Raw genomic sequence first — 45,831 nt, forward strand, 5'->3', positions numbered from 1 at the left:
GGTTGGTTAAGATCTTTCGTCTCAACCGAGGCGCGCATTCTACAGCAGCCTCTGTTGCTGTCAAGCGGTTATTTTCAGAAGTTTTCAAAGTTTCCTTTGCAACTTCAACCACTTGCGCTTCCGATCTCTCGTTAGCGGGAGGCGAATTCTACAGCGTTACTCGCTGCTGTCAACACCTCTTTTTCTCCGCTTTCGACCGAGAAGATCGAACCGTCAATAAGGCGAAAACACACTACCTTATCAACTCCTTCGGGCTTCGACGAACTGAAGCGTAACCGCTGTCGAAAACTGCGTAACTCTTTGTTTACCAAGGAGTTTTCCGTTTCGACTGCGCCGGAAGTGGGGCGAATTATAGACTTCCAGAATCTGCCGTCAACACCTATTTTCACAAATCTGTCATATCGATCAAAAAGCCCCGAAAACACGAAGGCCGGTCCCCCTCTTATCAAAAAGGGGACCGGCCTTCTGCCCTTCTACTTACAAGCTAGGGAATGCGAATTGCGAGGCTTCATGGCTTGCGCGCTGTGGCCAACGCTGAGTAATGGCCTTGCGACGGGTATAGAAACGCACACCATCCGGGCCATATGCATGCAGGTCGCCGAACAGCGAACGCTTCCAGCCGCCAAAGCTGTGATACGCCACTGGAACCGGCAGCGGAACGTTGACCCCGACCATGCCGACTTCGATCTCATCGCAGAACAACCGCGCCGCTTCCCCGTCCCGGGTAAAGATGCAGGTGCCGTTGCCATACTCGTGATCGTTGATCAGTTGCATCGCCTCTTCCAGGCTGTTGACCCGAACGACGCACAGCACCGGCCCGAAGATCTCTTCTTTATAGATGCGCATCTCTGGCGTGACGTTATCGAACAGGCAGCCACCCAGGAAGAAGCCTTCCTCATGACCAGCCACGCTCAGACCACGACCGTCGACTACCAGGGAAGCACCGGCAGAAACGCCGTCTTCTATATAGCCGCTGACTTTGTCGCGAGCCTGACCGGAAACCAGTGGCCCCATGTCCAGGCCACAGGAAGTGCCAGCACCGATTTTCAGCGCCTTGATTTGCGGAACCAGTTTGGCCACCAGCGCATCCGCCACCTGATCGCCGACACACACGGCCACCGAGATCGCCATGCAACGCTCGCCACAGGAACCGTAAGCCGCGCCCATCAGTGCGCTGACTGCGTTATCCAGATCGGCATCCGGCATCAGCACTGCGTGGTTCTTCGCCCCGCCCAATGCCTGGACGCGTTTGCCGCGCTTGGTGCCTTCGGCGTAGATGTATTCGGCAATCGGCGTCGAGCCAACAAAACTCAGTGCTTTGACTTCAGGTGCTTCGATCAACGCATCGACTGCTGCCTTGTCACCGTGAACCACGCTCAATACGCCTTTCGGCAGGCCAGCTTCCAGCAGGAGCTGAGCGATCAGCAGCGTCGAACTTGGATCACGCTCGGAGGGTTTGAGGATGAAGCAGTTGCCGCAGACGATCGCCAGCGGATACATCCACAGCGGCACCATCGCCGGGAAGTTGAACGGAGTGATACCGGCCACTACGCCCAACGGCTGGAAGTCCGACCAGGCATCGATGTTCGGGCCGACGTTGCGGCTGTACTCGCCCTTGAGGATTTCTGGTGCCGCACAGGCAAACTCGACGTTCTCGATACCGCGCTTCAGTTCACCTGCCGCGTCTTCCAACGTCTTGCCGTGTTCTTCGCTGATCAATTGAGCGATACGCGCTTCGTTCTGCTCCAGCAATTGCTTGAAGCGGAACATCACCTGAGCGCGTTTGGCCGGTGGCGTGTTGCGCCAGGCCGGAAATGCAGCCTTGGCCGAGTCGATGGCTTTTTGAATGGTTTCACGGCTGGCCAATGGCAACTTGTGGATCGCCTGGCCAGTGGACGGGTTAAACACGTCGGCAGTGCGACCGTTTTCGGTCACCAGTTCACCATTGATCAAATGCGGGATGAGGCTCATGCGCGGCTCCTGAAAAGTTGTCCACAGACGCGCATCGCTGCGCGTCCATTGTTTGTTCTTATATAGAGGGAAGAATCAGTCGATCTTGTTCAGCACTTCGCCAACAGCATCGAACAGACGATCGAGATCCTGCGGCTTGCTGTTGAAGGTTGGGCCGAACTGCAGGGTGTCGCCGCCGAAGCGCACATAGAAGCCTGCCTTCCACAGCGCCATGCCCGCTTCGAACGGACGGACGATGGCATCACCGTCGCGCGCAGCGATCTGGATCGCACCGGCCAGGCCGTAGTTACGAATGTCGATGACGTTCTTCGAACCTTTCAGGCCGTGCAGGGCATTCTCGAAATGCGGCGCGACTTCGGCCACGCTTTGCACCAGGTTTTCCTTTTGCAGCAGGTCGAGTGCCGCCAGGCCAGCAGCGCAGGCCACCGGGTGCGCGGAATAGGTGTAACCGTGCGGGAATTCCACCGCGTATTCCGGCGTCGCCTGGTTCATGAAAGTCTGGTAGATCTCCGAGCTGGCAATCACCGCGCCCATCGGGATGGCACCGTTGGTGACTTGCTTGGCGATGCACATCAGGTCCGGGGTCACGCCGAAGCTGTCGGCACCGAACATCGAACCGGTACGACCGAAGCCGGTGATGACTTCATCGAATACCAGCAGGATGTTGTGCTGATCGCAGATTTCGCGCAGACGCTTGAGGTAACCCTGCGGCGGCACCAGTACACCGGCAGAACCTGCCATTGGCTCGACGAACACCGCAGCGATATTCGACGCGTCGTGCAGTTCGATCAGCTTGAGCAGCTCATCGGCCAGGGCGATACCGCCCTCTTTCGGCATGCCACGAGAATAAGCGTTGCTGGCCAGCAGGGTGTGCGGCAGGTGGTCGACGTCCATCATCGCCTGACCAAAAAGCTTACGGTTGCCGTTCACGCCACCCAGGCTGGTGCCGGCGATGTTCACGCCATGGTAGCCACGGGCGCGGCCAATCATTTTAGTCTTGGTCGACTGGCCCTTCAGACGCCAGTAAGCGCGGACCATCTTCACTGCGGTATCGGCGCACTCGGAACCTGAGTCGGTGAAGAACACATGATTCAGATTACCCGGGGTCAGCTCGGTGATTTTCTCGGCGAGCTGGAACGACAGCGGGTGACCGTACTGGAAGCCCGGCGAGTAATCGAGGGTGCCCAACTGTTTGGCCACCGCTTCCTGGATTTCCTTGCGGGTATGCCCGGCGCCGCAGGTCCACAGACCCGACAGCGAGTCATAGACTTTGCGGCCCTTGTCGTCGATCAGATAGCTGCCTTCAGCGGCAACGATCAGACGCGGGTCACGCTGGAAGTTGCGGTTGGCGGTGTACGGCATCCAGTGAGCATCGAGCTTGAGCTGGCTGGCCAGGGAGACCGGAGCGTTTTCAGACAAGTTCATGAGCAAAACCTCGCAGGGCAATAAGCGGCGTAGGGATCAAAAGCGTTCTTGCAGCTAAGTTGCCACGAGGATAAAGTCGGTGAAATCCAACTCTTCTAACCTTCAGTCAGGCCATGACTAAACTTTCGAGTAAGAAATATGAGCAGCCGTCGACCCGATCCACTGGCGCAAGTCAGCGACTTTGATATCCGCCTGCTGCGCATATTTCGCAGCGTGGTCGAATGCGGCGGCTTCTCTGCGGCGGAAAGCGTGCTCGGGATTGGACGCTCGGCCATCAGCCAGCAGATGAGCGATCTTGAACAACGGCTCGGTCTGCGCCTGTGCCAACGTGGCCGAGCCGGGTTCTCACTGACTGAAGAAGGTCGCGAGGTCTATCAATCGGCGTTACAGCTCTTAAGTGCGCTGGAAAGTTTCCGCACCGAGGTCAACGGACTGCACCAGCATTTGCGCGGCGAGTTGACCATCGGCCTGACCGACAACCTGGTCACCCTGCCCCACATGCGTATCACCCACGCACTGGCACAGTTGAAAGAGCGCGGGCCGGACGTGCAGATTCAGATCCGCATGATCGCACCCAATGAAGTCGAACAAGGCGTGCTCGACGGTCGCTTGCATGTCGGTGTGGTGCCGCAGGCCAGCGCCTTGTCGGGTCTGGAATATCAGCCGCTGTACAGCGAGCGTTCGCTGCTCTACTGCGCGGTCGGCCATCCGCTGTTTTATGTCGACGATAAACAGCTGGACGATGAACGCCTGAATAGTCAGGACGCGATTGCCCCGACCTTCCGTTTGCCGGCCGAGATCCAGGCGCATTACCAGGCACTCAATTGCACCGCCAGCGCGTCGGACCGCGAGGGCATGGCGTTTCTGATTCTGACCGGGCGCTACATCGGTTACCTGCCAGACCACTACGCCAGCCTGTGGGTGCAGCAAGGTCGCTTGCGCGCGCTCAAACCCGACGCCCGTTTTTATGACCTGAGCCTGGCATCGGTCACACGCAAGGGGCGGCGCCCGCATTTGGTACTGGAAAGCTTTCTGGAAAGCCTTGCTGCGACGCGATAAACCGCATGAAAGGCCCAGCGTTGACGCTTTTATCGCAACAAGACTTGTCGGATTCCTGTGGGTGCGCTATCAACGCACGGTGCACCCACTGACCAGCTCGGAACCGCCCATGACCTTTGAAGTCCCAGCCCACGCAGGTAAGCCTGCCAGCCGCATTCGTCAAAAGAACGAAGAGGCGATCCTCAAAGCCGCAGAAGTCGAATTCGCTCGTCACGGCTTCAAGGGCACCAGCATGAACACCATCGCGCAAAACGCCGGGCTGCCCAAAGCCAATCTGCATTACTACTTCACCAACAAACTCGGGCTGTACATCGGGGTGTTGAGCAACATCATTCAGTTGTGGGATAGCACCTTCAACACGCTGACGGCTGACGACGATCCGACCGAAGCGCTGACCCGCTACATACGCGCCAAGATGGAGTTCTCCCGTCGCCAGCCGCAAGCCTCGCGGGTGTTCGCCATGGAAGTGATCAGCGGCGGTGAATGCCTGACCGAGTACTTCAATCAGGATTACCGTACCTGGTTCCAAGGCCGGGCGAACGTGTTTCAAGCCTGGATCGACGCCGGCAAGATGGACCCTGTAGACCCGGTGAACCTGATCTTCCTGTTGTGGGGCAGCACCCAGCATTACGCCGATTTCGCCACGCAAATCTGCCGCGTCACCGGTCGTAGCAAGCTGACCAGGCAAGACATGGAAGACGCCGGCGATAACCTGATCCGCATCATTCTTAAAGGCTGCGGCCTCACTCCAGTCATTTAAGACGTTCAGCCATGCCTTTTACCCTTGCAGGCCTTTGCGAATACCGCGAAGAAATTCGCAAAAGCCGCTTTATCGCCCTCGCGGCACCGATCACCAGTGCTGTCGAAGCGCAGGCGTTTATCGAGCAGCACAGCGACCTGAACGCGTCACACAATTGCTGGGCCTGGAAACTCGCCGATCAGTACCGCAGCAGTGACGACGGCGAACCGGGCGGCACTGCTGGCCGACCGATACTCGCGGCGATCGAAGCGCAGGATTGTGATCAGGTCTCGGTCGTGGTGATTCGCTGGTACGGCGGCATTCAACTGGGTACCGGCGGCCTGGCACGGGCCTATGGCGGCAGCGCCAATAAATGCCTGCAAGGCGCCGAACGAATCGCGCTGATCAGCCGTGTGCCGGTCAGTTGTGTTTGTGGTTTCAGCGAATTGGCCCTGGTCAAATTGCGCGTGGCGGAACTGGGCGGGTTGGTGGTGGAAGAAACCTTCACGGCCAACGGTGTGGAACTGCAACTGGCGGTCGGTGAGGTGCAGATCGATACCTTGCAAATGCAACTGGCCGATTTGAGTCGTGGGCGGATTTTGTTGCAGCGGTAAGAAGGCAAGATCAAAAGATCGCAGCCTGCGGCAGCTCCTACGAGGAATCCTGTTGCGCCTGTAGCGCTGCGATCTTTTGGGGCATTGGCGCCATGCCAACATTGCCTGCACTTGCCCACAACCGCTGTGCACCCGACTGTGGATAACCTGAGTACATAGCGCTGTAGCCCTTGCGCAACGTGGCTTTGCGGTCGTTGATCACTTTTCGTTCAAATGGCCGTCCACACGTCCAATTCCACCGTAAAACAAACAGTTAGAGCGGTTTAGCACCATTAGAACAAAGCCTCTCAGTGCTTATGCCCGGGCTTCGGGCTTGCACACAAATACTGTGGAGCAACCTGTGGATAACCCGTTCATGGCTGGCGCAGTTGCATAGCCGGCACAGTCCGCAGCCTGATGATCACTTTTTAACCAGATCACCCGGAGCCGAATCGGCCCCCAATCCTGCACCTCGCCCTGAAGTGGTGCCTGAGGCAAGTCAGACACTCGAGGTGAACCGTCAGATCACTCCGTCCGTAGGAGCAAGGCTTGCCCGCGATGACTGCCGAACAGGCAATACCTGCGCAACGCCCCACGCCAATTCAAAGAACAAAAAGATCGCCAACAGTGACGTCACGCCATGGGCCAGTGCATACGCTTGCCACGCGGCAAACAGGAACCGTCCTGCAGCGTCATACCGGCCATACACCTGCTGTGGATCACGTATGCGCAATACCGACCAGACGCAAACGATCGAGCCCATCAAGTTCGCCATCAACATATGCATGGGTTCGAACGGCGGCAGTTCGCCCGGCAGGTTCAAGGTTTGGCTGATGCTTAGCAGCAGGCCGTGCAGCGCGGTAAACGTCCAGGGAGTGGCAAATGCGGCGGTGACGATCAGGTCATACCAGGCGCTGCTGCGCACCAGGTGTCGGTATTGCGAAGGGGTCCACATGAATACGGCTCCAATAATTCGAGGAGCAAACAGGCTAAAGCCTGGAGTATGCTCCAGGGTCAAGCTTCCCATGAGTCGAGAAAATGCGCATCGGTGAATTAGCCCTGGCCAGCGCCGTCAGCCGCGATACCTTGCGTTTCTACGAGCAGCGCGGATTGATCGCCGCCCAACGCAGCGCGAACGGTTACCGCGACTATCCCGAGGAAATGGTGCAACTGGTGCTCTACATCAAAACCGCACAACGCCTGGGCTTTACGCTTGGCGAAATCGGCAGCAGCGTCTCCTCGCTGTGGCAGGCACCGGACCCTTCGAGCGCCGTGAGCCAACTGCTACAAGACAAACTGAATCTGATCGAAACCCGGATCGCCGAACTCGGTGAGTTACGCCACGAGTTGCAACAACGACTCGGACAACGTTGTCCATTGAACCCATGACCCTCTTTTTTCAAGGAAGCCACTCATGTCTACGGTAAAAACCGCACTGATCATCGGAGCCTCACGCGGCTTGGGCCTGGGGCTGGTGAAAACCCTGCTGGCCGACGGCTGGCAAGTCACCGCCACCGTGCGTAACCCGCAGAACGCCGAGGCGTTGCAGGCACTGGGCAAGGTGCAGATTGAGAAACTCGACATGGATGATCAACAAGCAGTAATCGCCCTCAGCCAACGACTCAAAGGCCAGGTGTTCGACCTGTTGTTCGTCAACGCCGGGGTTAAAGGCCCGGAGGTGCAGACACCTGGCGGCGCAACGCTGGCCGAGGTTGGCCAGTTGTTCTTCACCAACGCCGTGGCGCCGATCAATCTGGCCCAACGCTTCGTCGGGCAGATCCGCGAAGGCAGCGGCGTATTGGCGTTCATGAGCTCGGTGCTCGGCAGCGTGACCATGCCCGACGCCCCTGAATTGGCGCTGTACAAGGCCAGTAAAGCGGCGCTGAATTCGATGACCAACAGCTTCGTCACGCAGTTGGGCGAACAGACACTCACCGTGCTGTCGCTGCATCCGGGTTGGGTGAAAACCGACATGGGCGGTGAAGGCGCGGACATCGATGTCGACACCAGCACCCGTGGGCTGGTCGATCAGGTGAACGCTTACGCCGGCAAGGGTGGGCATCACTTCATTAATTACAAAGGCGAAACCATTCCCTGGTAACACCAACCCCCATCCCCTGTGGGAGCGAGCTTGCTCGCGATGACGACATTACATTCAACGCTGATGTCGACTGTGAGTCAGCTATCGCGAGCAAGCTCGCTCCCACAGGGTCATACGTCGGTCCTGTGGTAACGACGCTTGCCCGAAAAGCGCTTTTGTTCGAAACTGCACACTTCGCCCCCCGCGGCGACCCTGGATCAGCAGACAGGGCAACACTGAGCTGGCGAACCTGAACCCAACTTTCAGAGGAGCCGGCAAATGCCTGCGACCCGTATCTGGTTAAAAAATCCCCTCGCGATCTTCACTGCCAACGGCCTCGATGCCCGTGGTGGCCTGGTGCTGCAAGACGGTTTGATCGTCGAAGTGCTCAAGCAAGGCCAACAACCCGCGACGCCCTGTGGACAAGTGTTCGATGCCCGCGAGCATGTGATCCTGCCGGGGCTGATCAACACCCACCATCACTTCTATCAAACCCTGACCCGAGCCTGGGCGCCGGTGGTCAATCAACCGCTGTTCCCTTGGCTGAAAACCCTGTACCCGGTCTGGGCCCGACTGACCCCGGAAAAACTGGCGCTGGCGACCAAGGTGGCCTTGGCTGAATTGCTGCTGTCGGGTTGCACCACTGCCGCCGACCACCATTACCTGTTTCCCGAGGGGTTGGAAAACGCCATCGACGTGCAGGTCGACAGCGTGCGCGAGCTCGGCATGCGCGCCATGTTGACCCGTGGCTCGATGAGCCTCGGCGAAAAGGATGGTGGTCTACCGCCCCAGCAAACCGTGCAGCAAGGCGAAGTGATTCTCGCCGACAGCCAGCGCCTGATCGCCGAGTACCACGAACGTGGCGACGGTGCGCAAATCCAGATCGCCCTGGCGCCCTGCTCGCCGTTCTCGGTCACACCGGAAATCATGTCGGCCAGCGCCGAACTGGCGAACACGCTTGATGTGCGCCTGCACACGCATCTGGCCGAAACTCTCGACGAAGAAGACTTCTGCCTGCAACGCTTCGGCCTGCGCACCGTGGACTATCTGGACAGCGTCGGCTGGCTCGGCCCACGCACCTGGCTCGCGCATGGCATTCACTTCAACCCCGACGAAATCGCCCGCCTCGGCGCGGCAGGCACCGGCATTTGCCATTGCCCAAGTTCGAACATGCGCCTGGCATCAGGCATTTGCCCAACCCTGGAGCTGACCGCCGCCGGTGCACCGCTGGGGCTGGGTGTCGACGGTTCGGCGTCCAACGATGCCTCGAACATGATCCTCGAAACCCGTCAGGCGCTGTACCTGCAACGGCTGCGTTACGGCGCGGAGAAAATCACCCCGGAACGGGTGCTGGGTTGGGCCACCCAGGGTTCGGCGAAATTGCTCGGCCGTAGCGATATCGGCGAACTGGCGGTGGGCAAGCAAGCGGACCTGGCGTTGTTCAAACTCGATGAGCTGCGCTTCTCCGGCAGCCATGACCCGATCTCGGCATTGCTGCTATGTGGCGCGGACCGTGCGGACCGAGTGATGGTCGGCGGCAAATGGCGAGTGATCGATGGGCAGGTTGAGGGCTTGGACCTGAAGGGATTGATTGCCGATCACAGCCAAGCGGCGCGGCAGTTGATCGCCGGCATCTGACCTGACGTCATCGTGGGCAAGAGCCAGGAGCCCTTGCCCACGTTTGCCGACACCTATGCTTATCGTCGGAAACAGGAAGTGGTTTGATGAACCGGCTGGTCAGGTTTTGCTAATTGTTTCTACAGGCATCTGTAGAATGCTCACCATCTGCACCTGATGAGAAAAGAATATGTACGACTGGCTGAACGCCCTGCCCAAGGCAGAACTGCACCTGCACCTGGAAGGCTCGCTGGAGCCTGAGTTGCTGTTCGCCCTGGCCGAACGCAACAAGATCGCCCTGCCGTGGAGCGACGTCGAAACCCTGCGCAAGGCGTATGCCTTCAACAACCTGCAAGAGTTCCTGGACCTGTATTACCAGGGCGCCGATGTGTTGCGCACCTCTCAGGATTTCTACGACCTGACCTGGGCCTACCTTTTGCGTTGCAAGGCGCAGAACGTGATTCACACCGAACCGTTCTTCGATCCGCAAACCCACACCGACCGAGGCATCCCGTTCGAAGTGGTGCTTAACGGTATCGCCAGCGCGTTGAAAGATGGTGAGCAGCAACTGGGCATCACCAGCGGTTTGATCCTCAGCTTCCTACGCCACTTGAGCGAAGACGAAGCCCAGAAAACCCTCGACCAGGCGCTGCCGTTCCGTGATGCGTTTGTTGCCGTCGGCCTGGACAGCTCAGAGATGGGTCACCCGCCAAGCAAGTTCCAGCGCGTGTTCGATCGCGCCCGTCACGAAGGTTTCCTGACCGTTGCTCACGCCGGTGAAGAAGGTCCGCCGGAGTACATCTGGGAAGCCCTCGACCTGCTGAAAATCCAGCGTATCGACCATGGCGTGCGCGCCATCGAAGACGAACGCCTGATGCAGCGGATCATCGACGAACAGATCCCGTTGACCGTGTGCCCGCTGTCCAACACCAAGCTGTGCGTGTTCGATCACATGTCCCGGCACAACATTCTCGACATGCTTGAGCGTGGGGTGAAGGTCACGGTGAACTCGGATGACCCGGCGTACTTCGGCGGTTATGTCACCGAGAACTTCAATGCGCTGTATACCCATTTGGGCATGACCCAGGATCAGGCCAAGCGCCTGGCGCAGAACAGCCTGGATGCACGGTTGGTCAAACCCTAAGCTTCACCGCAAAACCAATGTGGGAGCAGCCGGGCGGCGTTCCGTTTGCTCGCGATGAGGCCATAACATTCAATATCAATGCTGAATGTCAGTCCGCCATCGCGAGCAAGCTCGCTCCCACATTTAATCGGTGTTTAGCCGACTTGCGCGACTTCGCTCAACTCCTCCAGCGTCTTGCCCCGCGTCTCCATCCCGAACAGCCAGACCACTCCCGCAGCGATCGCGAAACACATCGCACCCAAGGCGAACACCCCGCCCTGCCCGGTTATCGGGAATACCAGCCCGGTGACCAATGGCCCGAGCAATGAGCCGACCCGGCCAATCGCCGAGGCAAACCCGGAACCGGTGGCGCGCGCCGACGTGGGATAGAGCTCCGGGGTGTAGGTGTAGAGCACGGCCCACATGCCGAACAGGAAGAACTGCATCAGCAGGCCCGAACTGATCAACAGGCTGACGTTGCCGCCAAACACCGCGCTCTGCCCATACAGAAATGCCATCATCCCACCACCGAGCAAGGTGATGATGCACACCGGCTTGCGTCCCCAGCGCTCCACCAACCAGGCCGCCATGAGAAACCCGGGAATCCCGCCGAGGGAAATCAGCACCGTGTAATACACCGACTGGGTTACGGCAAACCCCGACTGTTGCAGCAACGCGCTGAGCCAGGACGTCAGGCCATAGAAGCCAAGCAAGGCGAAAAACCAGACGCTCCAGATCATCATTGTGCGTTGGCGATACAACGGTGACCAGATTTCATTCAAGGCCGAAAGGAAGTGCCCCGGGCGACTCTCGATCCTCGGTAACCGAATCGGCTCAGGCAGGTCGGCGCGCCCCAGCGAGCCACGCACCTTGTCTTCAATGCGTTGCAAGACCTTGGCCGCTGCGGCGTGATGCCCGGCCTGCTCCAGCCAGCGCGGTGACTCGGGAATGAAGAAGCGGATCGCCAGGACAAACACTGCCGGCACCGCCAACACCAGGAAGATGTCGCGCCAGCCAACCAGCGGTAACAGGAAGTAGGACAGCACACCCGCCGCGACAAATCCCAGCGGCCAGAAGCCGTCCATCAACGCGATATAACGCCCACGCCGTTTGGCCGGGATCAGTTCGGACAACATCGATTGGGCAATCGGAAACTCCATGCCCATACCGATCCCCAGGAGAACTCGAAACAGCGTCAGCATCTCGACGGTTTGCGCCGTAGAACAGAGGTAACTGGCGATACCCCACAGTACGATGCTCCACTGGAACACCGGTTTGCGCCCGAAGCGGTCAGCGAGCATGCCGGACAATGACGCGCCGAGCACCATACCGAAGAAACTCGAGCTGGCCAGCAACCCGGCCTGCGCCGTGCTCAAACCAAACTCGGCTTTGATCGAGCCCAGGAGGAACGTCATCATTGCCAGGTCCATGGAGTCGAAGAAAAACGCCAGGGCAATGATGATGAAAATGATCCGGTGATAACCGCTGATGGGTAGTCGTTCCAGACGTTCTGCCGCGCTATAGCCTTGCGTTTCCATGCCGTATGCCCCCAATCGATAGTCCCCGAATCGAGTGTGCGGGATCGCCTGGGGTGGCTATTGCTGGATACGACCTGGCCACAGCTCTGAGCGACGTCTGAAACCTCTGGCCACAGACGCCGATTTCAAGTGCCGCTAGAGCGCCATTTCCAACTCGACCTCTTTGGCGAACAGATCGATTTCACGCTGGCCGGCCGCCGTGATCTGCAGAACACGCGTGTCGCTGGGCAGATGCAACCAGCCGGACTGCATGAACAGCTGCAATACCGCCGCCCCCAGCGTGCCGCCCAGGTGCGGCCGGTGCTCGCTCCAGTCAGGGCAGGCGCAGGCTACGCGGGAAGTGCTGTGGGCCAACGCCTGAATGAACACGCCGTGGGTCGCCAACTGGTTGGCACCTTTGTGAGTCACGATGACGCGCTTGTCCAACTGTTCGATCCAGCCGGCATCGAGCATCCGCTGATACAGATCAGCCGCCAGGCTTCCCCCCAGATGGTCTTCACAGAGCCTGGCCCGAAGCAATGACGATGGCGCTGTTCGCACTTTCGTCGATGGGCCGGTACGCGTGAGCGATTCTGGAACCTTGCCTGGCAAACTGGCCAGGGTGGCGCTTGCCAGCGCTTCAACCGCCGCACCGATTTCGGGAGCCGCAAGCCGGAAAAACCGCTTGCGCCCACGCTCCTCGACTTTCAACAGTCCACCGCTGGACAAACGCCCCAGGTGCGCATTGGCCGAAGACGGCGACAAGCCAGCCAGCAATGCCAACTCCTCGGATTGCCGTGCAGAACCGTCCATCAAGGCCCACATCATCGCGCTACGCTTCGGGTCTGCCAGCAACGTGGCTATCTGGCTGATGCAAGGTGCATGTTCCATGTATTCACTCCCTGTTGAATCATTTGTCTACTGCTCTGGGACATCTTGACCAGTAATGTGCTGCCGGCCAAGGCGTGAAAACCGCCAAACGCCGGGCGGTGTAACCAACGGATGCGACAAACCTCCTCGAAAATCCCGACCGCGTTCAACGGCGATCAGCGCAGCGTCCAACCGGTTTGAACGAGGTTTCGCAACTTCGCTGACAACGGTACGACACCAGGCAGCGCTAGTATAAGCGCGATGATCTTCGGTTCCTGCCCGCAGGAAGCATTTTGAGGTGATAGTTCCTGCCAGAATTTTCCCTATTTGCGTGCGACTACTCGCCTGCAACAAACATTGTCGGTAATTGTCCCGACAATTCGGCACATCGCGACTTGAGCAGTTCACGCAGCAGGTTCACCGGCTTACTCAATTGAGCGCGATGGGCGCACAGCAAATTCAGCGGTGCACGCTCGCAGAGCAGCTCCGGCATCAACACTTTCAAGCGCCCGGCCAAGACATCGCCGGCCACATCCAGCCAGGACTTGTAGGCAATGCCGGCGCCGGCCACCGCCCACAGACGCACCACGTCGGCATCATCACTGAAACGGTCACCGCTGACGGTCAGGCTCACCTCCCGTTTGCCGACATGAAAACTCCAGTGATCGTGAACCCGGCTGCCCAGCATGAACAACAGGCAATTGTGCTGGGCCAGTTGTTCCAGTTGGCGCGGCTCGCCATGCCGTGCGAGATATTCCGGTGCGGCACACAACACACGGCGGTTGTCCGCAGCGATCGGCAGCGCCACCAGGCTTGAGTCTTCTGGCTCCCCGTAACGCAGGGCAATGTCCACGGGCTGGCGAAACAGGTCGGCAATCCGGTCCCCCAACAACAGGCGCACCGTGAGTTTCGGATGCTCGCGCTGGAACTCATCCAGCCACGGCAGCAGCAAATTGCGGCCGAAGTCCGACGGCGCTGACAGCTGCAACACTCCGCTGACCTGATCCTGTCCGCTGGTCAGCAAACGTCGTCCCTCATCAAGATTGCTCAGCGCTGCACGGGCATATTCCAGGAAGCCTTCACCCTCAGCGGTCAGACGCAGACTACGTGTCGAACGCGCCAGCAACCGCGCACCCAATTGCTGTTCGATCCGCTTCAACGCGGCACTCGCCACCGCCGCCGACATGTCCATGACCCGCGCCGCCGCAGACAGACTGCCCAGGTCCGCGGCACGCACGAACAACTGCAAGTCATCGAAACGCAGCATCATCCCACCCGCATTATCAAAAAAATATTGAAAGAGACTGCTCTTTTAGCGGGTTTTATCTTGCAGATAAATAACCAATCATCTGCGCCATCTCATGACAGTTAAGGAGCCCCTCATGAAAGCCATTGCCTACTACCACTCGCTGCCCATCAACGATCCAGAATCTCTGCAAGACATCGAACTGCCCGAGCCGGTGGCAGGCAAACGGGATTTGCTGGTTGAAGTCAAAGCCATCTCGGTCAACCCGGTGGACACCAAGGTTCGCCAGAATGTCTCGCCTGAAGATGGCGCGGCCAAAGTCCTGGGCTGGGATGTGGCCGGTGTGGTCAAAGCGGTCGGCAGCGACGTCAGCCTGTTCAAGGTCGGTGACAAGGTTTACTACGCAGGCTCGATTGCCCGCGCAGGCGGCAACAGCGAACGGCATGTGGTGGACGAGCGCATTGTCGGCCATATGCCAAAATCCCTGAGCTTCGCCGAAGCCGCCGCGCTGCCGCTGACCGCGATCACCGCCTGGGAACTATTGTTCGAGCGCCTGCAAGTGCGCGAAGGAAAAACCGATCAAGGTCAAAGCCTGCTGATCGTCGGCGCCGCCGGTGGGGTGGGCTCGATCCTGACTCAGTTGGCCAGCCAGCTCACCGCACTGAAAGTCATCGGCACCGCCTCCCGCCCGCAGACTCAACGCTGGGTACGCGAACTGGGCGCAGACCTGGTGATCGATCACAGCCAGCCGCTGAGCGAAGAACTCAAGCGCGCAGACCACACTCAGGTGACACACGTTGCCAGCCTGACCGAAACCGATCAGCACTTCGAACAGCTGGTCGAAGCCCTCGCGCCCCAAGGCAAGCTCGCGCTGATCGATGATCCCAAGGCGCTGGACGTCACCAGGCTCAAACGCAAGAGCTTGTCGCTGCACTGGGAATTCATGTACACCCGCTCGTTGTTCGAAACCGCCGACATGCTCGAACAGCACAAGCTGCTGAACCGGGTGGCCGAGCTGATCGACGCGGGCACGTTGAAAACCACGGTCGGTGAACACTTCGGCACGATCAACGCCGCCAACTTGCGCCGTGCCCATGAACTGCTGGAAAGCGGCAAGTCCAGGGGCAAGATCGTACTGGAAGGGTTTTAACGTTCTATAGATCAAAAGATCGCAGCCTGCGGCAGCTCCTACGGTAGGGGCTGGCGAAGCCTGCGATCTTTTGCCTTTAAACCGTCAGTCTGAGGAATTGATCCACGTCACAAAACCGATTTGATTCAGGTCTACAATCGAGCTTCCCGCAGTGCAATCTTTTAGGTGAGGAAGTCAGCAATGAAGATCCTGATAAAAGAATTGGCAAAATCCCAGTGGCAGGTCCGCCTGGACAACCACGCGGTGAACTTCCGCAGTGAAGCCGAAGCCCGTGCTTTTACCTCGACCCTCGAGGCTCGATTGCAAGCTCCTCATCAACTCCCCGAACGCCTGCAACGAGCAACCGGCTGACTCAAGCCACGGCTTGCGCTGCCCGGGCAATTTGCAACCGACGGGTGAGCATCGCGACGCTCACCACCAAAATTCCGCACAGGCTGATGACCATCGCCATCGGCATCGCCGTGCCGTCGTGCAACACGCCCACCAACGCTGCCGCCCCTGCGGCAACACTGAACTGCAAGCAACCGAGCATTGCCGAGGCACTGCCTGCGCGTGCGCCCTGACCGCTCATGGCGCACGCCGACGCATTGGGAATAATGCAACCCAGGCTCGCGATGCAGATAAACAGTGGAATCAACAATGGCCACAAATGCTCGGTATGCAGTGAACTGACCGCCAGCAAGGTCAGGCCCGCCGCCAGATAAATCCATACAGTACGCGCCAGCAAAAAGGCCGGGCCGCGTTTGGAAAGCAGTCGCGCATTGAGCTGAGCCACCAGAATAAAGCCCGCCGCATTGGTGCCGAACAGCCAGCCAAAGTGCTCGGCCGGGACACCGTAAAGTTTGATGAAGACGAAAGGCGAACCGGCGATGTAGGCAAACATCCCGGCAATGGCGATGCCTCCGGTCAAGGCATGGCCGAGGAAAATCCTGTCAGAGAGCAGTCGACCGTACTGGCGCAGAGAACCCGACAATGGCTGACGCGGCTGGTTGGCCGGCAAGCTTTCCGGCAAGCCCAACGCAACCGCCAGGCCCGACAACGCACTGAACGCCGTCAAGGCGATAAAGATCGACTCCCAGCCATGCAGGTTGACCAGCAGACCGCCGAGCATCGGTGCAAGAATCGGTGCCAGGCCCATGACCAGCATCAGCTGCGAAAAGACTTTCGCCGAACCCACCGCGTCGCACTTGTCGCTGACCACCGCACGGGAAATCACCATCCCGGCGCAGCCGCCCAGCGCCTGAACGAAACGTGCAGCGATCAACCACTCAAGGCTCGGCGCAAACGCGCACACCAGCGAGGCCAGGGTGAACAGGCCGACGCCCACCAGCAACGGAATGCGCCTGCCGAAGCGATCGGCCACCGGGCCGTAAGCCAACTGGCCAATCGACAGGCCCAGGAAATAGGCCGCGAGGGTCAGCTGGACGTGTTTTTCATCGGTACCGAAAGCCGCCGCCATGGCCGGGAAGGCTGGCAGATAGAAATCGATGGCCAGCGGCCCGAAAGCGCTCAGGGCGCCAAGAATCAGAATGGTACGGAGGTTCATCAGGCGTCCAGTTATGCGTCAGTCGGCAGCCCGACAGTCTAGCCGCGCCTGGACGCCTTGAACATTCCGATAGGTCGCTAACTATTAAAAAGGTTCAGGCCAGCGCCACTTCATAACCTTCTCCGCTGATCAGGTTGATGACTTGATCCGCCGACAGCTCACCGCTCTCGACACCGACTTCCTTCGCCGCGAGGTCGACCCGAATACTGGCTGCCGGATCCTTGGCTTGCAGCGCCTCGGTAATGGCCCGAACACAGTGACCGCACGACATTCCTTGAACGTTGAATACCTGCATGAGACAGCTCCTTTGATGTGGTTGAAGCCAGTCTTGAGCTTGCCACGGTGGCAAGGTCAAGTTCTGCAGTGATCTGCCGGGCTGGCAATCATCGTCGCGCTCGGCCAAGCTTCGCCATCAATGACTCAAAAGCAGGAGATGCAGCCATGCGCTGGTCAGCTTTCAGCCTATTCGGCATGCTCAGTCTTTTCGCCGCCGCGCCCTCGGCCAGCGCCGAAGACTTCGGTGTGCTGATCATTTCTCGCGAGCGCCTGGAAGTCGCGACCTCGTGCGAGATTGGCGTGTACATCCAGGATCAGTTGTCGGCGCGGCTGTTCCAGGAGCAGAGCACCTCGTTCAACTTGCCGCCGGGTAACTACTCTTTGCGGCTCAAACTGCTGCCCGGCCAGGCGCCAGGCTGTAACGCCGGGATGCTGGCCCCCGGCTCGCAGAACATCACGCTCAGGGCGGGTGACCTGTTGAAATTCCGCATCGCCATGAACCAGCAAGGGATGTACCTCAAGCCCGCCGCGCTGGGGTATTGAGGCGTTCCGAATTCTGCGCGCTCCCCTGTAGCAGCTGGCGAAGCCTGCGTTCGGCTGCAAAGCAGTCGTGAAATCAGACACTGCGGTGTATCAGGTTAATCGTGGACTCAGGATTTGCGACCGCTACGCGGTCGAACGCAGGCTTCGCCAGCTGCTACAGGGACCGTATCAACCTGAAGAACACCATCAAGATTGGCGCTTGACCTTGCCAGCATGGCAAGGTTGATCCTGTAGGTCATTTCTACAGGGAGTAAGACCAATGTCCGATTCCACCACCTTCGATCTGCCGATCTCCGGTATGACCTGCGCCAGCTGCGCCGGGCGTGTCGAGCGTGCGTTGAGTAAAGTTGTCGGCGCCAGTGCCGTCAGCGTCAACCTGGCCACCGAACAAGCACGCGTCCAGGCCCCTCGCGATAGCTTGCCGGCGCTGATGGAAGCGGTGCAGCAAGCCGGTTACAGCGTGCCGGCACACAACCTGGAATTGAGTATCGGCGGTATGACCTGTGCGTCGTGTGCCGGTCGGGTCGAACGTGCCCTGAATAAAGTCGCCGGGGTGAAAAGCGTCAGCGTCAATCTGGCCAATGAACGCGCGCACCTCGAACTACTCGGCCAAATCGACCCACAGATATTGATCGGCGCGGTCAGCAAGGCCGGTTATACCGCCAGCGTCTGGCAAGCCGAGCAGTCCACTGACAACGATCAGCAACAACGTCTGCGCCACGAACGCTGGAGCTTGCTGCTGGCAATCATTCTGGCCTTGCCGCTGGTGCTGCCGATGCTGGTGCAGCCGTTCGGCCTGCACTGGATGCTCCCGGCCTGGGCACAGTTTGCCTTGGCGACCCCGGTGCAATTCATTTTCGGTGCACGCTTTTATGTCGCCGCATGGAAAGCCGTGCGGGCTGGCGCGGGCAACATGGACCTGCTGGTAGCCCTGGGCACCAGCGCCGGTTATGGCTTGAGCATTTACCTGTGGGCCACCGCCAGTGCCGGCAGCATGCCGCATCTTTATTTCGAAGCCTCGGCGGTGGTGATCGCGCTGGTGTTGCTCGGTAAATACCTTGAGAGCCGCGCCAAACGCCAGACCGCCAGTGCCATTCGTGCCCTCGAAGCCTTGCGTCCTGAACGGGCGATTCAAGTGATCGACGGCCGCGAACAGGACGTCGCCATCAGCGCATTGCGCCTTGGCGATCTGGTGCTGGTCAAACCCGGTGAACGTTTCCCGGTGGACGGTGAAGTGGTCGAAGGTCAGAGCCATGCCGACGAGGCATTGATCAGCGGCGAAAGCCTGCCGGTGCCGAAACAACCCGGCGACAAGGTCACTGGCGGTGCGATCAACGGCGAAGGCCGGCTGCTGGTTCGAACCCAGGCCCTTGGCGCGGAAACCGTGTTGGCGCGAATCATCCGTCTGGTGGAAGACGCCCAGGCCGGCAAGGCGCCGATTCAAAAGCTTGTGGATAAAGTCAGCCAGGTGTTCGTACCCGTCGTGCTGCTTTTAGCGCTGGCAACCTTGATCGGCTGGTGGCTGTATGGCGCGCCGCTGGAAACGGCGGTGATCAACGCGGTCGCGGTGCTGGTGATCGCCTGTCCTTGCGCCCTCGGCCTGGCCACACCGACCGCGATCATGGCCGGCACCGGCGTGGCCGCACGCCACGGTATTCTGATCAAGGACGCGCAAGCGCTGGAACGTGCCCATGAAGTCAGCGTGGTGGTGTTCGACAAGACCGGCACACTGACGTCCGGCACGCCACGCATCGCTCACTTCAGTGCCATCGACGGCAACGAAGCAACCCTGCTGCAACAGGCCGGCGCCCTGCAACGCGGCAGCGAACATCCGTTGGCCAAGGCCGTGCTGGACGCCTGTGCCGAGCGTGACTTGTCGGTGGCCGATGTCAGCGCCAGCCAATCACTGACCGGTCGTGGCATTGCCGGCACGCTGGAGGGTCGCCGGTTGGCGCTGGGCAATCGCCGTCTGCTGGAAGAAACCGGCTTGAACGCCGGCCCCTTGGCCGAATCCGCCAAGGCCTGGGAAGCCGAGGGCCGGACCTTGTCGTGGCTGATCGAACAAAGCCCCGAGCCGCGGGTACTCGGTCTGTTCGCCTTTGGCGACACCCTCAAGCCTGGGGCGCTGCAAGCGATTGAGGCATTGAACACGCAACACATCGGCAGTCACCTGCTGACCGGCGACAACCGTGGCAGCGCCCGGGTGGTCGCCGAAGCGCTGGGTATCAGCAACGTTCACGCCGAAGTACTACCGGCAGAAAAGGCCTCGACCGTCACCGAACTGAAAAAGACCGGTGTGGTGGCGATGGTTGGCGACGGCATCAACGACGCTCCAGCGTTGGCGGCGGCAGATATCGGCATCGCCATGGGCGGCGGCACCGACGTTGCGATGCACGCGGCCGGGATCACCTTGATGCGCGGCGACCCTCGCTTGGTGCCAGCGGCGCTGGAGATCAGCCGCAAGACCTACGCGAAGATCCGCCAGAATCTGTTCTGGGCCTTCGTCTACAACCTGATCGGGATTCCGCTGGCAGCGTTCGGCTTGCTCAACCCGGTTCTGGCCGGCGCGGCGATGGCCTTGTCCAGTGTCAGCGTGGTAAGTAATGCTTTACTGCTCAAAACCTGGAAGCCGAAAGACCTGGAGGACGTTGAATGAACATCGGCCAAGCAGCCAGACACAGCGGCCTGAGCGCCAAGATGATTCGCTATTACGAATCGATCGGTCTGCTCAAGGCAGCGCATCGCACCGACAGCGGCTACCGCGTCTATGGCGATGACGACCTGCACAGCCTGGCGTTCATCAAGCGTTCACGCGATCTCGGGTTTTCCCTGGAAGAGGTAGGCAAACTGCTGACCCTCTGGCAGGACCGCCAACGGGCCAGCGCCGACGTCAAGGCACTGGCCCGCCAGCACATCGATGAGCTGAACCAGAAAATCCGCGAGCTCGGCCAGTTGCGCGACACCCTGGAGGATCTGGTGGAGCATTGTCAGGGCGATCATCGTCCGGACTGCCCGATTCTCAAGGAGCTGGCGTCGGGCTGCTGCGCCGAGCCCGCTCGCCCCTGATCGCCAAAACCTTCAGCACCAACAGGGTGCTGAGGGGAATCCCATGAAACAGCAGCACCACCGCGCCGGGCGCCCACACGTTATAGAACGGCGCGGCAATCAACATGCCGACGCCGAACCCGGTCATTTGCAGTAAGGTCAGGAAACTGAAAATCGGCAGGCGCAGGCTGTCCGGTTCACGCTGCAAGCGCGACATCAGTCCGACCTCGGAAAAGCCGTCCCCCAAACCCGCCGGCAACGCGAACAGCAGCAAGGCATACAGGCTCTGTTGCTGGAACATCAGAATGAAGCCGCTGGACATCAGCAACACACCGAAGAAAAACCGCCGCTCCAGGTTTGAGTTTTCCGAGCCCGGCAAACGACTGGCGATCCGTGCGCCGATGAATTTCCCGCACGCCCATACTGCCAGCATCAAACCCAGCGTAATGCTGGCCGACTCAGGCGTGAGCAGTTTGGAAATGATCGGGAATCCCACGTTGTGCGCGGCACTGCCGAGGGTGTCGGCCATCACCAGCGCCAGCATCGCGGCGATGACCGGCGAACTGCGCAAACCTTGGCGTAGTGCACTCCATTCGCCACGCGGGTGGGTTGGCTCGGTACTCGGTGCATATCTGGAAAACCGCAACGGCACAATGAATAGCGCCGCCAACAGATAAGTGACCACGTTCAGCGCAAACACCGTTTCAAAGCCGAAACCTGCCACCAACAGCCCGGCAACCAGACTCCCGCCGACCATCGCCGCGGACGACGCCGAAGTGATCCAGGCATTGGTCTTAAGCAGTTGCTCCCCAGCGATCATGTGCGGCAACTGGCTGTTGAGGCCAATGGCGAACATCGAGTTGCCAAACCCCAGGCCGAAAGCGATCACCGGTAACAGCAACGCTTGCTGCGGCACCGGCAGCACCAGCAACAGGCCTAACAGCCCGGCACGCAGCAGATCGAAGGCTATCAGCGGTAAGCGCCCGCCCCAACGACGATAAAACGTCGTGCCGATCAAACTGGCAAAAATCCCCCCGGCCACGCGGCTGGCAAGAAAGATCCCGACGCTCATGGCGCTGTTGCTGAGCAGGTAAACATAAGTGGCCAGCGCCACCATATTGAGGAAGGCGCCGAAATCCGAGACCAGGCGCGCAGCGATGATCAGTCGGGCATTGCGGGTGGATTGGTGGGGTGTGGGGTCGGTGTTCACAATCGTCCTTGATCGAGCGTTGCCTTGGGTGCCGTGCAGTTAACTCGATTTAACAACCTACGGATACTCATGTGGGAGCGAGCTTGCTCGCGATAGCGGACTGACAGTCAACAATGATGTTGAAAGTGATGGCCTCATCGCGAGCAAGCTCGCTCCCACAGTGGTTCTGTGTTGAATTCAATTTTCGGGCAGGACACCCATAAAAAACCCGGCCGAAGCCGGATTTTTCATTCAACCGATCACTGCATCCACGGCGGAGGCGGTTCTTCGGTTTTGCTCGGCGGTGCATCGTCTGCGGCGCGAACCGCTTGCCGACGTTCCTCATCAAGGCGCGCGGCCTCGATCTCACGCATGATGCCGCCTACGTCCGCCAGCTCTTCCGGCTCGTCGAACTCACCGGTCAGGACGCTGGCCGGGTGCAGGGTGCCGGCTTCATACAGCGCCCACATTTCCTTGGCGTACTTGGTCCGCTTCAACTCCGGGGCAAAGCGCCCGAAGTACGAGGCCATGTTGCCCACATCGCGCTCCAGCATGCTGAACGCGTGGTTGTTGCCGGCAGCGTCGACTGCCTGGGGCAGGTCGATGATCACCGGGCCATCCGGGGTCAGCAATACGTTGAACTCGGACAGGTCACCGTGCACCAGACCGGTACACAGCATCAGCACGATCTGCGAAATCAGGAAGGCGTGGTATTCGCGCGCCTGATCCGCTTCCAGCACCACGTCATTGAGACGCGGTGCGGCATCGCCGTACTCGTCCGCCACCAGTTCCATCAGCAGCACGCCTTCCAGGAAGTCGAACGGCTTGGGGACTCGCACCCCGGCACTGGCCAGACGGAACAACGCCGCAACCTCGGCGTTCTGCCAGGCGTCTTCGGTTTCTTTACGACCGAACTTGGAACCCTTGGCCATCGCGCGAGCCTGACGGCTGTTACGTACCTTGCGGCCTTCCTGATACTCGGCCGCCTGACGAAAACTTCGTTTATTCGCCTCCTTGTAAACCTTGGCGCAACGTAACTCGTTGCCGCAGCGCACCACATAAACAGCTGCTTCTTTACCACTCATGAGTGGGCGCAGCACCTCGTCAACCAGACCGTCCTCGATCAGCGGTTCAATGCGTTTTGGAGTCTTCATCAGCTTTTATTGTGGGTCCTTTATTACCAAACACGCGAATGTCACTCGTTATACGGCAATCCACTCCCGGCGGGGAGGGGTTGCCGACCTATGAACGTTGCAGATGCACCCAATGTGCCAGATTAATCAGGCAAACCCTGTCGGCCGACGAAGATCATAGCTGAGAGTCAGCCGCACGTTGCTAACCAGATCAGAAGGCAATTGCGACAGAGTTTGCGATCAGCCGACCCACTCTTTGTAGGATTTTTTTCAATAGCCCTCAATTTCCGCTGCTGGCGGCCGAAGTCATCAAAGAGAACGGGATTTGTCCGACAATCCGCGAGTCGTCAGCACTGCGTGGGCTTATAAGAAAAAATCTGGAGCGCGGATGAACATCAAACAAAAACTGACGTGGGCGTTTGCAATCATCGCCTGCTTGCCGGTTGTGCTGGTTGCCACCCTGGTGGTCATGAACCTGCGCAGCGATGCCAAAGAGAACTTTGTCGACAGCAGCGGTCGAGAGATCCGCCAGGTCAGCAACGCCATGCAACTGTTCTTCGACGGCATCAGCCAGAACGTCAACTACCTGGCCTCCCAGCCGCTGATCAAAAACACCGACGCCAGCCTCAAGACTTACATGAGCGCCAACGCGACCGAGATCCCGCAAGGCGAGATGGACAAGCAGGTGTTCGCCTTGCTGCAAGACCTGGGCGCCAGTCACCCGTCCTACGCGTACGCCATCATCGGCACCAGTGCCGGTGGTTACGTGTCGTGGCCCGATGATCCGAAGCTGACCAATTACGACCCGCGCCAGCGCCCCTGGTACAAAGCCGCCCAGGCCAAACCCGGCAAGCCACTGCGCACCGAGGCCTATTACTGGGCAGACGATGACGCGACTTATGTCAGCACCGTGCGTACCCTCGACAACAAGCTGGGCACCAACGGCGGCGTGGTCAGCATCGACGTGACGCTCAAGCAGCTCACCGAGATCGTCAAGCAGATCAAGCTCGGTGAAACCGGCTACCTGATGCTGATGGAAAACAACGGCACGGTGCTGGTCGATCCGAAACAGCCGGAGCATAACTTCAAACCCCTGAGTAGCCTGGGCGACGGTTATGCGCAACTGGCCAAGGCCGGCAAGGGCCTGGTGGAAATCGAGTTGAACGGCGAGCGCTATATGGCCAACGTCTGGCCGTCGGAGCAACTGGGCTGGACCTTCGTCGGCCTGATCAAGCAAACCGACGTCATGAGCTCCGCCACGCAACTGACCTGGTTGATCGCGATCATCGCCGCCGTATTGGCCGTGGTCTTTGCCGTAGTCGGCGCGAGTTTCGCCAGCCTCATCGTGCGGCCGATCCGCAGCGTTGCCAGCGGTCTGGAAGGCATCGCCCAGGGTGAAGGTGACCTGACCCAGAACCTGCAGATCCGTGGCAACGACGAAACGGCCCAACTGGCCAACTGGTTCAACCAGTTCCTCGCCGCGATTCGCGCGCTGATCCAGCACATCGGCGGCGCCGCGACCAAGATCCTCGCCAACTCCCACAGCGCGACCCAGGTCTCCAGCGACATGGCCGAAGCCGCCGGGCGCCAACGTGAAGCCGTGGACATGGTGTCCACGGCGTTCCACGAAATGGTCGCCACCGCCAACGAAGTCGCGCGCTCGTGCAGCCAGGCCGCCGAGTCGGCCGACAGCGGTCAGCGTCAGGCCCGCGAAGGTCAGCAACAGATCGATGCCGCAGTGAGCAGCGTCGACAAGTTGAGCCAGGAAATCGAACAATCAGCGCAGTCGATGCAGCAGCTGGAGCGCGACAGCAATGACATTCAGTCGATCCTCGGCACCATTCGCTCCATCGCCGAGCAAACCAACCTGCTGGCATTGAACGCAGCGATCGAAGCGGCCCGCGCCGGCGAGCAGGGTCGCGGCTTTGCGGTGGTGGCCGATGAGGTTCGCGCACTGGCCAAACGCACCGCCGACTCTACGGCGGAAATCGACGGACTGCTCGGCAACCTGGCCAAGCGCACCAGCCAGGTCACCCAGCAAATGCACGCCAGCCTTGAAGTGTCGCAACAGTCGGTGAGCCGGATCGGCGAGGCGCGCAACAGCTTTGGGCAGATTCGCGAATCGGTGGACGTGATCCGCGACATGAACACCCAGATCGCCACGGCCGCCGAAGAACAGCATCAGGTCGCCGAAGACATCAACCGCCACATCAGCCAGATCCATGGCGATGCGCAGTTGGTGGCCGAACTGGCCAACTCGGCACGGCTCGACTCCCAGAGTCTGGCGGGGTTGTCGAATGAGCTGGATGGGTTGGTGCGACGGTTCCGCACCTGATCATAGAACCAGGGTGGCCGCTTCGCGGCCAATCGCGAGCAAGCTCGCTCCCACAAGGACACTGCAAAACCCTGTGGGAGCGAGCTTGCTCCGGGCGGCGATCCGACGATGAGGCCGTCACTACCTGAAAAGCTCCCCCGGGGTAAACCCGAACAGGCTTTTGAATGCGGCAATAAACGCCGACGTCGAGTCATACCCGCTGGACAGCGCCGCCGTGGTCACACTGCTGCCGTCCTCCAGCAAACTCAACGAAGACAACAACCGCATGCGCTGGCGCCAGCTGCGAAAGCTCAATCCGGTTTCACGCTGGAACAAGCGCATCAAGGTTTTCTCCGACGTGCCCAATCGTTCCGCCCACTCATGCAACGTTATGTTCTGCTCAGGGCGCTCGATCAGCTCGTTGCACAACCCAAGCAAACGCGGGTGACGTGGCAGCGGTAGAGAAAACCCGACTTCAGGCAGGCTCGCCAACTGATCCAGTAGCACCTCGACCAAGCGCGCCTCGCGGCTGTCGCCCTCGGGATAATCCACCGGCAGCTGGCAGAAGCTCTTGATCAGTTCACGCGCCAAGGGCGTAACTTCCAGCACCCGACAACGCTCGTCCGCCCAGGCGCACTCCTCGCGCCGCACATACAGGCTGCGCATTTCCGCACGCATCGAGGTCACCACCTGGTGCTCCAGATCAGCCGGAATCCAGATACCCCACTGCGGCGGCGCAAAGAAACTGCCCTCGGCGGTGTGCACGCCGAGGACTCCGCTGATCGCGTAGGAAAACTGCACCCAATCGTGACGATGAGGTGGCGTCCACGAGCCGGCGCTGAGGCTTTCCGCACGGGCATACAGCGGACGCGGCAACGCCGTCAGGGTCGGGATTGTCCGTTCAAGAGAAAGTTGTCCGTTAGCCGGCATTGATTGGCCTTATGTCGCAAGACGGGCGGAAGTCATGACCTTAGGCTAGGTCATCCATTCTTACAATGTCTTCGGTGCCCGCTATGCATGCCTTCAAACACCTCAAACGCGTGGTCACCGACTGGTTCCTGTGCGGGATGCTGATCGCCACGCTGCTGTCCTGGGCCTTCCCGACATTCGGCGCCACAGGTGGTGCGATGCACGCCGAGTGGGTGATCAACATCGGCGTGTTCCTGGTGTTCTTCCTGCACGGGGTCAACCTGTCGAGCGAGCAGATCCGTCACGGTTTGAAAAACTGGCGCCTGCACTTCATGGTCCAGGCTTTCACCTTCCTGGTGTTCCCGCTGATCTGGCTGGTGAGCGACAAGCTGCTGGGCTCGCACATTCCATCGCTGCTGATGTTGGGGTTCTTCTACCTGTGCGCCCTGCCCTCGACCATTTCCTCTTCCGTGGCCTTGACCGGAAGCGCGGGTGGCAACGTACCGGCGGCGATTCTCAATGCCAGCCTGTCCAGCGTGCTGGGGATTTTCCTCACGCCGTTACTGGTGAGTTTCGTGGTGGGCAGCGGTGCTGGCGGCATTGACCTGGGTTCAACCCTGCTCGACCTCTGCGCCATGTTGCTGCTGCCGCTGGTACTGGGTCAGTTGCTGCGGCCGCTGTTTGGCAAGTTTTTCAGTCGCCACAAGCGCTACACCAACATCGTCGACAAACTGGTGATCCTGCTGCTGGTCTACGCCGCGTTTTGCAACTCGATGGTTTCCGGGATGTGGCAGCAACAGGGCAATACGGTGATTCTCAGCGCACTGGTCGGCAGTGCCGCGCTGCTGGCGATCATTCTGTGGATGACCACTCGCACTGCCCGCGCCCTGAAATTCAACCCGGCCGATGAAATCGCCGCAGTGTTCTGCGCCAGCAAAAAATCCCTGGCGGCCGGTGCGCCGATGGCCGCATTGATCTTCGGCGCCAACCCGGGCCTGGGGCTGATCCTGTTGCCGATCATGATCTATCACCCGTTGCAGTTGATCGTCTGCTCGGTGATGGCCGAGAGTTATGCCAACCGCAATCGGCTACTCGCCGAGCAGCAACGCGGCGCTGCCCTCAGCGCTCAATAATGGCCGTCACACCTTGACCGCCGGCGGCGCAGATCGAGATCAACCCGCGACCCTTCCCGGCGGCGTCCAGCAGCTTGGCGAGGTTGGCGACGATTCGCCCGCCGGTCGCGGCAAACGGATGTCCGGCCGCCAGTGAACTGCCTTTGACGTTGAGCCGACTGCGGTCGATCGAGCCCAACGGCGCTTCAAGACCGAGCCGGGTTTTGCAGTACTCCGGATCTTCCCAGGCCTTCAAGGTGCAAAGCACTTGCGCGGCGAAGGCTTCGTGGATTTCGTAATAGTCGAAGTCCTGCAAGGTCAGGCCGTTGCGCGCCAGTAAACGCGGCACTGCGTAGACCGGCGCCATCAATAGCCCTTCGGCGCCGTTGACAAAATCCACCGCCGCCGCTTCACCGTCGCGCAGATAAGCGAGGATCGGCAAACCACGTTCTTTCGCCCACGCCTCACTGCCCAACAGCACCAACGCCGCGCCATCGGTCAGCGGTGTCGAGTTGCCAGCGGTGAGCGTGCCTTTGTCGCCTTTTTCGAAGACCGGTTTCAACGACGCAAGCTTTTCCAGTGTCAGGTCCGGGCGCAGGTTGTTGTCGCGGGTCAACCCCAGGAACGGCGTCATCAGATCGTTCTGCCAGCCTTCGGCGTAGGACGCGGCCATTTTCTGGTGGCTTTCCAGGGTCAACTGATCCTGCTCGGCACGGGGAATGTTCCAGGTCTGCGCCATCAACTCGCAATGCTGTCCCATGGACAGCCCGGTGCGCGGTTCGCCGTTGCGCGGAAACTCGGGGATCAAATGCCGGGGACGCAATTGCAGGAACGTTTTGAGCTTGTCGCCGGTGCTCTTGGCGCGGTTGGCTTGCAGCAGAATCTTGCGCAGGCCTTCGCTGACACTGATCGGCGCATCCGAGGTGGTATCGACACCACCGGCAATGCCGCAGTCGATCTGCCCCAGGGCAATCTTGTTCGCCACCAACAACGCCGCTTCCAGACCGGTGCCGCAAGCCTGCTGAATGTCATAGGCCGGGGTACTCGGTGACAGCCGCGAGCCGAGCACGCACTCACGGGTCAAGTTGAGGTCCCGGGACAATTTAAGCACCGCCCCCGCCACTACTTCGCCCATGCGCAGGCCGTGCAGGTTGTAGCGCTCGATCAAGCCTTCGAGCGCCGCCGTCAGCATTGCCTGGTTGCTGGCGGTGGCATACTGCCCGTTGGAACGAGCGAAAGGAATGCGATTACCGCCGATGATCGCGACGCGGCGCAGCTGAGTCATGAAAAGCTCCCTATCAATATCTGAATGTGAAAACAGTACCCTGTGGGAGCGAGCTTGCTCGCGATGAGGCCGGCACATTCAAAGCTTTTGCCGGCTGACACACCGCAATCGCGAGCAAGCTCGCTCCCACAGGTACTGCATTGCGCTTCAAGTTCTGTATTCCCTGCCAACCAACAAAAAACCCGGATTCAAACTAATCTGCTGTGATCAAGCGTAGGCCTTATCTCGCGGATCGAACGACTGATCGCGATTCGTGGTCCACACTTTGAACCCCAGTTGCCGGAGGACATTCCATGTCAGACCGTTATATCGACTTCGCCAATTCGGCCTTCGGCCACCGTGTGGTTGGAGCCCTTGGCCTGCCGTCGCCGGTTCGTCTGGAGCGCTGGGAGGCCGGTCGCCTGCGGCCCGTCGAGGGTGCGCTGCTGATCGGTGGCGGCCCGTTGACGCAGAACGTCAGCGCGTTCGCCAACAAACTCACCGAGCAGATTTATAGCTACGGGCCGGAACCGTTGGTGGCCCAGGCGTGGATTCCGGGTCACGGGCCCAAGCTCAAAGCGGTAGTGTTCGATGCCAGCGATCTGCTGCAGACCGATCAGCTCAAGCAACTGCGCGAGTTCTTCCAGCCGTTGATGAAAAATCTCGACCGCAGCGCTCATCTGGTGATTTTCGGGCGCGCACCGGAAACCTTGGGCGACCCGTTCGCCGCCAGTGCCCAACGCGCACTCGAAGGCTTCAGCCGCTCGCTGGCCAAGGAGCTGCGCAGCGGCGGCATCTTGCAGTTGCTGTATGTCGGGGCCGGGGCCGAAGGACAGCTAGAAGGTGCATTGCGGTTTTTCCTCTCGCCAAAAAGTGCTTATGTCTCGGGGCAGGTCGTGCGGCTGAATGCTTGCGACACTCAAGTCCATGACTGGACCCGCCCGTTGGCCGGACGCACGGCGCTGATCACTGGCGCGGCTCGCGGCATCGGCGCATCGATCGCCGAAACCCTGGCACGCGACGGTGCGCAGGTGGTGCTGCTGGATGTGCCACCGGCCAAGACCGATCTCGATGCCCTCGCCGCCCGCCTCGGCGGCCATAGCATCACCCTCGATATCTGCGCCGAAGACGCAACTGAACAGTTGGTCCAGCAGTTGCCGAACGGCATCGACATTGTGGTCCACAACGCCGGCATCACCCGCGACAAAACCCTGGCCAACATGACTCCGGAATACTGGGATGCGGTGCTCGCAGTAAACCTGAATGCACCGCAAGTGCTGACCAAAGCGCTGCTCGACAGCGGCACCCTGCACGATAACGGTCGGGTGATTCTGCTGGCCTCGATCAGCGGCATCGCCGGCAATCGCGGGCAAACCAATTACGCCGCGAGCAAGGCCGGGCTGATTGGCCTGGCACAGGCCTGGGCGCCGTTGTTGGGTGAGCGCGGGATCAGCATCAATGCGGTAGCCCCAGGCTTTATCGAAACCCAAATGACCGCGCATATTCCGTTCGCCCTGCGTGAGGCCGGGCGACGCATGAGTTCACTGGGGCAAGGCGGATTGCCACAAGACGTCGCCGAAGCCGTGGCCTGGCTCGCCCAACCCGGCAGTGGCGCGGTCAGCGGGCAAGCATTGCGAGTGTGTGGGCAAAGTGTATTGGGAGCTTGAACATGGCGACCGATTGGCATTCACAGAGCAGTACACCGTACCTGCCCGAGTTGTATTGGCGTGCGGCGACGCGGCGCAAGATCATCGGCACCACCCTGCCTGAGGATGGCTTTCGTTGCTGGGTCAATGTTGACCCCAAGCGCCTCGCGGCCTATCGCAAGGTCTGCGATTTTACCGATGACGGTTTGCTGCCACCGACGTATCCCCATGTGCTGGCGTTCGCCTTGCAGATGCAATTGCTCACTGCCAAGGCGTTTCCCTTTCCGCTGCTGGGGTTGGTTCACCTGGCCAATCGCATCCGTATTCTGCGGCCCTTGGGCGCAGTCGCTCGAGTGCAGGTGAGCGTGCGGGTGCAGAACCTGCAACCTCATGCCAAGGGCGCGGTGTTTGAGTTGGTCACTCGCATTGATGATGCACTCGGGCCACTTTGGGAGGCCGAAAGCCAGATGCTCTGCAAAGGCGTGAAGCTTGCCGGCGAAACCATTGAGCCGTCGTCGGACCCGGTTCTGAGCATGAACGAGGTCACCCGCTGGTGGGCACCGAGCGAGATTGGCCGGCGCTACGCCAGGGTTTCCGGTGACTACAACCCGATCCACCTGAGTGCCGCTAGCGCCAGACTCTTCGGTTTCCCCCGGGCCATCGCCCACGGTTTGTGGATCAAAGCACGAACCCTTTCGGCACTGAGCGGGCGTCTGCCGACTTCAAATATCGAGATTGCCGTGCAGTTCAGGAAGCCGGTGCGCTTGCCCAGCGAAGTGATCTTGCTGGCCAGCGCTGCCGGCTCAAGCGGCGATTTGAAACTGGTCGGCGCCGGGGATCTGGAACACATGCTCGGCACGTGGCGACCACTCGCCTGAGGCAATCAGCCACGCCGAATAAAAAATACCCCCGCCATAATCAACACCAGCCCGGCAATCTTGCCGGTGCTGACGGGTGCTTCGCGAAACCCGGCCCAGCCGAAATGATCCAGGGTCATTGCCATCCCCAGTTGCCCCGCCAGCACCAGCGCCATGAACAGCATGGCGCCGATGCGCGGCCCCGCGAAGGCTGCCGTGGTGATGAAAAATGCGCCGAGCAGGCCACCGCTCCAGTGCCACCAGGTCAGGCTTTTGAGGGCGGCCAACGTCGGCGTTTCTCGCTGGAACAGCACCAACAGCAACAACGCCATGGTGCCGACAAAAAACGAAATCAGCGCGGCGCTCAGGACGCTCGACACTTGTTTGGCCAACTGGCCATTGATACCGGCTTGCAGCGGCAAAAATGCACCTGCGACAAAAGGCAGGCAAAGCAACCACCAGACGGGGGCCGGCATGCTGTTCTCCAATGAGTGAATGAGGCGCGCAGTATACGCCGTCCCCTCGCTCGATCGCAGGCACAACCCAACGCTGCAAACTTTTAGAATTGCAGTAGAAGATCACAACCTTCGGTAGCCTCTACGGGACTTCGCAAACAATCATGCCCCAGTCGAACAGGGTTAACGGTGTCTACGTAACTTAAGCTTTATGACGAATTTATGATTCTCAAAGAACCATCACCTATTGAGTTACAGGGTTATTTAATAAATAAATAACTGCAAAAAACGTCCTTGACATTAGTCCTTAGATACAGCCTGCCTACTAGTTGTTAATCGCAAAAGCCCGACCTTGGGGTTGAACACCGACAGTGTTTATTTCCAAAGCAGGCCCATGAGGGAAGCCTTGACCGCAGCGGCGATCTTGTTCTGACAACCCAGTTTCTTGAGGCAATGGTTTATATGGAAATTGACCGTTCTCTTGGTAATTCCCAGGATGACGGAAACATCGTCCGATGTTTTTCCGTCAGCGGTCCATTGCAGAATTTCCTTTTCCCGTTGAGACAGCTCAATCGGTACAGGCAGAACAGATCCCACCCCCAGTTGCTGTAATCGAGTCATGCCCAAATGGGTGATCTGTGCAAGCCAGGAGAGCTCAGCCTGTTTGGTCTTGAGTTCCAGAGCCGTGATCGGGTCGCTGCCGCGGGCGAACGTCACCAGCCCCTGCGCTTCGCTATTGAGCAGCGTTTGCCCCCATCCTTCCGAGAGCCCATGACATTGCGCCTCCCGCCAGAATTCAGGAGCCAGGGCCTTGAGTTCGGCGTCCCACAGCACGGGTTTTACGCTTCTCAGTGCTCGCGCAACGTAGGGATCGATTTCCAGGTAGCGATTGGTCGCGTAGGCCGTTTGCCAGGCAGGCGAGTAATTATTTATGAGGAACAGACAAGGTTTGGTGAGAGGGAAAAGTCTTCTTGAACCATAAGCCACATAGTCAAACTCCAACTGTCGGGCAACGGTTTTGATAGTGTCGAACAATAATTCGACGTCCGTCGCGGACACAGCATTTTCCAACAGTTCAGCCTGCCAGTGCGACATAGAGATTCCTTCTCTTATTTATTGCTATCGGCGTCGTGCCAACATGCCTAGCATATTTCCAAATGTTTCCGATAGCTGTCAAGGGTGACAGGTAGTGCGCAATCTCGCCGTGCGCTCTAATCGGAACCCAACAAGTCACTAAAAGGAAGATGTGATGGATTACTTGTCAGGACGTTATGACGAGCTAACGTCGGTTGATCGTCAGCGGTTGGCACAGTATCGGTATCAGGTATTCGTTGAACGCCTCGGCTGGCAATTGTCGACCCCTGCCGATTTCGAGTTCGACCAGTTTGACCATAGTGGCACTCATTACATCGTCGCTGAACAGAACGATGGAAGTATAAAAGGCTGCGCGCGCCTTTTGCCCACAACCCAACCGTACCTGTTGAGTGAAGTGTTCACCTCATTGCTGGGCGGCGCTCCTGCACCTTGCCAGGATGACATTTGGGAGCTGTCACGCTTTACCTCTCTGGACCTTGATGCCCAGACCAGTAAATTCGATCAGATGTCCGACGAAAACACCGTGGGCCTGTTCATGGCCACCCTGGATTACGCCAAAACCTGCGGTGTTTCCCATCTGGTGTCGGTTTCCCCGGTGGCCATCGGTCGTCTGTTGAAGCGAGGCGGCATAGATTTCAAATGGCTGGCACCTCCTCAAGTGCTGGACAACCGTGCCCTGGTGGCCTGCTGTATCACCGTTCAGTAACCGCCCCTTTCATCGTCAGCTCAACCAATTGAACTGGCTGGCCTGGGCACCTGACGCCCGGTGACACATAAAAATATGAAATCAAGCTGCCGACATGAGCCGGGCGGCTCATATCGGCGTGGGTCGATCTCGCGACATGGATAGTTATTGCTGGAAAACCAACGTTCAACACAGAGGGAAGATCATGATCGACATGGAAAGGAAAGTTGGAAAAGACATCGTTCACAAAGGCCACGATGACGACGTATTGATTTACGACGCTCGTCACCAGCTACCCGCCTGGCTATCCGCCGACATCGTTCAACAGGCAAACCTCGATCCAGTAGCCCTCGATATCGTAAACCAGGCCTACCGCCTGGACGGCAATCGGCTGGTGCTGCGCTCGTTACCGACGATTATCGGCCTGGACGAACTCGAACAGGCGGGCATGTCGGCCTGTCTGCCAGAGCTTCTGGCCTGCTACGAAAAAGCCACCGATCACCTGATACTGACAGGTGTCTGGGTGCTGGAAAGTACCGAAGCCAAGCTGGCGCAACTGCTGGGTTATGACGACATTCTCGACGTCGGGCAACGGCGGCGAGTGCATGATGTCCTGAAGAATCTGGGCGGTTGCCCACAGCAAGGCTTGCTGTACTTCACCCTGTTCAACGACACCTCCAATTACTTCTTTTACCGCAAGCATCATGAACACGTTCCTGGCCTGATGTTGATTGAAGCCGCCCGCCAGGCCATGTACGCGCAATTCTACGAACACAGTGGGTACGCACGCGGTGAGGTGTCGATTTCCATTGTTGACCTGCTGTCGAGCTTCCCCCGTTATACCGAGTCGTCCTTTCAGGTCGACGTACTCGTCAGCGATTACGACGAACCGGCGCAACCTCGGGCACGCAAAGTCGACAAACGTGCGCGTTTCTTCCAGAGGGGCGAACTGGTGGCCGATATCCGGCTACTCGGCGAAGTCATCAAAATGCCCGTCTTCAAGCGCATGCGAAATATCAATATCGATCCGGCCCACTGGTTCCGGCCGCTCAAAGGTATACGGCATGAAGTGCTGGTACGCCTTGAATCCGGTCGTCATCTGGCCGGCCAGTTGGAGTTGCTTTCAATGGCCGGACTGCAAGTCCAGTGCGATAGCTCGGTCAGCCCGCTCGACACACCCGCGCGGGGGCATGTCTATCTGTATCTGGAAAACGAGGGAATGATCAGCCTGCCGGTGCAATCGGTACACGAGAGCGATGCGCCAAAGGGCCGCCTGCTTAAACTGCAACTGGCGGACCTGGATTCGCAGCTGCGATTCAAATGGCGAGAAGTGCTCAAGCAGTTCACTTACTTCTCCCATCAGGAAACAGTCCCCGCCCCCGCTCTCGAGCAGCCGGTCTGGATGACGCCTAACCAGGCGTCGTCAATGCCTGATCAGAGAGCTGAGGCATGATGAACCGTTATCCCCATGTGCTTGAGCCGCTTCGGCTGGCAGGCGGGCTGGAGCTGCGCAATCGTCTGTTTTTTGCTTCGATGGGCGTGGATCTGGCCGATCACAGCGGGTGCGTGACGCCCGCCATGATCGAGTTCTATCAGGGCATCATGGAGGGCGGTTGTTCCATGGCGTTTCTGTGCAACGCCACGGTGTCGCCGCAGTCCCGATTGCAGAGCACCGGGCTCGGACTGTTCGAGCAACACCAGGGCGAATCGCTCAAATCCATGTTCGAGATGTCCGAGCGCATCAACACGCCCGTGGCCGTGCAGTTGCAACATTACGGTGGTCAGGGCACCACGACGCACACCGGCGTTGCCGTGCTGACCCCCAGTGGCGTGCCGTGCCCGCGCGTGTCAAAACTTGATCCGGACTATCGGGTTCGGATCATGGACGAAGCAGACATTGCCCTGGTCATCGAACAGTTCGCCCATTCCGCCTGGCTGGCCTGGATCAACGGTGCCCGACTGGTGCAATTGCAGGCGTCCAACGGTTATCTGCTGAGCAGCTTTCTGTCCCCACACACCAATAAGCGTACGGACCGTTATGGGGGCAGCGAAGAGAACCGTGCCCGTCTGCTGCTCGAAGTGATCCAGGCCATCCGCGAACGAACCCAGGGTGCCCTGATCGTCACCATCCGGCTGGGTATCGACGATGGTCTGGGTGAGCAGGGGCTGCAATTCACCGATATGAAAGAAACAGTCCAGGCTCTCTGCCTGGCCGGCGTGGCGGCACTGGAGTGTTCGATGTGCATAGGCGCGACCTTCGGCCAGCTCATCGTCCACTCCTCCACGATGGACGAGTACCTGCAAGCCGGTGTCAGGGCCATCAAAGCGGTGTCGACGGTACCGGTGGGGTATGCCGGCTTCGTCGACGGGTTAGAGAAAGCCGAACACTTGCTGGCCGATGGCGTCTGCGACTGGGTGGGGATGTCCAGGGCTCTGTTCGCCGACAACGACCTGATTAACAAAACGCTTCAGGGCCGTTCCAGCGACATCCATAAATGCCAGTGGGACAGTAAATGCTTCAGCGACAAAAGTAATCCGCGCCTGGACCGGGTGTATTGCTGCGTGAACCCGAAATACTTGAGACCCTCGTTGGCATAAGGATGCGACACATGTACGACTTCACAGGAAAAGTGTGCCTGGTAACAGGCGGAACCAGCGGGATTGGCGAGGGCGTCAGCGAACGCCTGATCGAGGCGGGAGCCGATGTGATCGTGTTCGGCAGAGACGCAGAAAAAGGTGCGCAGCTGGCAGACCGGCTGGGCGAACGTTGCCGGTTCATTGCCTGCGATGTAGCCGATCCGGCTCAGGTAGAACAAGCATTCGACACCATTCGATCCGTCTACGGCAGGCTCGATTGCGCCTTCAACAATGCCGGCGTGACCGCCCGCTATGGCGCGCTGGCGGACTCGTGCCCGGATGACTGGATGAAGGTGATGAACATCAATGTCAACGGTACCTACCACTGCATGAGGCATGAACTGCAAATCATGCTCGGCCGGGGAACAGGCGCCATCGTCAACACATCGTCCTGTGCCGGCGTAGTCCCTATTGGCGGTCAGGTGGCCTATGTCGCCAGCAAACAGGCGATCAACGGCATGACCCAGGTGGCGTCCATCGAAAACGCCAGGCTGGAAGATGGCGGATGCATTCGTGTCAACGCGGTTGCCCCTGGCCCTATTCTGGGCGGCATGAACAGCGAAGCACGCTTGAAGGCGGCACCGGAAAACACCCAAAGAAAAATCAACGTCACCTCCATGAAACGCTTCGGTACGGCGGATGAAGTGGCAAACGCCGTACTCTGGCTACTCAGCGATCAGTCGTCCTACGTCACGGGTGTAATCATGCCCATCGATGGCGGCTACGCGAGCGGCAAGTTCTGATATCAAAACCGCACGCTTCAAAAGACCAGACAGCACACACAAAACGACCCGCTCATGGCGGGTCGTTTTGTGTGCGGCGAAGGATCAGAAATCGTAGCGAACCTTGGCGGTGAAGGTGTCTGCGTTGAAGTCGGCTTTGGTCAGGTAATCATACGACCCGCCTACGCTCCAGGCACCGATCCGATACGTTGCGCCCAGACCCAGTTCATAACTGTCACGCGCAGGTTTGGCACCGCTGGTGGTGAACGGCGTGCCGCCGAGCACAAAGGTCGAGGTGGTGTTGGCCTGGTCACCGATGAAGTCGTGCCACGCCATGGCCTTGGCTTCGGGCTCGAGACTGCCGGCACCGACATCGAAGGCGGCGGCCAGGCGTGCGCCGAGGCCCATTTCGCCTACTTCATAACGCTGGCTGCCGACGTTCAGCGAGGCCGAGCTGCCTTTTTCACGGTACGAATCAATCGCCACGTTGGCGTAGCGCGCACCGATCTGCGGCTCCAGCAACACCTGCTGATTGAAGCGCAAGGTGTAACCGGCCAACGCGTTCACGCCGAAGATGTCACTGTCGTAATCGCCCTCGGCACGGGTGCCGGCGATGTAGCGTTTGGACTCGTTGCTGTTCCAGCCATAGGTCAGCGAGGTGTCGACGAAGAAGTTGTCGTGGGTCCAGTTGCCGTACAGCGTCAGCGCGTTACCGATAACGTCGGTCTTGCTCCCGGCGTCGGACTTCACGTTGCTGCTCAGGTAGCTGTACGCAATGCCCAGCGTGGTGTCGGCATTCAACTGGCCATCGGCGCCCACTGCGACGCCGTGGCTATTGGCGCTGTAACCGTCGACGCCGCTGCGCGAACCTTGATCGGCGTCGCTGCTCAAGGCTTGCAGCCACACGCCTTTTTCGGCCAGTACGTCACCCGAGGACAAACCGCTGCGGGCACTGCTGGAGCGAGTGTTGATGGCGTTCGCGACCAGCGTCTGACCGTTGGTGGACGCCTGGATTGCGCCATGGCTCACGTCCGGGTTAAGTGTTTCGGAAAGCTTCGCCAGCTGCGCATCGCTGCTGGCGTTGGCGAAGGCCTGGAACACCGGATCGTGTGCATCGAGTTTGCTCATCAAGCCATCCGAGACACGCCCGGCCGCGCTGGCGGCGTTCGATGAACCACCGGCATTCAGAACGTTTTGCTCCACAACGGCCTGCCCCTTGGCATTGACCAGCGCCTTCACGTCGTTGCCCTCAACGCCGTAGTCCTTCACCTCCAGCAACGCCGAAGAAGACACCACTGTCAGGTTCTTGCCGCCTTCCAGCTTGCCAGAGCTGATCAAGGTGTAGCGGGTACCGCCATTAGCCGTACGGAAGTCTTCGGAGCGCGCCTTCAACTCAAGATGAGCGCCTGGGCCGATGTCCGCCAGGCCGGTGACCTTGAGCACCGGAAGATTGGGGTTGGTGTCGTTGCCCAGGAACATATGCAGCACCGAAGTCGGCTCTTCCATGTCAAATTCGCCGATGATCGTGGTGTGGGCTTGTTGCAGCGTCAGCTCGCCCTTTTCCACCGTGATGTAGTCCGCCTTGATGGTCGAACCGTCGAAGTTCACATCACCATTGATCTTCACTCCGGAAAGGCCCATCAGGTTGCCTTTGACGTTACCGCCATTCCAATAGAAATAAGCTTTTCCGTCATCGATCTGAATGGCCGCATCACCGCCTTCGATCGAGCCAAGGGATTGGGTGATCGACAGAAGAGGATAGGTGTTCTGCTGGTTCCTGACTTGAATGCCGAACCTTTCGCCGGAGATAAGGCCAGTATTGTTAATGATCGAGGTGTTGTACCTGGATGCAAACCCGAACGTAGCGCCATCCAGTCGCAACGCCACAGCATTGGCGCCTGTGGCCTTGATCGTGCCTTCGTTGATCACACTGTTACCGATGTGGGTGCCGATCAGTGCCACCCCGGTCGCGTTCATCCCGCTGACGGCGATATTGCCCGAGTTCAGGAAGTTGTTGGTAACAACGCTGCCTTGATCCTTGATGCCATAAGAATCGTCACCGTTGATGGTGATCGGGCCGTCGTTGATCAAGTTGAGAGGTGCGGCAATGGCAGGGGTGTGAATGGCGGCAGCAGCCACAGAAAGCGCCAGAACTGAGCGGCGCAGGCAAGAGGTGTTCAATGCAGATTCCCTTCAGAAGCATATAGAGGACGCGTTTTCAGTAGGCGCGCCCAGCTTCTTTCAGGCATCCATACCGGCCAACCAGCGGGGGCTGGTTCAGGCGCGGGCAATATACAGGTGCCATCATTTGGACACCATCAAAAAATGCCAAATGGATGACGTCAACTTCCTGATAAATCAGGCTACGGGAGTCCCGCCCAATGCACCGACGACCTTGTTGAAGGTGGCTTTCACCGAATCCCCCAGCGGCGTGACAAAGGCCACAACGACCAGGCCGACCATCGCGACGATCAGCGCATACTCAATCGCCGAAGCGCCCTCGGTCCGGCTCATGAACAACTGGAATCGAATGAACAGGTACCGCACCCATTGAAGGAACATACGCTTTCTCCTGCAAGGAGTAGAACACTCCGATGGCTCTAAGGACTGACCTGGTACAACTTCGGTTGCGGGAACAGGTTGTCCAGGGTTTCCAACAGGCGCACGTGATAGATCGGTTTACGGAACAGGTCCAGTACCTGCAAGCGCAGCATGTCGCTGACGTCGTCCATGTCGGCATGACCGGAAGTCACGATCACGGGCAAGTGCTGGCGGGAAGTGTGCTCGCGCAGACGGCGGATCAGTGAGATGCCGCTTTCTTCCGGCATGCGCAGATCGGTGATAACCAACGCAATATCGGGGTGACGGGTCAGGTGCTGCAACGCGAGTTTGACCGACGTTGCAGTGAAGCAACAAAAGCCCTCGCCCTCCAGCAACTCCGCAAGTTCCAACAGGGCGTCTTCTTCATCGTCCACCAGAAGCAACTGTTGGCGCGGGAGCGAAGAAGCGTTCATGTGCAACTCCTTTCACTGAGCAAGCAATCGGATGGGAGCACGAACAATCGATCAGGGCACAACCGTCCCACCCAGTGAAGTGATGACCTTGTTGAAGGTGCCTTTCACCGAGTTGCCCATCGGTCCGACGAAGGCAATCACAACCAACGCCACCATCGCCACGATCAGCGCATATTCAATGGCTGAAGCGCCTTCGGTCCGGGTCATGAACAGCTGGAAGCGGATGTACAGATACCGCACGACGTTAAGGAACATACAGCTTCTCCTTTGCGCCAGAGGGCGCCGATGTAACGGGGGCACAACATGATTGCTCTATGCCATCGGAGCATTGTCAACAAACCCCACTCCAGCAAGTGTAATAAGCGGTTAATCACAAAGTATTAATCGGAATGTTGGCGCCCAAAAACCGGCACACAAACAAGGGCGTCTCATCGGTTCGTGCGTTATTTTTTGGCCGGTGATGGCGTTTTGATTTTGCTGCGCTACTTTCAAATAGCCAAATAGTTACACGTTCATAGCTGCCTGATTGCGAAATTATCTCGTTGAAGTTCACGAGCCAGTGATGCAGCAGGAAAGGGAGAGCCGTCATGAACAGTCGTGTCACCATGAGTCTGGCTGGACTGCTGTTGTTCGGCGCCGTCATTGTCGGGTACTGGGGATTGGTGCTAAGCCGACAACCCGCAGCCGTTACCGATCCCGTCGCCGCCCCTGTCACCGTCGCGGTGGAAAAAACGCTGACAAGCGCAGAAGACCAGACCCGCCAACCCGTCGTCGTGCTGGTGCATGATGTCTTGCCTTTTACCCCCCTCACCGCCGCTGACCTGACCCTGGAAAAACTCCGTAATGCCCCCGTCGGCAGCTTGAGCAGCCTGGACCAGGCCGTTGGCCGTATCCCTTGGCGACGCCTGAGCGCGGGCACCTGGCTGAACAACGACAGCTTCGAGGCCGGCGGAGCGTTGGCACGGATGATCCACAGTGATGAGCGTGCGCTCGCGGTGGCGGTGGACGAAGTAATCGGCGCTGCCGGACAACTGATCCCGGGCGACTACGTCGACGTGCTGCTGTTCCTGCGTCAGGACACCACCAACGCGCAGCAATCGGCGCAAATTGTCATACCGGCCATGCGGGTATTGGGTGTGGGCGAGCAATTCGGATTGACCAACGACGGCAAACCCGCCTCCCCTGCCACCAGCTCCGATGAAAAACTCAAACAGGACCAACGTCGTATCGCGGCCCGCAGCGTAGTGTTGGCGGTGCCCGAACAATTGCTCAGTCGAATGATGCTGGCGACTCAGGTCGGCACCTTGCGCCTGGCCGTGCGCAGTAGCGAAGAGCAGCTCCTAGCCAAATACTGGGCAGGTGAAAGCGATTCATCCTCCCTCCTGAATGCCACCAACACTCAGCTGTTCCAGTTCACCCAGCTGGCCTTGGGCAGCACTCCGAAAAACAGTGTCAGTGCACGTCCGGTGGCGGTGTCACGGCGCAGCATCGAGGTCATACGCGGCATTCAGGTGACCCAACAAACCCCTTGATCGAGCAAGGATGCAGGTCCTCAAAAACCGCAACTTCGATAAACGCAGCGGACCCTCACAATGATCCAGAACCTGAGCCAGACGTTCCTTGCGATTACCCGCAACAGCACTGACCTTGAGTGGTTGCAAGGCGCACTCGCGCCCTTGGGCCAAGTAGTCAGCGCCGGTGGCGGCAGCCTCGATGAACTGCTGGCGCTGGTGGACGTAACCTTTGCCAGCCTGGTGTTCGTCGGCCTCGACCGCGAGCATGTCGTGGCCCAGAGTGCGTTGATCGAAGGCGCGCTGGAAGCCAAACCGATGCTGGCGATCGTCGCGCTGGGCGACGGCATGGACAATCAACTGGTGCTCAACGCCATGCGCGCCGGGGCTCGGGACTTCGTTGCCTACGGCTCACGCGCCAGCGAAGTCTCAGGTCTGGTACGACGCCTGAGCAAACGTCTGCCGCCCGTCGCACCCAACACCCAACTGGGTGGCTTGACGGTGCTGTTTGGTACCCAAAGCAACGCCGACGGTGCCCTGCTCGCCGGACACCTGGCCCTGGTGATCCAGAAGAGCGGCCAGCAAACCTTGCTGCTGGACCTTGGCCTGCCTCGTGGTGACAGCCTGGCGCTGCTGGGGCTGGAGAGTTCGTTCCATTTTGGCGATGCACTGCGGCATCTTCGGCGCCTCGATGCGACGCTGATCGACAGCGCCTTCACCAGCGCCGAAGCCGGGCTGCGAATCCTCGCCTACGCCAACAACGACGAACCGCTGGAGCGCACCAGCGCCGCCGAGCTGTACATGTTGCTCAGCGCCCTGCGCCAACACTTTCAGCACATCGTGGTGAACCTCACCGGTCAACCCGACAGCGAAGCCCTGCGCACGTTCGTCAGCCATTGCGACAAGCTGCTGTGGTACACCGACCAGAGCGTGCTCGATTGCCGGCGCAACCTGACGGTGCTCAACCTCTGGCGCGAAAAAGGCATGAAGCTTGAACACGCGCAATTGCTGGTCGACCGCTACCTGCGCCACGCGGCCCCGGATTCCGACACCCTGGGCAAGACCTTTGGCCTGGAAGTGATCGCCGTCCTGGCCTACAGCCCCGAGGTTCGGCTCAACGCAAAAAACCAGGGCGTGTCCCTGTTCGAACTGGCCCCGCGCGAGGTCCTGACCCAAAGTTTGCGCACCCTCGGTGAACGTCTGGCTAAGCGCTCTGAAAGCCTGGCCACCCCAAAAGTCAGTTGGCTGAATCGCTTGCGGGGCAACAGATGAGCGGTGAAAAACTCTTCGGCGCACAGACCCTGAGCCCGATCGGCAACACCGATCATGAAGGCCTGAAACTGGTGCTGCATCGCTACATCATCGATGCCATCGAAGAGTCCGGAAAAAACCTGCTGGAAGGCTCGCGTCAGATTCTTTCGCAATTCGTCATCGACAAGGTCGCCGAATACATCGCCCGTCTGCACCTGGCTATTTCGCGTTATGAAATGGAGCGCCTGGCGGAAGAACTCGTCGACGAACTCACCGGTTTCGGTCCGTTGGAAGTGCTGTTGCGCGACCCGGCCGTGACCGAGATTCTGGTCAACGGTCCGCACCGGGTGTTCATCGAGCGTGACGGTGTATTGCACCAAAGCGATCTGCGCTTCATCGACGCTCATCACGTCGAGCGGGTCATGCAACGCATCCTTGCGCCACTGGGGCGGCGTCTGGATGAATCCTCGCCGATGGTCGATGCGCGCATGCCCGACGGTAGCCGGGTCAATGCAATCATCCCGCCCATCGCGCTGGACGGACCGTGTCTGTCGATTCGCAAATTTCGCAAGGACATGCTTAAAAGCAGCGACCTGATGGCGATGCAAACCATCGATCAGGCGATCTTCGACTTCATTCAAGAAGCGGTGGGCAAACGCTGCAACATCCTCATCAGCGGTGGTACCGGCACCGGCAAAACCACGCTGCTGAACATTCTCAGTCAACTGATCGACACTCACGAACGTCTGGTGACTATCGAAGACGTCGCCGAACTGCAACTGGGCCACCCTCACGTCGTACGCCTGGAAACCCGTCCACCCAACGCCGAGGGCCACGGCGAGGTGAAAGCCAGCGACCTGATCCGCAACGCCCTGCGGATGCGCCCGGACCGAATCATCCTTGGCGAAATCCGTGGCGTTGAAGTGCTCGACGTACTGACTGCGATGAACACCGGTCACGACGGTTCGATGAGCACCGTGCACGCCAACAACGCCCAGGATGCGCTGTTACGCCTGGAGACCCTGGTCGGCCTGACCGGGCGTCAGATCGCCGAACGCACGCTGCGACAGATGATCTGCGCGGCACTCGATGTGGTGATTCAACTGACGCGCCTGCCGGATGGCCGGCGTTGCGTCAGCGAGGTGGTGGAAGTGGTGGGTATCCGCGAGGACATCTACGTCACCAACACGCTGTTTCGTTTCGACCGACGGACCGGCTTCGGCTTTCTGCGCGAAGCGGTCAACCCCGCGGGCGACAAGCTGCGCCATGAGTTGTCTCTGCCCCTCAACTGACTTGACGAGGCTTGCGCGATGATCGGCCCGATACTGCTCAGCCTGATGTGCGTGGTGTTCCTGGGACTGTCGATTCGGCTGTTCTATCAGGGCCTGCGCAAGACCAGCACCGAACGCGTATTGAATCGACTGGCCCAGGGGCAACCGCAGTTGATCATCAAGAAACCCGTGTGGGCAGGCCTTGAGCGGGCCTTTTTGCGCGCGGGCCTTGGCCGCCCGACCGAGCGTCTGGCGCTGTGGCTGGTGCTCTGGGCATCCCTGTGCCTGATCGGATTTATTGCACAGAGCTGGCTTGGTCTGCTGATGCTGTTGGTGGCGCCGCCCTTGGCATTGCGTTTGTACATTGCCTGGCGTTACCGACGTCGCTTAAGGCGAATGATTGAACAGTTGCCGCAGTTGCTCGATCACAGCGTGCGCAGTCTCAAATCCGGCCGCACCCTGGCCGACGCAGTGATGGGAGGCATCGACGCCAGCGCCGACCCGCTTAAAAAATCGATGGGGCGGATTCAGCGCAACGTGCAATTAGGCGTCAGCCTGCCCGACGCGGTGCACGATTTTGCCGAGCTCTTTGATCAGGATGAGCTGCGCATGTTTGCCTTGGGATTGAAGGTCAATCATCGCTACGGCGGCAACGCCAGCGAGCTGCTGGAGAACCTGATGAAGCTGATTCGCGAACGCGAGCAAGGCGCCCGTCAGCTCCGGGCCATGACTGGTGAAACCCGAATGACGTCCTGGGTTCTGGCGTCGCTGCCCATTCTCATCGCGAGCTACTTCATGCTGACCAACCCCGGTTACATGCTGGGCATGTGGCACGACCCCGCCGGCCAACACATGCTGATCGCCGCGGTGGGTTTGCAGATCGTCGGGTGCCTGGCGCTGTGGCGCATGTTGCGGAGTATCTGAGATGGCCTTACTGGTGAGCGCATTGCTGTTCCTGGGGGCCGTGGTGCTGGTGCTTGGCAATCTGCTGGAACAGCGGCGGCGTGAGCGGCACGTCGCCCAACGCCTGCAAGGGCATGTGGTGCAGGAAAGCAAATTAAGCAGCTGGTTGCGGGCGCTCGGGGACAGCAGGTTCGGCCAGCGGTCGGTCAGCATCGACCGCGAGACCCAAACCCTGCTCACGCGCCTGGGTTGGCGCAAATCCAGCGAGCGCTCGTTGTTCGCCGCCTGCCAGATCGGCACGCCCCTGTTGGTGCTCGGGCTGGCGGTGTTCTTTGAACAGGTGTTCTACCCCAACGCGCAAAACCAATGGCTCGCTCCGTTGCTGGGAGCCGGCCTGGGTTATCTCTTGCCCAAACGGCTATTGGCCTACGCCGTAAACCGTCGGCAAAAAAATATTGCCATCGAGATTTCGACGTTCATTCCACTGCTGCGGATTCTGTTCGAATCGGGGATGGCCATAGAGCAGGCTTTGCGTGTGCTCAGCACCGAGGCGCACAAACTGCTGCCGGAACTAACCAGTGAACTACGCCTGATCCTGACTCGGGTCGACTCCGGTCTGGAGCTCGGCGAGGAGCTGCACAAGACTGCGACGCTGCTGGCCGTGGACGAGTTCACCGACACCTGCGTGATCCTCCAGCAACTGATCCATCAAGGCGGCGGCGCCATGAAATCGCTGCTCACGCTCAAGCAGTTGCTCGACGACCGACGCCTGACGCACTTGCAGGAATACATCTCGAAAATGTCCGCCAAGATGTCCGTGGTGATGATGCTGTTTCTGTTTCCCGCGTTATTGATCGTGTTGGCGGGGCCGGGCTTTACTGCTATTGCCAGGGCGTTTGGATCCTAGAGCCGCATCATCAGGCGGACGAGCCGCTCGTAGCAGCTGTCGAGCTCGCGAGGCTGCGTTCGGCCGCAAAGCGGTCGTAAAATCGGGCAACGCGTTCTATCAGGCAATCCGCGTATATAGGATTTGCGAGGACTTCGTCCTCGAACGCAGCCTCGC

The 45,831-nt window shown here is 59.4% G+C and carries 43 protein-coding genes and 1 pseudogene; 26 read left to right on the top strand and 18 right to left on the bottom strand.

Translation table 11 applies throughout. The annotated features are described in order from the left end of the window. Positions 1–477: 477 nt before the first annotated feature. On the bottom strand, positions 478–1,971 hold the full coding sequence (locus BK659_RS23455) for a CoA-acylating methylmalonate-semialdehyde dehydrogenase (protein ID WP_123427519.1): 1,494 nt from the start codon (positions 1,969–1,971) through the stop codon (positions 478–480). Positions 1,972–2,046: 75 nt separating this feature from the next. Continuing rightward, complete coding sequence (gene aptA / locus BK659_RS23460; protein WP_123427521.1) at positions 2,047–3,396, bottom strand: omega-aminotransferase AptA; 1,350 nt, start codon at positions 3,394–3,396, stop codon at positions 2,047–2,049. A gap of 138 nt (positions 3,397–3,534) precedes the next feature. Here aptA and BK659_RS23465 point away from each other — a divergent pair, with 138 nt between their 5' ends. The 3 genes from BK659_RS23465 (at position 3,535) to BK659_RS23475 (ending at position 5,808) form a co-directional block, all read left to right on the top strand. Further along, entirely contained in the window at positions 3,535–4,455 is a 921-nt protein-coding gene (locus BK659_RS23465; protein ID WP_019693711.1) for a LysR family transcriptional regulator, read from the top strand. 109 nt (positions 4,456–4,564) lie between these two features. Continuing rightward, on the top strand, positions 4,565–5,215 hold the full coding sequence (locus BK659_RS23470; RefSeq protein ID WP_123427598.1) for a TetR/AcrR family transcriptional regulator: 651 nt from the start codon (positions 4,565–4,567) through the stop codon (positions 5,213–5,215). An 11-nt stretch (positions 5,216–5,226) separates the two neighbouring features. Beyond that, positions 5,227–5,808: an IMPACT family protein gene (locus BK659_RS23475; protein WP_123427522.1), complete on the top strand. Its 582-nt coding sequence runs from the start codon at positions 5,227–5,229 to the stop codon at positions 5,806–5,808. A 499-nt stretch (positions 5,809–6,307) separates the two neighbouring features. Here BK659_RS23475 and BK659_RS23480 read toward each other — a convergent pair whose 3' ends face one another. Then, entirely contained in the window at positions 6,308–6,742 is a 435-nt protein-coding gene (locus tag BK659_RS23480; protein WP_123427524.1) for a hypothetical protein, read from the bottom strand. Between the two features lie 83 nt (positions 6,743–6,825). On the opposite strand from BK659_RS23480, the gene BK659_RS23485 reads away from it, so the two are divergent. From BK659_RS23485 to BK659_RS23500, 4 genes are all read left to right on the top strand, one after another. After that, on the top strand, positions 6,826–7,176 hold the full coding sequence (locus BK659_RS23485; RefSeq protein WP_123427526.1) for a MerR family transcriptional regulator: 351 nt from the start codon (positions 6,826–6,828) through the stop codon (positions 7,174–7,176). Positions 7,177–7,201: 25 nt separating this feature from the next. Beyond that, positions 7,202–7,888, top strand: coding sequence for an SDR family oxidoreductase (locus BK659_RS23490; RefSeq protein WP_123427528.1), 687 nt, complete (start codon positions 7,202–7,204; stop codon positions 7,886–7,888). A gap of 258 nt (positions 7,889–8,146) precedes the next feature. Continuing rightward, on the top strand, positions 8,147–9,505 hold the full coding sequence (locus BK659_RS23495; RefSeq protein ID WP_123427530.1) for an 8-oxoguanine deaminase: 1,359 nt from the start codon (positions 8,147–8,149) through the stop codon (positions 9,503–9,505). 169 nt (positions 9,506–9,674) lie between these two features. Then, a complete protein-coding gene (locus tag BK659_RS23500; protein WP_123427532.1) occupies positions 9,675–10,628 on the top strand; it encodes an adenosine deaminase in 954 nt (317 codons plus the stop codon). A gap of 134 nt (positions 10,629–10,762) precedes the next feature. Here BK659_RS23500 and BK659_RS23505 read toward each other — a convergent pair whose 3' ends face one another. The 3 genes from BK659_RS23505 to BK659_RS23515 all read right to left on the bottom strand — a co-directional run bounded on the left by BK659_RS23505 (position 10,763) and on the right by BK659_RS23515 (position 14,261). Then, positions 10,763–12,145, bottom strand: coding sequence for an MFS transporter (locus BK659_RS23505; protein ID WP_123427534.1), 1,383 nt, complete (start codon positions 12,143–12,145; stop codon positions 10,763–10,765). Positions 12,146–12,280: 135 nt separating this feature from the next. After that, entirely contained in the window at positions 12,281–13,015 is a 735-nt protein-coding gene (locus BK659_RS23510) for an ArsR/SmtB family transcription factor (RefSeq protein WP_123427536.1), read from the bottom strand. A 316-nt stretch (positions 13,016–13,331) separates the two neighbouring features. Continuing rightward, the gene (locus tag BK659_RS23515) at positions 13,332–14,261 is read right to left on the bottom strand and encodes a LysR family transcriptional regulator (protein ID WP_123427600.1); all 930 of its coding nucleotides are present in this window, start codon (positions 14,259–14,261) and stop codon (positions 13,332–13,334) included. A 115-nt stretch (positions 14,262–14,376) separates the two neighbouring features. Here BK659_RS23515 and BK659_RS23520 point away from each other — a divergent pair, with 115 nt between their 5' ends. Beyond that, positions 14,377–15,390 carry a zinc-binding alcohol dehydrogenase family protein gene (locus tag BK659_RS23520; RefSeq protein ID WP_123427538.1) on the top strand — a complete coding sequence of 338 codons (1,014 nt, stop codon included), beginning with the start codon at positions 14,377–14,379 and terminating at the stop codon, positions 15,388–15,390. Positions 15,391–15,570: 180 nt separating this feature from the next. Then, positions 15,571–15,741 carry a hypothetical protein gene (locus BK659_RS27815; RefSeq protein ID WP_185015458.1) on the top strand — a complete coding sequence of 57 codons (171 nt, stop codon included), beginning with the start codon at positions 15,571–15,573 and terminating at the stop codon, positions 15,739–15,741. Position 15,742: 1 nt separating this feature from the next. On the opposite strand, the gene BK659_RS23525 is transcribed toward BK659_RS27815, so the two are convergent. Beyond that, complete coding sequence (locus BK659_RS23525) at positions 15,743–16,936, bottom strand: multidrug effflux MFS transporter (RefSeq protein WP_123427540.1); 1,194 nt, start codon at positions 16,934–16,936, stop codon at positions 15,743–15,745. Between the two features lie 94 nt (positions 16,937–17,030). Continuing rightward, positions 17,031–17,231, bottom strand: a complete 201-nt coding sequence (locus BK659_RS23530) for a heavy-metal-associated domain-containing protein (RefSeq protein ID WP_123427542.1) — start codon at positions 17,229–17,231, stop codon at positions 17,031–17,033. 146 nt (positions 17,232–17,377) lie between these two features. Between BK659_RS23530 and BK659_RS23535 the strand changes: the two genes are divergently transcribed. The 3 genes from BK659_RS23535 to cueR all read left to right on the top strand — a co-directional run bounded on the left by BK659_RS23535 (position 17,378) and on the right by cueR (position 20,821). Continuing rightward, positions 17,378–17,755 (top strand): hypothetical protein, encoded by a 378-nt coding sequence (locus tag BK659_RS23535; RefSeq protein WP_123427544.1) that lies wholly within the window; start codon positions 17,378–17,380, stop codon positions 17,753–17,755. Positions 17,756–18,014: 259 nt separating this feature from the next. Next, entirely contained in the window at positions 18,015–20,411 is a 2,397-nt protein-coding gene (locus tag BK659_RS23540; RefSeq protein WP_123427546.1) for a heavy metal translocating P-type ATPase, read from the top strand. Continuing rightward, positions 20,408–20,821 (top strand): Cu(I)-responsive transcriptional regulator, encoded by a 414-nt coding sequence (gene cueR / locus BK659_RS23545; protein ID WP_123427548.1) that lies wholly within the window; start codon positions 20,408–20,410, stop codon positions 20,819–20,821. Before BK659_RS23540 ends, cueR begins: the two co-directional genes overlap by 4 nt. On the opposite strand, the gene BK659_RS23550 is transcribed toward cueR, so the two are convergent. Continuing rightward, entirely contained in the window at positions 20,775–22,010 is a 1,236-nt protein-coding gene (locus BK659_RS23550) for an MFS transporter (protein WP_123427550.1), read from the bottom strand. The two genes, cueR and BK659_RS23550, sit on opposite strands and share 47 nt — an antisense overlap. Before the next feature lie 239 nt (positions 22,011–22,249). Then, positions 22,250–23,143, bottom strand: a complete 894-nt coding sequence (locus BK659_RS23560; protein ID WP_123427552.1) for a PA4780 family RIO1-like protein kinase — start codon at positions 23,141–23,143, stop codon at positions 22,250–22,252. Between the two features lie 523 nt (positions 23,144–23,666). On the opposite strand from BK659_RS23560, the pseudogene BK659_RS28390 reads away from it, so the two are divergent. Next, a pseudogene (locus tag BK659_RS28390) lies at positions 23,667–24,599 on the top strand (HAMP domain-containing protein); the annotation flags it as partial. 129 nt (positions 24,600–24,728) lie between these two features. Then, positions 24,729–25,457 (top strand): methyl-accepting chemotaxis protein, encoded by a 729-nt coding sequence (locus BK659_RS28395; RefSeq protein WP_404942545.1) that lies wholly within the window; start codon positions 24,729–24,731, stop codon positions 25,455–25,457. 120 nt (positions 25,458–25,577) lie between these two features. On the opposite strand, the gene BK659_RS23570 is transcribed toward BK659_RS28395, so the two are convergent. Next, positions 25,578–26,366: an AraC family transcriptional regulator gene (locus tag BK659_RS23570; RefSeq protein ID WP_123427557.1), complete on the bottom strand. Its 789-nt coding sequence runs from the start codon at positions 26,364–26,366 to the stop codon at positions 25,578–25,580. A gap of 83 nt (positions 26,367–26,449) precedes the next feature. On the opposite strand from BK659_RS23570, the gene BK659_RS23575 reads away from it, so the two are divergent. Further along, a complete protein-coding gene (locus tag BK659_RS23575; RefSeq protein ID WP_123427559.1) occupies positions 26,450–27,478 on the top strand; it encodes a bile acid:sodium symporter family protein in 1,029 nt (342 codons plus the stop codon). On the opposite strand, the gene BK659_RS23580 is transcribed toward BK659_RS23575, so the two are convergent. Continuing rightward, the gene (locus BK659_RS23580; RefSeq protein WP_123427561.1) at positions 27,465–28,742 is read right to left on the bottom strand and encodes an acetyl-CoA C-acetyltransferase; all 1,278 of its coding nucleotides are present in this window, start codon (positions 28,740–28,742) and stop codon (positions 27,465–27,467) included. The two genes, BK659_RS23575 and BK659_RS23580, sit on opposite strands and share 14 nt — an antisense overlap. 293 nt (positions 28,743–29,035) lie before the next feature. Here BK659_RS23580 and BK659_RS23585 point away from each other — a divergent pair, with 293 nt between their 5' ends. After that, positions 29,036–30,388 (top strand): 3-oxoacyl-ACP reductase, encoded by a 1,353-nt coding sequence (locus BK659_RS23585; RefSeq protein ID WP_123427563.1) that lies wholly within the window; start codon positions 29,036–29,038, stop codon positions 30,386–30,388. Between the two features lie 2 nt (positions 30,389–30,390). Further along, positions 30,391–31,245 carry a MaoC family dehydratase gene (locus BK659_RS23590; protein ID WP_123427565.1) on the top strand — a complete coding sequence of 285 codons (855 nt, stop codon included), beginning with the start codon at positions 30,391–30,393 and terminating at the stop codon, positions 31,243–31,245. 5 nt (positions 31,246–31,250) lie between these two features. Here the strand turns inward: BK659_RS23590 and BK659_RS23595 are convergent, their stop codons facing one another. Both BK659_RS23595 and BK659_RS23600 read right to left on the bottom strand, forming a co-directional pair. Continuing rightward, entirely contained in the window at positions 31,251–31,700 is a 450-nt protein-coding gene (locus BK659_RS23595) for a DMT family transporter (protein WP_123427567.1), read from the bottom strand. Between the two features lie 354 nt (positions 31,701–32,054). Continuing rightward, positions 32,055–32,774: an autoinducer binding domain-containing protein gene (locus BK659_RS23600; RefSeq protein ID WP_123427569.1), complete on the bottom strand. Its 720-nt coding sequence runs from the start codon at positions 32,772–32,774 to the stop codon at positions 32,055–32,057. 154 nt (positions 32,775–32,928) lie between these two features. Here BK659_RS23600 and BK659_RS23605 point away from each other — a divergent pair, with 154 nt between their 5' ends. The 4 genes from BK659_RS23605 (at position 32,929) to BK659_RS23620 (ending at position 36,839) form a co-directional block, all read left to right on the top strand. Beyond that, a complete protein-coding gene (locus BK659_RS23605) occupies positions 32,929–33,480 on the top strand; it encodes an acyl-homoserine-lactone synthase (protein ID WP_123427571.1) in 552 nt (183 codons plus the stop codon). A gap of 193 nt (positions 33,481–33,673) precedes the next feature. Next, complete coding sequence (locus BK659_RS23610) at positions 33,674–34,912, top strand: AfsA-related hotdog domain-containing protein (protein ID WP_259740303.1); 1,239 nt, start codon at positions 33,674–33,676, stop codon at positions 34,910–34,912. Beyond that, positions 34,909–36,057, top strand: coding sequence for an oxidoreductase (locus BK659_RS23615; protein ID WP_123427576.1), 1,149 nt, complete (start codon positions 34,909–34,911; stop codon positions 36,055–36,057). The genes BK659_RS23610 and BK659_RS23615 overlap by 4 nt, the downstream gene beginning before the upstream one ends. A gap of 11 nt (positions 36,058–36,068) precedes the next feature. Beyond that, positions 36,069–36,839, top strand: a complete 771-nt coding sequence (locus BK659_RS23620; protein ID WP_123427578.1) for an SDR family NAD(P)-dependent oxidoreductase — start codon at positions 36,069–36,071, stop codon at positions 36,837–36,839. Between the two features lie 84 nt (positions 36,840–36,923). Here BK659_RS23620 and BK659_RS23625 read toward each other — a convergent pair whose 3' ends face one another. The 4 genes from BK659_RS23625 to BK659_RS23640 all read right to left on the bottom strand — a co-directional run bounded on the left by BK659_RS23625 (position 36,924) and on the right by BK659_RS23640 (position 40,087). Beyond that, positions 36,924–38,999, bottom strand: coding sequence for an autotransporter family protein (locus BK659_RS23625; protein WP_123427580.1), 2,076 nt, complete (start codon positions 38,997–38,999; stop codon positions 36,924–36,926). Between the two features lie 177 nt (positions 39,000–39,176). Beyond that, positions 39,177–39,380 (bottom strand): Flp family type IVb pilin, encoded by a 204-nt coding sequence (locus BK659_RS23630; RefSeq protein ID WP_123427582.1) that lies wholly within the window; start codon positions 39,378–39,380, stop codon positions 39,177–39,179. Between the two features lie 38 nt (positions 39,381–39,418). Further along, the gene (locus BK659_RS23635; RefSeq protein ID WP_123427584.1) at positions 39,419–39,832 is read right to left on the bottom strand and encodes a response regulator; all 414 of its coding nucleotides are present in this window, start codon (positions 39,830–39,832) and stop codon (positions 39,419–39,421) included. A gap of 51 nt (positions 39,833–39,883) precedes the next feature. Next, on the bottom strand, positions 39,884–40,087 hold the full coding sequence (locus tag BK659_RS23640; RefSeq protein ID WP_123427586.1) for a Flp family type IVb pilin: 204 nt from the start codon (positions 40,085–40,087) through the stop codon (positions 39,884–39,886). Between the two features lie 332 nt (positions 40,088–40,419). Between BK659_RS23640 and cpaB the strand changes: the two genes are divergently transcribed. From cpaB to BK659_RS23665, 5 genes are read left to right on the top strand one after another with little or no spacing between them, the layout of a single operon-like run. Beyond that, complete coding sequence (cpaB, locus tag BK659_RS23645) at positions 40,420–41,364, top strand: Flp pilus assembly protein CpaB (RefSeq protein ID WP_123427588.1); 945 nt, start codon at positions 40,420–40,422, stop codon at positions 41,362–41,364. A gap of 60 nt (positions 41,365–41,424) precedes the next feature. Continuing rightward, positions 41,425–42,615 carry a CpaE/TadZ family protein gene (locus tag BK659_RS23650; RefSeq protein WP_123427589.1) on the top strand — a complete coding sequence of 397 codons (1,191 nt, stop codon included), beginning with the start codon at positions 41,425–41,427 and terminating at the stop codon, positions 42,613–42,615. Then, a complete protein-coding gene (locus BK659_RS23655; protein ID WP_123427591.1) occupies positions 42,612–43,886 on the top strand; it encodes a TadA family conjugal transfer-associated ATPase in 1,275 nt (424 codons plus the stop codon). Before BK659_RS23650 ends, BK659_RS23655 begins: the two co-directional genes overlap by 4 nt. An 18-nt stretch (positions 43,887–43,904) precedes the next feature. Then, complete coding sequence (locus tag BK659_RS23660; RefSeq protein WP_123427593.1) at positions 43,905–44,789, top strand: type II secretion system F family protein; 885 nt, start codon at positions 43,905–43,907, stop codon at positions 44,787–44,789. A gap of 1 nt (position 44,790) precedes the next feature. Further along, positions 44,791–45,675, top strand: a complete 885-nt coding sequence (locus BK659_RS23665) for a type II secretion system F family protein (RefSeq protein ID WP_123427596.1) — start codon at positions 44,791–44,793, stop codon at positions 45,673–45,675. Positions 45,676–45,831: the final 156 nt, after the last annotated feature.

This window comes from Pseudomonas brassicacearum, from assembly GCF_003732225.1.
Classification (GTDB): Bacteria; Pseudomonadota; Gammaproteobacteria; order Pseudomonadales; family Pseudomonadaceae; genus Aquipseudomonas; species Aquipseudomonas brassicacearum_E.

What these genes read in the sequence shown, in the direction of transcription:
- BK659_RS23605 (WP_123427571.1), top strand. Translation starts at nt 32,929, where the DNA reads ATGGATTACTTGTCAGGACGTTATGACGAGCTAACGTCGGTTGATCGT.
- BK659_RS23465 (WP_019693711.1), top strand. Translation starts at nt 3,535, where the DNA reads ATGAGCAGCCGTCGACCCGATCCACTGGCGCAAGTCAGCGACTTTGAT.
- BK659_RS23600 (WP_123427569.1), bottom strand. Translation starts at nt 32,774, where the DNA reads ATGTCGCACTGGCAGGCTGAACTGTTGGAAAATGCTGTGTCCGCGACG.
- BK659_RS23580 (WP_123427561.1), bottom strand. Translation starts at nt 28,742, where the DNA reads ATGACTCAGCTGCGCCGCGTCGCGATCATCGGCGGTAATCGCATTCCT.
- BK659_RS23515 (WP_123427600.1), bottom strand. Translation starts at nt 14,261, where the DNA reads ATGCTGCGTTTCGATGACTTGCAGTTGTTCGTGCGTGCCGCGGACCTG.
- BK659_RS23655 (WP_123427591.1), top strand. Translation starts at nt 42,612, where the DNA reads ATGAGCGGTGAAAAACTCTTCGGCGCACAGACCCTGAGCCCGATCGGC.
- cueR (WP_123427548.1), top strand. Translation starts at nt 20,408, where the DNA reads ATGAACATCGGCCAAGCAGCCAGACACAGCGGCCTGAGCGCCAAGATG.
- BK659_RS23595 (WP_123427567.1), bottom strand. Translation starts at nt 31,700, where the DNA reads ATGCCGGCCCCCGTCTGGTGGTTGCTTTGCCTGCCTTTTGTCGCAGGT.
- BK659_RS23475 (WP_123427522.1), top strand. Translation starts at nt 5,227, where the DNA reads ATGCCTTTTACCCTTGCAGGCCTTTGCGAATACCGCGAAGAAATTCGC.
- BK659_RS23495 (WP_123427530.1), top strand. Translation starts at nt 8,147, where the DNA reads ATGCCTGCGACCCGTATCTGGTTAAAAAATCCCCTCGCGATCTTCACT.
- BK659_RS23575 (WP_123427559.1), top strand. Translation starts at nt 26,450, where the DNA reads ATGCATGCCTTCAAACACCTCAAACGCGTGGTCACCGACTGGTTCCTG.
- BK659_RS23585 (WP_123427563.1), top strand. Translation starts at nt 29,036, where the DNA reads ATGTCAGACCGTTATATCGACTTCGCCAATTCGGCCTTCGGCCACCGT.
- BK659_RS23620 (WP_123427578.1), top strand. Translation starts at nt 36,069, where the DNA reads ATGTACGACTTCACAGGAAAAGTGTGCCTGGTAACAGGCGGAACCAGC.
- BK659_RS27815 (WP_185015458.1), top strand. Translation starts at nt 15,571, where the DNA reads ATGAAGATCCTGATAAAAGAATTGGCAAAATCCCAGTGGCAGGTCCGC.
- BK659_RS23535 (WP_123427544.1), top strand. Translation starts at nt 17,378, where the DNA reads ATGCGCTGGTCAGCTTTCAGCCTATTCGGCATGCTCAGTCTTTTCGCC.
- BK659_RS28395 (WP_404942545.1), top strand. Translation starts at nt 24,729, where the DNA reads ATGGTGTCCACGGCGTTCCACGAAATGGTCGCCACCGCCAACGAAGTC.
- BK659_RS23480 (WP_123427524.1), bottom strand. Translation starts at nt 6,742, where the DNA reads ATGTGGACCCCTTCGCAATACCGACACCTGGTGCGCAGCAGCGCCTGG.
- BK659_RS23505 (WP_123427534.1), bottom strand. Translation starts at nt 12,145, where the DNA reads ATGGAAACGCAAGGCTATAGCGCGGCAGAACGTCTGGAACGACTACCC.
- BK659_RS23590 (WP_123427565.1), top strand. Translation starts at nt 30,391, where the DNA reads ATGGCGACCGATTGGCATTCACAGAGCAGTACACCGTACCTGCCCGAG.
- BK659_RS23470 (WP_123427598.1), top strand. Translation starts at nt 4,565, where the DNA reads ATGACCTTTGAAGTCCCAGCCCACGCAGGTAAGCCTGCCAGCCGCATT.
- BK659_RS23500 (WP_123427532.1), top strand. Translation starts at nt 9,675, where the DNA reads ATGTACGACTGGCTGAACGCCCTGCCCAAGGCAGAACTGCACCTGCAC.
- BK659_RS23615 (WP_123427576.1), top strand. Translation starts at nt 34,909, where the DNA reads ATGATGAACCGTTATCCCCATGTGCTTGAGCCGCTTCGGCTGGCAGGC.
- BK659_RS23665 (WP_123427596.1), top strand. Translation starts at nt 44,791, where the DNA reads ATGGCCTTACTGGTGAGCGCATTGCTGTTCCTGGGGGCCGTGGTGCTG.
- BK659_RS23455 (WP_123427519.1), bottom strand. Translation starts at nt 1,971, where the DNA reads ATGAGCCTCATCCCGCATTTGATCAATGGTGAACTGGTGACCGAAAAC.
- BK659_RS23650 (WP_123427589.1), top strand. Translation starts at nt 41,425, where the DNA reads ATGATCCAGAACCTGAGCCAGACGTTCCTTGCGATTACCCGCAACAGC.
- aptA (WP_123427521.1), bottom strand. Translation starts at nt 3,396, where the DNA reads ATGAACTTGTCTGAAAACGCTCCGGTCTCCCTGGCCAGCCAGCTCAAG.
- BK659_RS23530 (WP_123427542.1), bottom strand. Translation starts at nt 17,231, where the DNA reads ATGCAGGTATTCAACGTTCAAGGAATGTCGTGCGGTCACTGTGTTCGG.
- BK659_RS23610 (WP_259740303.1), top strand. Translation starts at nt 33,674, where the DNA reads ATGGAAAGGAAAGTTGGAAAAGACATCGTTCACAAAGGCCACGATGAC.
- BK659_RS23560 (WP_123427552.1), bottom strand. Translation starts at nt 23,143, where the DNA reads ATGAAGACTCCAAAACGCATTGAACCGCTGATCGAGGACGGTCTGGTT.
- BK659_RS23640 (WP_123427586.1), bottom strand. Translation starts at nt 40,087, where the DNA reads ATGTTCCTTAACGTCGTGCGGTATCTGTACATCCGCTTCCAGCTGTTC.
- BK659_RS23630 (WP_123427582.1), bottom strand. Translation starts at nt 39,380, where the DNA reads ATGTTCCTTCAATGGGTGCGGTACCTGTTCATTCGATTCCAGTTGTTC.
- BK659_RS23520 (WP_123427538.1), top strand. Translation starts at nt 14,377, where the DNA reads ATGAAAGCCATTGCCTACTACCACTCGCTGCCCATCAACGATCCAGAA.
- BK659_RS23525 (WP_123427540.1), bottom strand. Translation starts at nt 16,936, where the DNA reads ATGAACCTCCGTACCATTCTGATTCTTGGCGCCCTGAGCGCTTTCGGG.
- BK659_RS23660 (WP_123427593.1), top strand. Translation starts at nt 43,905, where the DNA reads ATGATCGGCCCGATACTGCTCAGCCTGATGTGCGTGGTGTTCCTGGGA.
- BK659_RS23540 (WP_123427546.1), top strand. Translation starts at nt 18,015, where the DNA reads ATGTCCGATTCCACCACCTTCGATCTGCCGATCTCCGGTATGACCTGC.
- BK659_RS23635 (WP_123427584.1), bottom strand. Translation starts at nt 39,832, where the DNA reads ATGAACGCTTCTTCGCTCCCGCGCCAACAGTTGCTTCTGGTGGACGAT.
- BK659_RS23485 (WP_123427526.1), top strand. Translation starts at nt 6,826, where the DNA reads ATGCGCATCGGTGAATTAGCCCTGGCCAGCGCCGTCAGCCGCGATACC.
- BK659_RS23510 (WP_123427536.1), bottom strand. Translation starts at nt 13,015, where the DNA reads ATGGAACATGCACCTTGCATCAGCCAGATAGCCACGTTGCTGGCAGAC.
- cpaB (WP_123427588.1), top strand. Translation starts at nt 40,420, where the DNA reads ATGAACAGTCGTGTCACCATGAGTCTGGCTGGACTGCTGTTGTTCGGC.
- BK659_RS23570 (WP_123427557.1), bottom strand. Translation starts at nt 26,366, where the DNA reads ATGCCGGCTAACGGACAACTTTCTCTTGAACGGACAATCCCGACCCTG.
- BK659_RS23490 (WP_123427528.1), top strand. Translation starts at nt 7,202, where the DNA reads ATGTCTACGGTAAAAACCGCACTGATCATCGGAGCCTCACGCGGCTTG.